This window comes from Caenispirillum bisanense (assembly GCF_039523075.1).
Classification (GTDB): domain Bacteria; phylum Pseudomonadota; class Alphaproteobacteria; order Rhodospirillales; family Rhodospirillaceae; genus Caenispirillum; species Caenispirillum bisanense.
On record NZ_BAAAEP010000004.1, the window covers coordinates 41539 to 97385 of the forward strand.

At 71.3% G+C, this 55847-nt stretch carries 51 protein-coding genes and 1 pseudogene (1 of these 52 running past the window's edge); 22 read left to right on the top strand and 30 right to left on the bottom strand.

Translation table 11 applies throughout. The annotated features are described in order from the left end of the window. A partial coding sequence (ribA, locus tag ABD056_RS03770) for a GTP cyclohydrolase II (protein ID WP_343864548.1) occupies window positions 1-736 on the top strand: 736 nt, incomplete at its 5' end. Between the two features lie 34 nt (window positions 737-770). Here the strand turns inward: ribA and ABD056_RS03775 are convergent. Continuing rightward, window positions 771-1814, bottom strand: coding sequence for a DNA recombination protein RmuC (locus ABD056_RS03775; RefSeq protein ID WP_343864550.1), 1044 nt, complete (start codon window positions 1812-1814; stop codon window positions 771-773). Between the two features lie 92 nt (window positions 1815-1906). On the opposite strand from ABD056_RS03775, the gene ABD056_RS03780 reads away from it, so the two are divergent. From ABD056_RS03780 to nth, 3 genes are all read left to right on the top strand, one after another. After that, window positions 1907-3337 (top strand): DUF4139 domain-containing protein, encoded by a 1431-nt coding sequence (locus ABD056_RS03780; RefSeq protein ID WP_343864552.1) that lies wholly within the window; start codon window positions 1907-1909, stop codon window positions 3335-3337. Between the two features lie 339 nt (window positions 3338-3676). Further along, the gene (gene mgtE / locus ABD056_RS03785; RefSeq protein ID WP_343864554.1) at window positions 3677-5050 is read left to right on the top strand and encodes a magnesium transporter; all 1374 of its coding nucleotides are present in this window, start codon (window positions 3677-3679) and stop codon (window positions 5048-5050) included. 61 nt (window positions 5051-5111) lie between these two features. Next, the gene (gene nth, locus ABD056_RS03790; protein ID WP_343864556.1) at window positions 5112-5756 is read left to right on the top strand and encodes an endonuclease III; all 645 of its coding nucleotides are present in this window, start codon (window positions 5112-5114) and stop codon (window positions 5754-5756) included. 33 nt (window positions 5757-5789) lie between these two features. On the opposite strand, the gene ABD056_RS03795 is transcribed toward nth, so the two are convergent. The 7 genes from ABD056_RS03795 to ABD056_RS03825 all read right to left on the bottom strand — a co-directional run bounded on the left by ABD056_RS03795 (window position 5790) and on the right by ABD056_RS03825 (window position 11954). Then, window positions 5790-6104, bottom strand: coding sequence for an addiction module antidote protein (locus ABD056_RS03795; protein ID WP_343864558.1), 315 nt, complete (start codon window positions 6102-6104; stop codon window positions 5790-5792). A gap of 2 nt (window positions 6105-6106) precedes the next feature. Continuing rightward, window positions 6107-6406: a type II toxin-antitoxin system RelE/ParE family toxin gene (locus ABD056_RS03800; protein WP_343864559.1), complete on the bottom strand. Its 300-nt coding sequence runs from the start codon at window positions 6404-6406 to the stop codon at window positions 6107-6109. A 54-nt stretch (window positions 6407-6460) separates the two neighbouring features. Then, entirely contained in the window at window positions 6461-6676 is a 216-nt protein-coding gene (locus tag ABD056_RS03805) for a hypothetical protein (RefSeq protein WP_343864560.1), read from the bottom strand. A gap of 18 nt (window positions 6677-6694) precedes the next feature. After that, the gene (gene phoU, locus ABD056_RS03810; protein ID WP_343864561.1) at window positions 6695-7426 is read right to left on the bottom strand and encodes a phosphate signaling complex protein PhoU; all 732 of its coding nucleotides are present in this window, start codon (window positions 7424-7426) and stop codon (window positions 6695-6697) included. A 91-nt stretch (window positions 7427-7517) separates the two neighbouring features. Then, complete coding sequence (locus ABD056_RS03815) at window positions 7518-8981, bottom strand: ATP-binding protein (protein ID WP_343864562.1); 1464 nt, start codon at window positions 8979-8981, stop codon at window positions 7518-7520. An 82-nt stretch (window positions 8982-9063) separates the two neighbouring features. Further along, window positions 9064-11343 carry an NADP-dependent malic enzyme gene (locus ABD056_RS03820; RefSeq protein ID WP_343864563.1) on the bottom strand — a complete coding sequence of 760 codons (2280 nt, stop codon included), beginning with the start codon at window positions 11341-11343 and terminating at the stop codon, window positions 9064-9066. Between the two features lie 95 nt (window positions 11344-11438). After that, window positions 11439-11954, bottom strand: coding sequence for a hypothetical protein (locus tag ABD056_RS03825; RefSeq protein ID WP_343864565.1), 516 nt, complete (start codon window positions 11952-11954; stop codon window positions 11439-11441). A gap of 239 nt (window positions 11955-12193) precedes the next feature. On the opposite strand from ABD056_RS03825, the gene mutS reads away from it, so the two are divergent. From mutS to ABD056_RS03840, 3 genes are all read left to right on the top strand, one after another. Continuing rightward, on the top strand, window positions 12194-14851 hold the full coding sequence (mutS, locus tag ABD056_RS03830) for a DNA mismatch repair protein MutS (protein WP_343864676.1): 2658 nt from the start codon (window positions 12194-12196) through the stop codon (window positions 14849-14851). A 135-nt stretch (window positions 14852-14986) separates the two neighbouring features. Next, window positions 14987-16162, top strand: a complete 1176-nt coding sequence (locus ABD056_RS03835) for a hypothetical protein (protein ID WP_343864567.1) — start codon at window positions 14987-14989, stop codon at window positions 16160-16162. Window positions 16163-16197: 35 nt separating this feature from the next. After that, window positions 16198-16701: a L,D-transpeptidase family protein gene (locus tag ABD056_RS03840; protein ID WP_343864568.1), complete on the top strand. Its 504-nt coding sequence runs from the start codon at window positions 16198-16200 to the stop codon at window positions 16699-16701. Here the strand turns inward: ABD056_RS03840 and ABD056_RS03845 are convergent. The 5 genes from ABD056_RS03845 to ABD056_RS03865 form a co-directional block, all read right to left on the bottom strand. Next, a complete protein-coding gene (locus tag ABD056_RS03845; RefSeq protein WP_343864569.1) occupies window positions 16685-17257 on the bottom strand; it encodes an ankyrin repeat domain-containing protein in 573 nt (190 codons plus the stop codon). The genes ABD056_RS03840 and ABD056_RS03845 overlap by 17 nt on opposite strands. Window positions 17258-17279: 22 nt before the next feature. Then, complete coding sequence (locus ABD056_RS03850) at window positions 17280-18077, bottom strand: cobalt-precorrin-6A reductase (protein ID WP_343864570.1); 798 nt, start codon at window positions 18075-18077, stop codon at window positions 17280-17282. Next, complete coding sequence (locus ABD056_RS03855; RefSeq protein ID WP_343864573.1) at window positions 18064-19149, bottom strand: cobalt-precorrin-5B (C(1))-methyltransferase; 1086 nt, start codon at window positions 19147-19149, stop codon at window positions 18064-18066. Before ABD056_RS03855 ends, ABD056_RS03850 begins: the two co-directional genes overlap by 14 nt. Before the next feature lie 34 nt (window positions 19150-19183). Beyond that, a complete protein-coding gene (locus ABD056_RS03860) occupies window positions 19184-20392 on the bottom strand; it encodes a multidrug effflux MFS transporter (protein WP_343864575.1) in 1209 nt (402 codons plus the stop codon). Between the two features lie 94 nt (window positions 20393-20486). Beyond that, on the bottom strand, window positions 20487-21989 hold the full coding sequence (locus ABD056_RS03865) for a carboxypeptidase M32 (RefSeq protein WP_343864577.1): 1503 nt from the start codon (window positions 21987-21989) through the stop codon (window positions 20487-20489). Window positions 21990-22074: 85 nt separating this feature from the next. On the opposite strand from ABD056_RS03865, the gene elbB reads away from it, so the two are divergent. The 4 genes from elbB to ABD056_RS03885 all read left to right on the top strand — a co-directional run bounded on the left by elbB (window position 22075) and on the right by ABD056_RS03885 (window position 25820). Continuing rightward, window positions 22075-22770: an isoprenoid biosynthesis glyoxalase ElbB gene (elbB, locus tag ABD056_RS03870; protein WP_343864580.1), complete on the top strand. Its 696-nt coding sequence runs from the start codon at window positions 22075-22077 to the stop codon at window positions 22768-22770. Between the two features lie 16 nt (window positions 22771-22786). Then, window positions 22787-23227 (top strand): PaaI family thioesterase, encoded by a 441-nt coding sequence (locus ABD056_RS03875; RefSeq protein ID WP_343864582.1) that lies wholly within the window; start codon window positions 22787-22789, stop codon window positions 23225-23227. Window positions 23228-23362: 135 nt separating this feature from the next. After that, entirely contained in the window at window positions 23363-24091 is a 729-nt protein-coding gene (locus tag ABD056_RS03880) for a response regulator transcription factor (RefSeq protein ID WP_343864584.1), read from the top strand. Continuing rightward, window positions 24063-25820 (top strand): stimulus-sensing domain-containing protein, encoded by a 1758-nt coding sequence (locus ABD056_RS03885; RefSeq protein WP_343864586.1) that lies wholly within the window; start codon window positions 24063-24065, stop codon window positions 25818-25820. The genes ABD056_RS03880 and ABD056_RS03885 overlap by 29 nt, the downstream gene beginning before the upstream one ends. On the opposite strand, the gene ABD056_RS03890 is transcribed toward ABD056_RS03885, so the two are convergent. From ABD056_RS03890 to ABD056_RS03905, 4 genes are all read right to left on the bottom strand, one after another. Further along, window positions 25795-26484 carry a peroxiredoxin-like family protein gene (locus ABD056_RS03890; protein WP_343864588.1) on the bottom strand — a complete coding sequence of 230 codons (690 nt, stop codon included), beginning with the start codon at window positions 26482-26484 and terminating at the stop codon, window positions 25795-25797. The two genes, ABD056_RS03885 and ABD056_RS03890, sit on opposite strands and share 26 nt — an antisense overlap. A gap of 128 nt (window positions 26485-26612) precedes the next feature. Further along, window positions 26613-27119 carry a GNAT family N-acetyltransferase gene (locus ABD056_RS03895; protein ID WP_343864590.1) on the bottom strand — a complete coding sequence of 169 codons (507 nt, stop codon included), beginning with the start codon at window positions 27117-27119 and terminating at the stop codon, window positions 26613-26615. Window positions 27120-27129: 10 nt separating this feature from the next. Further along, window positions 27130-29391, bottom strand: a complete 2262-nt coding sequence (locus tag ABD056_RS03900; protein WP_343864591.1) for an MASE3 domain-containing protein — start codon at window positions 29389-29391, stop codon at window positions 27130-27132. A gap of 256 nt (window positions 29392-29647) precedes the next feature. After that, complete coding sequence (locus tag ABD056_RS03905; protein ID WP_343864593.1) at window positions 29648-30442, bottom strand: alpha/beta fold hydrolase; 795 nt, start codon at window positions 30440-30442, stop codon at window positions 29648-29650. Window positions 30443-30708: 266 nt separating this feature from the next. Between ABD056_RS03905 and ABD056_RS03910 the strand changes: the two genes are divergently transcribed. Next, window positions 30709-31407 carry a hypothetical protein gene (locus ABD056_RS03910; RefSeq protein WP_343864595.1) on the top strand — a complete coding sequence of 233 codons (699 nt, stop codon included), beginning with the start codon at window positions 30709-30711 and terminating at the stop codon, window positions 31405-31407. A gap of 102 nt (window positions 31408-31509) precedes the next feature. Then, window positions 31510-32205, top strand: coding sequence for a GNAT family N-acetyltransferase (locus tag ABD056_RS03915; protein ID WP_343864598.1), 696 nt, complete (start codon window positions 31510-31512; stop codon window positions 32203-32205). 55 nt (window positions 32206-32260) lie between these two features. Here ABD056_RS03915 and ABD056_RS03920 read toward each other — a convergent pair whose 3' ends face one another. From ABD056_RS03920 to ABD056_RS03930, 3 genes are all read right to left on the bottom strand, one after another. Then, complete coding sequence (locus ABD056_RS03920; protein ID WP_343864601.1) at window positions 32261-32857, bottom strand: DUF924 family protein; 597 nt, start codon at window positions 32855-32857, stop codon at window positions 32261-32263. 89 nt (window positions 32858-32946) lie between these two features. Next, on the bottom strand, window positions 32947-34131 hold the full coding sequence (locus ABD056_RS03925; protein ID WP_343864603.1) for a GNAT family N-acetyltransferase: 1185 nt from the start codon (window positions 34129-34131) through the stop codon (window positions 32947-32949). 68 nt (window positions 34132-34199) lie between these two features. Further along, window positions 34200-36191: a DUF2207 domain-containing protein gene (locus tag ABD056_RS03930; protein WP_343864605.1), complete on the bottom strand. Its 1992-nt coding sequence runs from the start codon at window positions 36189-36191 to the stop codon at window positions 34200-34202. A 322-nt stretch (window positions 36192-36513) separates the two neighbouring features. Between ABD056_RS03930 and serA the strand changes: the two genes are divergently transcribed. The 3 genes from serA to ABD056_RS03945 all read left to right on the top strand — a co-directional run bounded on the left by serA (window position 36514) and on the right by ABD056_RS03945 (window position 40668). Beyond that, window positions 36514-37761 (top strand): phosphoglycerate dehydrogenase, encoded by a 1248-nt coding sequence (serA, locus tag ABD056_RS03935; RefSeq protein ID WP_343864607.1) that lies wholly within the window; start codon window positions 36514-36516, stop codon window positions 37759-37761. A 74-nt stretch (window positions 37762-37835) separates the two neighbouring features. Then, a complete protein-coding gene (locus tag ABD056_RS03940) occupies window positions 37836-39359 on the top strand; it encodes a phospholipase D-like domain-containing protein (RefSeq protein ID WP_343864609.1) in 1524 nt (507 codons plus the stop codon). Window positions 39360-39432: 73 nt separating this feature from the next. After that, window positions 39433-40668, top strand: coding sequence for a glycosyltransferase (locus ABD056_RS03945; protein ID WP_343864611.1), 1236 nt, complete (start codon window positions 39433-39435; stop codon window positions 40666-40668). A 6-nt stretch (window positions 40669-40674) separates the two neighbouring features. Here the strand turns inward: ABD056_RS03945 and mutT are convergent, their stop codons facing one another. The 4 genes and pseudogenes from mutT to ABD056_RS03960 form a co-directional block, all read right to left on the bottom strand. Next, window positions 40675-41112, bottom strand: a complete 438-nt coding sequence (gene mutT / locus ABD056_RS22885) for an 8-oxo-dGTP diphosphatase MutT (protein WP_425545003.1) — start codon at window positions 41110-41112, stop codon at window positions 40675-40677. A 78-nt stretch (window positions 41113-41190) separates the two neighbouring features. Continuing rightward, window positions 41191-41691 (bottom strand): annotated as a pseudogene (locus ABD056_RS22890) (GNAT family N-acetyltransferase); the annotation flags it as partial. Then, window positions 41672-42925 carry a bifunctional glutamate N-acetyltransferase/amino-acid acetyltransferase ArgJ gene (gene argJ / locus ABD056_RS03955; protein ID WP_343864615.1) on the bottom strand — a complete coding sequence of 418 codons (1254 nt, stop codon included), beginning with the start codon at window positions 42923-42925 and terminating at the stop codon, window positions 41672-41674. The pseudogene ABD056_RS22890 and the gene argJ, both read right to left, overlap by 20 nt. Before the next feature lie 99 nt (window positions 42926-43024). After that, the gene (locus ABD056_RS03960; RefSeq protein WP_343864617.1) at window positions 43025-43924 is read right to left on the bottom strand and encodes a foldase protein PrsA; all 900 of its coding nucleotides are present in this window, start codon (window positions 43922-43924) and stop codon (window positions 43025-43027) included. Between the two features lie 287 nt (window positions 43925-44211). On the opposite strand from ABD056_RS03960, the gene secA reads away from it, so the two are divergent. The 3 genes from secA (at window position 44212) to ABD056_RS03975 (ending at window position 47493) form a co-directional block, all read left to right on the top strand. Next, window positions 44212-46947 (top strand): preprotein translocase subunit SecA, encoded by a 2736-nt coding sequence (secA, locus tag ABD056_RS03965; RefSeq protein ID WP_343864619.1) that lies wholly within the window; start codon window positions 44212-44214, stop codon window positions 46945-46947. 80 nt (window positions 46948-47027) lie between these two features. Next, the gene (locus tag ABD056_RS03970) at window positions 47028-47231 is read left to right on the top strand and encodes a hypothetical protein (protein ID WP_343864621.1); all 204 of its coding nucleotides are present in this window, start codon (window positions 47028-47030) and stop codon (window positions 47229-47231) included. 49 nt (window positions 47232-47280) lie between these two features. Then, window positions 47281-47493 carry a hypothetical protein gene (locus ABD056_RS03975; RefSeq protein WP_343864623.1) on the top strand — a complete coding sequence of 71 codons (213 nt, stop codon included), beginning with the start codon at window positions 47281-47283 and terminating at the stop codon, window positions 47491-47493. A gap of 33 nt (window positions 47494-47526) precedes the next feature. On the opposite strand, the gene ABD056_RS03980 is transcribed toward ABD056_RS03975, so the two are convergent. The 4 genes from ABD056_RS03980 to ABD056_RS03995 all read right to left on the bottom strand — a co-directional run bounded on the left by ABD056_RS03980 (window position 47527) and on the right by ABD056_RS03995 (window position 51371). After that, complete coding sequence (locus tag ABD056_RS03980; protein WP_343864625.1) at window positions 47527-48111, bottom strand: hypothetical protein; 585 nt, start codon at window positions 48109-48111, stop codon at window positions 47527-47529. A gap of 114 nt (window positions 48112-48225) precedes the next feature. Continuing rightward, complete coding sequence (locus ABD056_RS03985) at window positions 48226-48933, bottom strand: proteasome-type protease (protein WP_343864627.1); 708 nt, start codon at window positions 48931-48933, stop codon at window positions 48226-48228. Between the two features lie 84 nt (window positions 48934-49017). Then, entirely contained in the window at window positions 49018-49956 is a 939-nt protein-coding gene (locus ABD056_RS03990; RefSeq protein WP_343864629.1) for an alpha-E domain-containing protein, read from the bottom strand. Window positions 49957-49958: 2 nt separating this feature from the next. After that, window positions 49959-51371: a circularly permuted type 2 ATP-grasp protein gene (locus ABD056_RS03995; protein WP_343864631.1), complete on the bottom strand. Its 1413-nt coding sequence runs from the start codon at window positions 51369-51371 to the stop codon at window positions 49959-49961. A gap of 381 nt (window positions 51372-51752) precedes the next feature. Here ABD056_RS03995 and scpC point away from each other — a divergent pair, with 381 nt between their 5' ends. Beyond that, window positions 51753-53264 carry a succinyl-CoA:acetate CoA-transferase ScpC gene (gene scpC, locus ABD056_RS04000; RefSeq protein ID WP_343864633.1) on the top strand — a complete coding sequence of 504 codons (1512 nt, stop codon included), beginning with the start codon at window positions 51753-51755 and terminating at the stop codon, window positions 53262-53264. Between the two features lie 145 nt (window positions 53265-53409). On the opposite strand, the gene ABD056_RS04005 is transcribed toward scpC, so the two are convergent. Together ABD056_RS04005 and ABD056_RS04010 are read right to left on the bottom strand one after the other, a co-directional pair. Next, window positions 53410-53643, bottom strand: coding sequence for a DUF1150 family protein (locus tag ABD056_RS04005; protein ID WP_343864635.1), 234 nt, complete (start codon window positions 53641-53643; stop codon window positions 53410-53412). Between the two features lie 198 nt (window positions 53644-53841). Continuing rightward, window positions 53842-54321: an Hsp20 family protein gene (locus ABD056_RS04010; protein WP_343864678.1), complete on the bottom strand. Its 480-nt coding sequence runs from the start codon at window positions 54319-54321 to the stop codon at window positions 53842-53844. A gap of 247 nt (window positions 54322-54568) precedes the next feature. On the opposite strand from ABD056_RS04010, the gene ABD056_RS04015 reads away from it, so the two are divergent. Both ABD056_RS04015 and ABD056_RS04020 read left to right on the top strand, forming a co-directional pair. Beyond that, entirely contained in the window at window positions 54569-55771 is a 1203-nt protein-coding gene (locus tag ABD056_RS04015; protein ID WP_343864637.1) for an aminotransferase class I/II-fold pyridoxal phosphate-dependent enzyme, read from the top strand. 47 nt (window positions 55772-55818) lie between these two features. Beyond that, a protein-coding gene (locus tag ABD056_RS04020; RefSeq protein WP_343864638.1) for an FtsK/SpoIIIE family DNA translocase crosses the window boundary here: on the top strand, window positions 55819-55847 show its 5' portion. The gene runs 2416 nt beyond the window's last position; only the first 29 of its 2445 coding nucleotides appear in the window; it begins with the start codon at window positions 55819-55821; its stop codon lies off the right edge, out of view.

Genomic DNA, 55847 nt, shown 5'->3' on the forward strand with positions numbered 1-55847 from the left:
GCTGATGAAGATCGCCCGCCTGATGCCGGCCGCCGTGGTGGCGCCGCTGCCGGCCGCCGCTGCCGCCGACCTCGCCGCCTGGACCGCCGCCCACGACCTGCCGCGGGTGGCGGCGGCCGACATCCTGGGGTACGAGGAAACCGCCGCCCGCACGCTGGCCCTGGTCGGCGATGCCCGGGTGCCGCTGGAGGGGGCGGAGAACGCCCGCATCCTCGCCTTCCGCCCCGCCGACGGCGGCACCGAGCACCTCGCCATCCTCATCGGCGAGCCCGACCCGGCGCAGCCGGTGCTGGCGCGGCTGCATTCGGAATGCTTCACCGGCGACCTGCTCGGCTCGCTGCGCTGCGACTGCGGCGACCAGCTGCGCGGTGCCATCGAGGCGATTTCCGCCGCTGGCGCCGGCGTGCTGCTCTACCTCGCCCAGGAAGGGCGCGGCATCGGTCTCGTCAACAAGCTGCGCGCCTATACCCTGCAGGATCAGGGCTACGACACCGTCGATGCCAACCGCCAGCTGGGCTTCGACGACGACGAGCGCATCTACGCCCCGGCGGCGGAGATGCTGCGCCGGCTCGGCTTCGGCGCCGTGCGGCTGATGACCAACAACCCGCTGAAGGTGGACCAGCTGGCCCGCCACGGCATCACGGTGACCGAGCGGGTGCCGCACGTCTTCCCCTCCAACCCCCACAACCTGCGCTACCTGGAAGCCAAGGCGAAGCGCAGCGGGCATCTGTTCTAGGGGTTCGGGCGGCGCCGTCGTCCGCTCCGCCCTGCTATTCCGCCGCCGCCTCGTCCTCGCCGAACTCCAGCCGCTGGATGCGGTCGCCACGGCGGGTCAGGCGGTCGGTGGAGGTGCGGATCTGGCGCACGTCCTCCACCGCCTGGTCGAAGTGGCGGGCGAGCTTGCCCACCCGGTCGTCCAGCCGCCCCAGATCGTCCATCAGCGCCCGCACCTCGGCCTGGATGAGGGCGGCCTGTTCCTGCATGCGGGCATCCTTCAGCACCGCCCGCACGGTGTTGAGCGTCGCCATCAGCGTGGTCGGCGACACGATCCACACCTTGGCCCGCCAGCTTGCCTCCACCACCTGCGGGAAGCGGGCGTGCAGCTCGGCATAGATCGCCTCCGACGGCAGGAACATGAGCGCGCTGTCGGCGGTCTCGCCCGGCACCAGATAGCGCTCGGCGATGTCCTTCACGTGCTTGCCGACGGCGGCGGCGAAGGCGCGGCCGGCCTGCACCCGCGCCGCCTCGTCCCCGCCGGCGTGGGCGTCGCGCAGGGCGTGCCAGCTTTCCAGCGGGAACTTGGCGTCGATGCAGATGGGCCCCGGCGGCTGCGGCAGGCGGATCAGGCAGTCGGCGCGGCGGCCGTTGCCCAGCGTCACCTGGAAGCCGTAGGCCGAGGGCGGCAGGCAGGCCGTCACCAGATCGTGCAGCTGCACCTCGCCGAAGGCGCCGCGCGCCTGCTTGTTGCCCAGCACCTCCTGCAGCGCCACCACCTGTCCCGACAGTTCGGTGATGGTGGCCTGGGCGCGGTCGATGACCGCCAGCCGCTCGCGCACCTCGGTCAGGGTGGCGGCGGTGCGGTCGCCGGAGCGTTGCAGCACTTCGGCCAGCGCCCGTTCCTGCGCCTGCAGCCGCGCCGCCACCTGATCGGCCATGCGCGCCTGGGCGTCGGCCAGCTGCGCCACCCGCCCCGCCACGTCGGACCCGACTCCGTCGTTGCCGACGCCGCCACCCCGGCGCAGCAGCAGCAGCGCCACCGCCAGCGCCCCGATCACCGCCAGCAGAACGAGCACGATCCAGCCGGATGCGTCCATGGGTTCATCGCCCTCTTGTCGCCATCGTTTCCTGATGGTCTACAGAAACGGCGCACCCGCCGCAATGAAATTGGATCAAAAGGAGAACGCGCATGTCCGCTGCCCGTCCTTTCGCCGCGGCCTTTCTTGTCGCACTGGCGGCTACGTCCGCCGCCCGGGCCGAGGCGCCCGTGGTGACGGCCGCCGAGGGCGACCGGCAGGGCCTCGCGCTGACGATCTACAACCAGGGTTCGGCGCTGGTCAGCGACCGCCGTGCCGTCTCCCTGCCCGCCGGCGAGGCGCGGCTGGAGTTCCCCGGCCTGCCGCGCGAGGTGCAGGATACCGGCGCCGTGCTGCGCGCCGACGGCGTCGCGGTGCTGCGTCAGTCGGTCGATACCGCCCTGCCCACCGACGACACCCTGCTGACCGCCCTGGTCGGCCAGGAAATCGGGTTCGAGCGCGTCAATCCCGCCACCGGCGCGGTGGAGGTGGTGCGCGGTCGCCTGCTGTCGGCGCCGCCGGCGCTGCTGGTGGAGGTGGACGGCCGCATCCGCACCACCCTGCCGGGCGACCCGGTCTACGACAGCCTGCCCGGCTCGGTCCGCCTGCAACCGGCGTGGAGCGGGCTGGTGAAGGCCGACAAGGCGGTGCAGCAGGCGACCCTGTCCTACCTCACCGGCGGCCTCGGCTGGCGGGCGGAGTACATGATCACCCTGGCCCGCGACGGCAGGACGCTGGACATCGACGCGCTGGCCAGCCTGCACAACGGCACCGCCACCAGCTATCCGGCGGCGGCGGTGAAGCTGGTGGCCGGCGACATCGCGCGGCCGCCGGAAGACCAGATGATGATGGCCAAGGCCGGCCGTGGCGGCATGGAAATGGCGGCCATGCCGGCGGCGGCGCCCCAGATGGCCGATGCGGCGCGCGAGCAGATCGGCGCCTTCCACCTCTACACCCTCGACGGCGCCGTCGACATTCCCGCCGGCCGCACCGTGCAGCACGCCCTGCTGGCCGCCCGCGGCGTGCCGGTGACGACGGAGTACTACCTCGATGGTCCGCCGCACGTCATCTACAACCAGATCCCCGAGGAACAGCCGGCCCACGTGGAAACCCGCCTGACCTTCCGCAACAGCACCGAGTCGAAGCTCGGCAAGCCGCTGCCGGCCGGCACCGCGCGGGTCTTCGCCCCCGATGCCTCCGGCGCGCTGCAGCTGGTGGGGGCGGCGCGGCTCGACCACATCGGCGAGGGCCGCACCGCCTACGTCAGCCTCGGCCGCGCCTTCGACGTGACGGCGACGCGGGTGCAGACCGACTTCAAGCGCCTGTCCGACCGCATGACCGAAAGCGCCCACCGCATCACCCTCGCCAACGGCAGCGACAAGCCGGTGACCGTGCTGGTGCGCGAGACCATCGGCGGCCAGTGGGAGATGCTGGAGGCCTCCGCCCCCCACGACAAGACCCGCTCCGACCAGGCCTCCTGGACGGTCGAGGTTCCCGCCAAGGGCGAGGCGCAGGTGACTTACCGGGTGCGGGCGCAGTTCTGACGCCGCCGACGCCGCACGGCCGCCCTCCGGCAGGGTGGCCGTGTCCGTCATCGGGCGAGGATGGCGTGGCTTACACGGAAAGTTTAACTTTACTTGCCCCTCAGAGGCGCCTATCTGGGCCGCTGTTGCTGCCGCATCGGGCAGCCTTTCACCCACAGGAAGACCGATGGACGACCCGTCTAGTAGATCCGCCTGGATTTCCACTCGACAGAAGGCACCCCGCCGGGGCTGCCGGGCTGTGCTGCCGTTGCGTGCGGTGACCGCCGGGTCCGTCTGACCTGCCGGCACGCCTCCGCCGGTTGCGCCGCCCAGCGGCGCGACGGGGCAGGAGACCGTGCCATGACCGAAACCACCACCAACACCACCCTCATCCTGGCCAAGGCCATCCAGGAGTTCCTGCGCGCCGGCAATGCCGAGTCCGTGCGCGTGGTCCTGCGCGACCAGCACCCGGCCGATATCGCCAACATCCTCGCCGGGCTGGACACCGGGCCGACCCTCACCGTGCTGCGCATGCTGTCGCCGGTGGACCAGGCCTGCACCTTCGGCTACCTGCCGCTGGAGCAGCAGGTCGCCATCGCCCGCGCCCTCGGCCGCCGCGATCTGGTCGACCTCATCCGCAACATGGAATCCGACGAACGCGCCGACCTCTACAACCGCCTGTCGGAGGAGGAGCAGGAGGCCCTGCTGCCCGGCCTCGCCCAGGCGGAGCGCGACGACATCCGCAAGCTGGCCGCCTACCGCGAGGGGACCGCCGGGGCCATCATGACCTCGGACTACGCCACCCTCACCGCCGGCCTCACCGCCGCCCAGGCCATCGCCAAGCTGCGGCGCGAGGCGCCGGACAAGGAAACCATCTACGAGGCCTATGTGGTCGACGACGACCGCCGGCTGGTGGGGGCGGTGTCGCTGCAGGATCTCATCCTGGCCGATCCGGCGGCGACCATCGGCGCCATCATGCGGCACGACGTGCCGTTCGCGCGGGTGGAGGACGACCAGGCCGAGGTGGCGCGCCTCATCGCCCGCTACGACGCCATCGCCCTGCCGGTCATCAACGGCGGCGACAAGCTGGTCGGCATCGTCACCTATGACGACGCCATGGACGTGGCCGAGCAGGAAGCGACGGAAGACTTCCACCGCCACGGCTCCATGGCCGCCATGGCGGTCAGCATGAAGGACGCCACCATCGCCACGCTGTACCGCAAGCGGGTGTTCTGGCTGGTGGTGCTGGTGTTCGGCAACATCTTCTCCGGCGCCGGCATCGCCTATTTCGAAGACACCATCGCCGCCTATGTGGCGCTGGTGTTCTTCCTGCCGCTGCTGATCGACAGCGGCGGCAACGCCGGCTCGCAGGCGGCGACGCTGATGGTGCGCGCCCTCGCCACCGGCGAGGTGGTCATGCGCGACTGGACCCGCATGCTGGGGCGGGAAGTGCTGGTGGCCGCCGGCCTGGGCGTGACAATGGCGGTGGCGGTGTCGCTGCTCGGCCTCTACCGCGGCGGGGCGGAGATTGCCGTGGTGGTGGCTTTGACCATGGTGCTGGTGGTGGTGGTCGGCAGCGTCATCGGCATGAGCCTGCCGTTCCTGCTCAGCCGCTTCCGCTTCGATCCGGCCACGGCCAGCGGGCCGCTCATCACTTCCATCGCCGATGCGGCGGGCGTGATCATCTACTTCACCATCGCGACGGCCATCCTGCTGCCGGACGTGGCGGGGTGAGGCCGGGTCGGGGCCGATTGCCGGGGCTTGCGCCGGCGGCGTGGGCGGCTACTCTGGCGGCATGACCCGCAAGAAGATCGCCGACCTCTACGCCCGCCTGCGCAGCCTCGACCCCGAACCGAAGGGCGAGCTGAACTACGTCAACCCCTTCACCCTGCTGGTGGCCGTGGTGCTGTCGGCCCAGGCCACCGACAAGGGCGTCAACAAGGCCACCGGACCGCTGTTCCAGGTGGCCGACACGCCGGAGAAGATGCTGGCGCTGGGGGAGGACGGGGTCACCGACTACATCAAGACCATCGGCCTGTTCCGCTCCAAGGCCAAGGCGGTCATCGGCCTGTCGCGGCGGCTGATCGACGAGAAGGGCGGCGAAGTGCCGGCCGACCGCGATTACCTGGAGACCCTGCCGGGGGTCGGCCGCAAGACCGCCAACGTGGTCATGAACATAGCCTTCGGCCACCCCTGCATCGCCGTCGACACCCACATCTTCCGCGTCGCCAACCGCACCGGCATGGCGCCGGGCAAGACCCCGGCGCAGGTGGAAACGGCGCTGGAGAAAGTGACGCCCGACGAATTCCGCCTGCACGCCCACCACTGGCTGATCCTGCACGGCCGCTACATCTGCAAGGCCCGCAAGCCGGAATGCTGGCGCTGCCCGATCACCGACCTCTGCGCCTACAAACCGAAGACCCCGGCGCCGGCGGGCTGATCCGGCCGGCCGTGAGCGCCGCCAGGCAGGCGATCAGGACGCGCCGTCGGTACGCCCGCTGTCCGGTGCCGGTACCGCCTGAAGGGTGACTCCCAGGGCATGCATGACCCTGACGATGGTGTCGTAGCGGGGCTTCGCGCCCGGAGACAGGGCCTTGTACAGGCTTTCGCGCCCGAGGCCGGCATCGCGCGCCAGTTGGGCCATGCCTCGCGCCCGTGCCACATCCTTGATGGCCGCGAGAAGCACCGCAGGATCGGGGTCTTCCATCGCCGCGGTCAGATATTCCGCCACTGTTTCTTCGTCGGTCAGGTAATCGGCCGCGTCGAAGGGTGCAACGGTGATGGACATGATTACCTCTTCGCCAGTTCGCGAGCCATCGCCTGGGCTTCCGCAATATCCTTGCCTTGGGAGGACTTGTCGCCGCCGCATAGCAGCAGATAAACCACCTCGCCCGTCCGCATGTAATAGAGGCGATATCCCGGCCCCGCATGTACGCGCATTTCGAAGACGCCCTCTCCCACCGCCTTGCAGTCGCCGAAGCGGCCGAGTTCGGCCGCTCTGAGACGCTTAAGAATGCGCGCCTTAGCCTGTCTGTCCCGAAGGCGCGACAGCCAGCGATCGAAGGCGTCCGTGCGGTAAAAAGTGATCATCGCCGGGTAAGCGTATCCATTCAGATACGCCTGGGCAACCCGTTGTGCAAGAGGCTAGGGCGTGCGGGCGCTACGACGGGCCGCGCCGCCGGCGTCCCCCCGATCAGCGGCGAGTGACGCCCCCTCGCCCTCCCCCGCCGCCGCCAGGGGCGGCGGGGAGTGGAAGGTGGTGAGGCGGCCGGCGGGCGGGCGTTGGCCGAGGGCGTTCATGCGCGCCAGCAGGGTGGCGGCCAGCTGATCGTGGCGCGGGGGGTCGTCGCTGGTGGTCATCCGGCGGCCCTGATGGCGTCAGCCGTCGAAGTGCTTGGGTTCGACGATGGTGAAGCTGGAGGTGTCGTTCTTCGGCCGCTCGCTCTTCAGCGTCTTGCCGGTGACCAGGTAGTGGGTCATCTCGGCCAGGTTGGTGGCCTGGTCGCCGATGCGCTCCAGGTTCTTGGCCACGAACAGCAGATGGGTGCACGGCGTGATGTTGCGCGTGTCTTCCATCATGTAGGTCAGCAGTTCGCGGAACAGGCTGGAATAGAAGTCGTCGACCTCGCTGTCGCGGTTGCGCACGGTGATGGCGCGGTCGAGGTCGCGGCGCAGGTAGGCATCCACCGACTGCTTCAGCATGTCGAGCACCAGCCAGCCCATGCGCACCGCCGACTTCAGCGGCGGCACCGCCGGGCTTTCGTGCAGCACATGCACCCGCTTGGCGCAGGAGGCGGCGTGATCGCCCACCCGCTCCAGGGTCGCCGCCGCCTTCAGCGACTGGATGATGGCGCGCAGGTCGTCGGCCACCGGCTGGCGCAGGGCCAGCATGCGGATGGCGAATTCCTCCACCTGGGTGTGGACGGCGTCGATCTGGTGGTCGTCTTCCACCACCTGCTTGGCCTTGGCCTCGTCGCCGTCGAGGACGGCCTGCAGGGCGTTGGCCATCTGGGTTTCGGCCAGGCCGCCCATGCGGGCGATCATCTCGTTGAGGTGGGCCAGTTCCTCGTCAAAGGAACGGACGGTATGGGGATCGCCGAAGCCGACCATGGCGCGAGGCCTCCTGCACAAGGGAACAGGCGCACCATATGCGCCCTTTGCCGCAACATTTACAGCAACGTCCTTGTCATGAAAGTTAAATTTACGAGGCAATGGTGCCGGTTGCGGGCGGCGTCAGCGGCAGGTGGACGGTGAACACCGAGCCCTCGCCCACCGCCGAGTCGATGGTCAGGGCGCCGCGGTGGCGGGCGACGATGTGCTTGACGATGGCGAGCCCGAGACCGGTGCCGCCGAGCTTGCGCGACCGCGCCGTATCCACCCGGTAGAACCGTTCCGTCAGGCGCGGCAGATGCTCCTTGGCGATGCCCTCGCCGCGGTCGCGCACCGACACCCGCAGGCACGGCCCGCGGCTGGTGGCCGGCATGTTGGCGGGGCCGCGCGGCACCACCACCAGGGTGACGTCCACCGTCGTCTCCTCGCGCCCGTACTTGAGGGCGTTGGCGAGCAGGTTCTGGAACACCTGCGCCAGTTCGTCGCGCTCCCCCGGCACGGTGGGGATGGGCGCCGGCACGTGCACCTGCACCGCCATGCCCTTCTTGCGCGCCTGCGGCTCCAGCCCTTCCACTGTGCGGTCGATGATCTCGCGCAGGTCGGCGGTGCCGGTGGGCGGCGTGTGTTCGTGCAGTTCGATGCGCGACAGGCTGAGCAGATCCTCGATCAGCCGCCGCATGCGCTCCGCCTGGTCCTGCATGATGGCGAGGAAGCGCTCGCGCGCCTCGGCATCGTCGCGGGCGGGGCCGCGCAGCGTCTCGATGAAGCCGAGCAGGCTGGCGAGCGGCGTGCGCAGTTCGTGGCTGGCATTGGCGACGAAGTCGGCGCGCATCTCCTCCATGCGGATCAGGGTGGTGATGTCGTGCAGCACCATCAGCACCTGGGCGCCGTCCAGGGCCGGCATGGCCAGCGGCTCCACCACCAGGGTGAAGGTGCGGCCGGAGGGGGCGGACTGGGTGAACTGCAACTGCCGGCCGGTGCCGCCGGCCATCACCTCGGCCACCGCCTCCAGCACGTCGGGGGCGCGCAGGATGGTGGCGAGGTTCATGTCCTTCAGGTCGCGGCCGGCGAAGCGGCAGGCGGCACGGTTGGCCCAGGTGATGCGGCGGTCGGCGCCGATCATGATGAGCGGCTGCGGCAGGCTGTCGAGCACCGCTTCGGTGGAGCGCCCGGCGGCCTCCGCCTTCTGCCACCGCAGGCCCCAGTGGCGGGCCAGCTGGGCAGCGGCGGCGGTGACGTCGCGGGCGGCCTCCGACCACATCAGGTCGGGGGTGGAGGGCGGCACCGGCGTTGCCTCCGCCACCAGCCGGCGGATGTAGGAGACGGCGGTGTGGAAGTCGGTGGCGAACAGCCGCACCAGGGCGGCGGTGCCGAAGAACACCGCCAGGCCCCAGCCGATGGCCGGCACCACCTTCAACTGACCGGCCAGCACCATGGCGATGAAGGCGACGGCCGTCGGCACGCAGACCAGCGCCGTCAGCCCCATCACCCGGGCGAACGGCGCCGGTGCCCGGCGGGCGGGCGGCAGCGGCGGTGCGTCGAAGCTGTCGGGCATGGGCTCCTCCGCCGGTTCCGCTGCCGCTGCCGATGACGATGCCAATGCCGGGCCGACCGCCGCCGCCGCTGCCTGGGTCACCTCAGCGCTTCACGGCGTCGTGGGCCGCCAGCACCGCCATGTGAACCATGTCGGAAACGGTGGCATCCATGTTGACGATCTGCGCCGGCTGCGACAGGCCCATGAGGATCGGCCCGATCACCGTGCCGCCGCCCAGCTTCTGCAACAGCTTGTAGCTGATGTTGGCGGAGTGCAGGCCGGGCATGATGAGCACGTTGGCCGGCCCCGACAGGCGGGTGAAGGGGTACTTTTCCTGCAGTTCGGGGTCGAGGGCGGTATCGGCGCCCATCTCGCCGTCGTACTCGAAGTCGACGCCGCGCTTTTCCAGCTCGGCGACGGCCAGGCGCACATGGCCCGGGACCTCGCCCTCGGGGTTGCCGAAGTTGGAGTAGGACAGCAGCGCCACGCGCGGCTCGTGCCCCATCTGGCGGGCCTTTTCCGCCGTCTGAACGGCGATGTCGGCCAGCTGCTGGGCGGTCGGCGTCTCGTGCACGGTGGTGTCGGCGATGAACACCGTGCGGCCGCGGATGACCATGACCGTCAGGCCGAACACCAGCTTGCCCGGCTCCGGGTCGATGACGCGGCGGATTTCGGTGAAGGCCTGGTAGTAGCTGCGGGTCAGGCCGGTGACCATGGCATCGGCATCGCCCGCCGCCACCATGGCGGCGGCGAAGATGTTGCGGTCCTGGTTCACCAGGCGCTGGGCGTCGCGGTAGAGGGCGCCCTTGCGCTGCAGCCGCTTGTAGAGGAAATCGGTGTAGCGGGCGTTGTGCTGCGACAGCTTGGCGTTGACGATCTCCAGCCCTTGCGCGGCGCCGGACAGGCCGAGCTGCTTCAGGGTCTCGGCGATGCGTTCCTCGCGCCCGACCAGGATGGCCTGGCCATAGCCGGCGTTGCGGTAGGCGAGCGCGGCGCGGATGGACTTTTCTTCCTCGCCCTCGGCGAAGACCACGCGCTGCGGGTGGCTGCTGACCTGATCGGCAATGGCCTGCAGGCTGGCCGCCGTCGGGTCCAGGCGGGCCGACAGTTCGTGGCGGTAGCCGTCCAGGTCGATGATCGGCCGGCGGGCGACGCCGGTATCCATGGCCGCCTGGGCGACGGCCGGCGGGATGGTGTAGATCAGCCGCGGGTCGAAGGGCACCGGGATGATGTATTCCGGCCCGAACCGCAGCTTGCGGCCGGAATAGGCGGCGGCCACCTCGTCGGGCACGTCCTCGCGCGCCAGGCTGGCGATGGCGCGGGCGGCGGCGATCTTCATGGCGTCGTTGATGGTCGTCGCCCGCACGTCCAGCGCCCCGCGGAAGATGTAGGGGAAGCCGAGCACGTTGTTGATCTGGTTGGCGTAGTCGGAGCGGCCGGTGGCGATGATGGCGTCGCCGCGCACCGACTGCACTTCCTCCGGGGTGATTTCCGGGTCGGGGTTGGCCATGGCGAAGATGATCGGGCGGTCGGCCATGCCTTCCACCATCTCGGGCGTCACGGCGCCCTTGACCGACAGGCCGAAGAACACGTCGGCGCCCTTCATGGCCTCTTCCAGCGTGCGCACGTCGGTGTCGATGGCGTGGGCGCTCTTCCACTGGTTGAGGTCGGTGCGGCCCTTGTGGATGACGCCCTTGGTGTCGCACAGGGTGACGTTGTCGTGGCGCACGCCCATGGCCTTGACCAGCTCGACGCAGGCGATGGCGGCGGCGCCGGCGCCGTTGACCACGATCTTCACCGTGTCGATGCTGCGGTTGGTCATCTCCAGGGCGTTCAGCAGGCCGGCGGCGGCGATGATGGCGGTGCCGTGCTGGTCGTCGTGGAAGACGGGAATGTCCATCATCTCGCGCAGCTGCTGCTCGATGATGAAGCACTCGGGCGCCTTGATGTCCTCCAGGTTGATGCCGCCGAAGGACGGGCCGAGGAAGCGCACGCAGTTGATGAATTCATCGACGTCGCGGGTATCGACTTCCAGGTCGATGGCGTCGACGTCGGCGAACTTCTTGAACAGGACCGCCTTGCCTTCCATCACCGGCTTGCCGGCCAGCGCGCCCAGGTCGCCCAGGCCCAGCACGGCGGTGCCGTTGGAGATGACGGCCACCAGGTTGCCCTTGGCGGTGTAGTCGTAGGCCAGCGACGGGTCGCGGGCGATTTCCATGCACGGCGCGGCGACGCCGGGGGAATAGGCCAGCGACAGGTCGCGCTGGGTGGTCAGCGGCTTGGTGGGCGTGATCTCGATCTTGCCCGGCCGCCCCGAGGCATGCATGAGCAGGCTTTCGTGCTCAAGATTGCGGCGGCTCTGCTTGCTGGTATCGTCTTCCATGATGCTGACCGTGTCCCCCGGGGATGCCAGCGGCGCCCCGGACGGTCGGTGGCGCCGCACGATGTGTTGAACTGTCTGAAAGGCAGGCGGCGCGCTTACGGTTCGGTGCGCGCCGGTCCGACGTGAAGATGGACGCTGCCGGCGCCGTGGCGGGTGAGGATGTCGCGCGCCGTCTGCTCCAGGCCCTCGGCGGCGCTGACGTCCACCCACAGGGCGACGGCGCCGGCCGCCAGTTCGCGGGCGAATTCGTCGGTGTCCGGCAGCGAGGTCACTTCCTCCACCAGATCGCGCACGGCGGCGATGCCGACGCCGGCGCCCACCAGGGCGGCGATGGCGGCGCCGGTCGGGCCGGAGGCGAGCGCGATCAGGCCGGCGCCCACCAGCGGCACCTCATAGCGCCACTCGGTCAGCACCAGCACCAGGCGCTCGCGGAACGACTGGCCGGAGGGGTCGCGCACGTCGATGGACTCGTGGCTGGTCAGCAGCGACAGGTCGGTGCGGTCGAACCCGGCCGCGCGCAGCTCCCGGATGGTCTTTTCCAGGCTGTCGCGGTCGGCGAACAGGCCGACCACTTCACGGTGTTCGGACGCGGTGGGCGTGGTGTCGGACAAGGAGATCGTTTCCCGTAGGCTTGGGGTTTCGAAACAAAACTGCGGGCGCGTATTCTGCCCCACAGGGCCCTTCATGCCTAGCCCCGCGTGAGGGTATAACGGCCCGGTCACGTCTTTCGCCCCACCGTATCCCAGCCGAAGCCGGAGCCCCCGTGTCCCTGACCGCAGGCAGCCCGACCCCCGCCCCCGACACCGCCGCCGACGACCTGGGTGATGCCGCCCTCGACGGCGCCACGCCGATGATGGCGCAGTACCTGGCGATCAAGCGCGAGCATGCCGACTGCGTGCTGTTCTACCGCATGGGCGATTTCTACGAGCTGTTCTTCGACGATGCCGTCAAGGCCGCCGAGGCCCTGGACATCGCGCTGACCAAGCGCGGCAAGCACCTGGGCGAGGACATTCCCATGTGCGGCGTGCCGGTGCATTCGCACGAGGCGTACCTGTCCAAGCTCATCCGCAAGGGCTTCAAGGTCGCCGTGTGCGAGCAGATGGAAGACCCGGCGGAGGCCCGCAAGCGCGGCGGCAAGGCGCTGGTGCGGCGGGAGGCGGTGCGCATCGTCACCCCCGGCACCCTGACCGAGGACAGCCTGCTCGATGCCCGTCGCCACAATTATCTGGCGGCGGTGGCCGATGCCGGCGGCGCGCTCGGGCTTGCGTGGCTGGATGTCTCCACCGGCGCCTTCACCTGCCAGCCGGTGGCGGAGGCGACGGTCGCCGCCGCCCTCGCCCGCCTCGCCCCGGGCGAGCTGCTGGCACCCGACCGCCTGTTGCAGCGCGAGGGCCTGTTCGAGGTCTTCGCCGAGTACAAGGACCGCCTCTCCCCCCTGCCGTCCGCCCGCTTCGACAGCACCAATGCCGCGCGGCGGCTGGAGGCGCTCTATGGCGTCAAGGCGCTGGATGCCTTCGGCGGCTTCTCGCGGGCCGAGATCGCGGCGGCCGGCACCCTGGTCGACTATGTGGAGCTGACCCAGAAGGGCAAGCTGCCGCGCATCGGCGCCCTGCGCCAGCTGGCGGCCGGCGCGGTGATGGAGATCGACGCCGCCACCCGCCGCAACCTGGAACTGGCCGAGACCCTGACCGGCGAGCGCAAGGGCTCGCTGCTGGCGGTCATCGACCGCACCGTCACCGGCGCCGGCGCCCGCCTGCTGGCCGCCCATCTGGCGGCGCCGCTGACCGATCCGGCGGCGGTGGCGGCGCTGCTGCCGGTGCTGCTGCGCTTCGTCGAGGCCGGCCGGGTGCGCGACGACGTGCGCGAGCGCCTGCGCCGCTGCCCCGACGTGGAGCGGGCGCTGACCCGCCTGTCGCTTGGCCGCGGCGGCCCCCGCGACCTCGCCAACGTGCGCGATGCCCTGGATCAGGTGCCGGGCCTGCGAGTGGCCATCACCGAAAGCGGCTTCGCCAGCGTACCCAAGGGGCTGGCGGAAACCTGCCGCCGCCTCGGCCGTCACGATGTGGTGGTGGAGCGGCTGACGCGGGCGCTGGCGCCCGACCTGCCGCTGCTCGCCCGCGACGGCGGCTTCATCGCCGCCGGCTATCATCCGCAGCTGGACGAGCTGCGGTCCCTGCGCGACGAAAGCCGCCGCCTCATCGCCGGGCTGCAGCAGACGTATATAGAGGCGACCGGCATCGCCTCGCTGAAGGTGAAGCACAACAACGTGCTCGGCTATTTCCTGGAGATGCCGGCCAAGCAGGGCGAGAAGCTGCTGGCCGACAAGGACGGCCCCTTCATCCACCGCCAGACCATGGCCAACGCGGTGCGCTTCACCACCGTCGACCTGTCGGAGCTGGAGGACAGGATCCGCGGCGCCGCCGACAAGGCGCTGGCCCTGGAACTGGAGCTGTTCGCCGATTTGGTGCGCGAGGTGCTGGACCGCGCCGCCGACATCGCCGCCGCCGCCGAGGCGCTGGCCGAACTGGACGTCCACGCCGGGCTGGCCGAACTGGCGGCGGATCAGCGCTACACCCGGCCGGAGGTGGAGGACGGCACCGCCTTCCTCATCCGTGGCGGCCGCCATCCGGTGGTGGAGGCGGCGCTTGCCCGCGCCAGCGAAGGCCCCTTCGTCGCCAACGACTGCGACCTCTCGGCCGAGCAGCGGCTGTGGCTCATCACCGGCCCCAACATGGCCGGTAAGTCCACCTTCCTGCGGCAGAACGCGCTGATTGCCATCCTCGCCCAGATGGGCAGCTTCGTGCCGGCCGACAGCGCCCGCATCGGCGTGGTCGACCGCCTGTTCTCCCGCGTCGGCGCCGCCGACGACCTGGCGCGCGGCCGCTCCACCTTCATGGTGGAGATGGTGGAGACCGCCGCCATCCTGAACCAGGCGACCGAGCGCAGCCTCGTGATCCTGGACGAGATCGGCCGCGGCACCGCCACCTTCGACGGCCTTTCCATCGCCTGGGCGACGGTGGAGAACCTGCACGAGGTCAACCGCTGCCGCGCCCTGTTCGCCACCCACTACCACGAGCTGACGGCCCTGACCGCCCGGCTGGCCCGCCTGTCGTGCCATTCCATGCGCATCAAGGAATGGCAGGGCGAGGTGGTGTTCCTGCACGAGGTGGCGCCGGGGGCCGCCGACCGGTCCTACGGCATCCACGTCGCCAAGCTGGCCGGGCTGCCGCCGGCGGTGATCGCGCGGGCGGAAGAGGTGCTGGCGACCCTGGAGTCGGGCGAGCAGTCCTCGGCCATCACCCGCCTCGCCGACGACCTGCCGCTGTTCGCCGCCGCCGCCCGCAAAAGCGACCCGGCCCCGCCCGCCGGCGCCTCCACCGCTGCCGCCGCCGCCGCCGCGTCCGCCGGTCCGTCGCCGGTGGAGGCGGAACTGGCCGCCATCAACCCCGACGACCTGACCCCTCGGGCGGCGCTGGAGGCGCTGTACCGGCTGAAGGGGCTGCTGTAGCGGCGGCTTTTGCCCGGCAGGATTTGCCGGGGCGGCGGCGGGCGGCAGCCTGCGGCGGGGAAAGCGGCGGAAACCGGCGGGCGGCGAGTTGGACTCGCGTTTGCATAGGCCAGGGCGCAGCAGAGGGATACGCCCATGACCACCGTCGCCAACGCTCCGCTCGTCATCGACAACATCCGCCCCGGCGGTGCCGGTACGGGCGCGCCTGCCAACCAGGCGGCGAAGGGCGATGACGAGGTCTCGTTCTGGGACTTCGTGGACATCATCAACCCGCTGCAGCACCTGCCCATCATCTCCACCATCTACCGCGAGATCACCGGCGACACCATCAAGCCGCTGGCGCGCGTTGCCGGCGGGGCGCTGTTCGGCGGTGCCATCGGCGCCGCCGTGGCGGTGGTGACCGAAGTGGTGGAGGAAGCCGCCGGCCTCAACAACGGCGAGACGCTGCTGTCGCTGTTCAAGGGCGACGACGCCGCGCCGGCCGAGGGCGAGACCCAGCTTGCCGCCGCCGAGGCGGGCAAGGCCGGCGAAGGGGCCGGCAGCGCCGCCCTGCCGGCGTCCGCCGCCGCCCTGGCCTCGGCCATAGCGGCCGCGCCGGCGCAGCAGGCTCCGGCCGCCGCCGCCGCTGCCACTGCTGCCCCCGCCGCCGCCACCACCACCGTGGCCGGCGATGACGCCCGCTTCTTCCCCATGGCGCAGACCGCCGGCGTGGGGGCGAGCGCCGCCAACGCCAACTTCATGCCCATCCGCGGCAGCGACTTCCGCAATTCCGACGGCCTCGCCCGCATGCCGGCGCCGGAGAAGCGCCCCGCCGGTCTGGCCCCGCGCGCCCATGACCATGCCATGGTCGGCATGGCGCCGGCGCCGCGCCCGGCCTCCGCCGCCCTGGTGGCCCAGCAGGCCGACGATGGCGCCCAGTACCTGACGGTGCCGACCAAGGCCCAGATGGCCGCCGCCGAAACCGGCGCCGCCGTTTCCCAGGCCACCGCCGACGATGCCGTGCTGCGCTCGCTGCAGGCCCAGGGTCTGCAGGCCGAAGCCGCCAAGCATCCCATGCTGCAGGCCGCCCTGCGGCCGACCGCCGCCGCTGCCGCCGCCGCCGCCTCCCCGGCGGTGCCGGCCGCTGCCGCCGTCACTGGCGTGCGCGGCTTCTCCACCGCCGCCGACTCCCTGGCGGCTGCCGAGGCGGCGGGGGGTGCCGAGGGTGGCGTTCAGGAGGTGCCGGGCTGGTTCGACGGCGCTATGATGAAGGCGCTGGACCGCTATCAGCAGACCGGCCGCCTGACCACCGGTGCCGCCGCCGGCGCCTGAGCCGCCGCCCGCCGCACCACCGCCCCTGAGGGACCGTGGACCTGATCGTCGACCCTGCCGCCGGCGAGCTGATCGCCGGCCCCCGCCGCTATCGCTGCGCCCTCGGCAAGGGCGGCATCGTCGCTGACAAGCGGGAGGGGGACGGCGGCACGCCGGTCGGCCGTTTCCCGCTGCGGCAGGTGTTCTACCGCCCCGACCGCCTGCCGGCGCCGCCGGCCACCGCCCTGCCGGTGCAGGCCATCGCGCCCGCCGACGGCTGGTGCGACGCGCCGGACGATCCCGCCTACAACCGCCCCGTCACCCTGCCCTACCCCGCCAGCGCCGAAGCGATGTGGCGGGAGGATGCGGTCTACGACGTGGTGGTGGTGCTCGGCCACAACGACGATCCGCCGGTGCCGGGGCTCGGCAGCTGCATCTTCCTGCATGTGGCGCGGCCGGGCTACGCCCCCACCGAGGGCTGCGTCGCCCTCGCCCTGCCCGACCTGCTGGCGGTGCTGGCGGAGTGCCGGCCGGGCGACTGCCTCAGCGTGCCTTGTTGAGTTCCGCCGTCACCTGAGACGCCCGCGCCCCGCCGGCCCAGCCGAAGGCGTCGCGGCCGGTGTAGTCGGACAGGCGCGGGTCGCCGCCGGCCTGGACCAGCAGCCGCACCACGTTGACATGGCCGTTGCGGGCCGCCGCCATCAGCGGCGTGACGCCCTGGCGGTTCTGGGTGTTGGGCTTGGCGCCGCCGGCCAGCAGGCGTTCGACGACGGCACCATGGCCGATCTCCGCCGCCCAATAGAGGGCGGTGTTGCCGAGGCGGTCCGGCGCCTCGACGCGGGCGCCGTGCTGCAGCAGCTGGCCGATCATCTCCGGCCGGTTGGTGCGGGCCGCTACCACCAGCAGCGGCTGGCCCTCGTTGTCGGTGGCGCCGGGATTGCCGCCGCCGAGCAGGTAGGAGGTCAGCCCCTGGGCGTTGCCGTCGCGGATGTTCTCCACCACCTCCTTCTCGAAGCGGATGGTCATGTTGGCGGCGGCCGGCAGCGGCGCCAGCAGGAACACGGCGGCCAGCACGGCGGCGATGGCGGCGGTGACGGTGGGCAGCGGACGCGGCATGGCTCTCGTTTCCCCTGTGGCCTTACGACTCTTGTGCCGGCGGATTGTCCGACCGCGCCCCGATGCGGTCAAGCCACTCCAGCACCGCACCGACGTCCTCCACCGCCGGACCCGGCTCCGGCGGCGGCCGGCGGATCATCACCACCGGCAGGCCGAGGGCGCGGGCGGCGACGAGCTTGGCGTCGGTGGCGCCGCCGCCGCTCGCCTTGGTGACCACGGCGTCGATGCGGTGGCGGCGCAGCAGATCGGTTTCCGCTTCGGCGTCGAAGGGGCCGCGGCCGGTGACGACGGTGCAGCCGGGCAGCGGCGGCTGCGGCGGGGCGGCGATCATCCGCACCACGAAGGCGATGCCCGGCAGCGCCGCGAAGGGGGCGAGGTCGGCGGTGCCGAGGGTCAGCAGCACCCGCGTCGCCAGCCCCGGCAGGGCGGCGGCGGCCTCGGCGGCGGTATCCGCCATCAGCCAGCGGTCGCCCGGCTGCGGTTGCCACTCCGGCCGCCGCAGGCAGAGGCGCGGCACCCCGGCGGCGTCGCAGGCGAGGCGGGCATTCCGGCTGATGGCGGCGGCGAAGGGGTGGGTGGCGACGATCACCGCCGTCACCGCCTCCGCCCGCAGGAAGGCCGCTAGCCCCTCCGCCCCGCCGCAGCCGCCGCTGCGCACCCGGCCGGGCGGCAGGCGGGCCGGAGTGGTGCGGCCGGCGAGGGAATAGGTGACGGCAAGACGGTCGCCGAAGCGTTCCGCCACCGCCGCCGCCAGGGCCGCCGCCACATCCTCGCCGCCGAGGATCAGCAGGTGGGGCGCGGGCCGCTCAGGGTCCGGCACGGCCGACCTCCCGCCCCTGGCGGTCGAAGGCGATCACCTCCACCGCCACATGGCCGGCGACCACCGCCAGCGCCACTTCGCGGGCGCGGCGGCACAGCAGGTCGGCGAAGGGCCGCTCCAGCCCGGCGTCGCGGGCGATGTCCAGCACCGCCAGGGCGGTCACCGCCTGCCCGGCCGCCGCCACCGCCGCCGGCGGTGCCCCCAGGTCGGCCAGCACCGCCGCCAGCGCCGTCTGGTTCACCCGGCTGCGGCTGGAGTGCAGGTCCATGTTGCCGTCGGCCAGCTTGCTGATCTTGGCGAGGCCGCCGGCCAGGGTCAGGCGCTCCACCGGGTGGCGGCGCAGGTATTTCAGCACCGCGCCGGCGAAGTCGCCCATGTCGATCAGCGCCTCCTCCGGCACCGGATAGAGGCGGCGGGCGGCGGTTTCCGAGGTATTGCCGGTGGCCGCCAGCAGGTGGGCGCAGCCGGCGGCGCGGGCGACGTCGATGCCGCGGTGGATGCTGTGGATCCAGGCGGCGCAGGAATAGGGCACCACCACCCCGGTCGTCCCCAGCACCGACAGGCCGCCGACGATGCCGAGGCGGGGGTTCATGGTCTTCTGCGCCAAGGCCTCGCCGCCGGGAATGCTGACGGTCACCTCGGCATCCACCGGCCCGCCGGCGGCGGCCAGGGCCAGGTTGTCGGCGATCATGGCGCGCGGGCCGGGATTGATGGCGGGTTCCCCCGGCGGCAGCGGCAGCCCCGGCTTGGTGACGGTGCCGACGCCGTCCCCGGCGCGGAAGCGCAGGCCGCTGCCCGGCGGCAGCGGGCGCAGGGTGACGACGATCTCGGCGCCGTGGGTGACGTCGGGGTCGTCGCCGGCATCCTTGATGACCGAGGCGGTGGCGCTGCCGCCGTCGTCGGCAAGGACATGGCGGTTGAGGGCGAAGGCCGGCGTCAGGCCGCGCGGCAGCACGATCTCCACCGGGTCCGGGAAGGCGCCGGTGCGCAGGGCGGTCAGGCAGGCGCGCGCCGCCGCGGTGGCGCAGGCGCCCGTCGTCCAGCCTTTGCGGAGGGGGCGGGTGTCGGTCATGGGGCGATCCTACACCGCCGCCCCGGCCGCCGCATCAGTGCCGCGCGTCGCCGCGCCCGCGCACCGCCAGCAGGAAGACCGCCAGCGTTCCGACGGCCATGACGCCGATGGCGGTGGTCATGACGCGGGTGGTGCCGTCGTGCAGCAGCCCGACCAGCCAGCCGGTCAGCGCCCCCGCCCCCATCTGCAGGAAGCCAAGCAGCGAGGAGGCGGTGCCGGCCATGCGCGGGAACGGCGAGATGGCACCGGCGGTGGCATTGGGCAGCACCAGGGCGGCGCCGAGGAAATAGACCGCGATGGGCGCCACCACGGCGACGATGGTTTCCACCCCGCTCCACGCCAGCACCAGCGCCGTCACCCCGCCGAGGGCGCAGATCACCGAGCCCATGGCGATCATGCGCTCGATCCCCAGGCGGCCGGTGAAGCGGCCGCCGCCGAAGGCGCCGGCGATGTAGCCGGCCACCACCGCCATGAAGGCGAAGCCGAAGTGCTGCGGCTGCAGCCCCAGCACGTCGATGATGACGAAGGACGAGCCGGAGATGAAGCTGAACAGCCCGGCGAAGGACAGCGCCACGCACAGGGCATGGCCCATGAACAGGCGGCTGCGCAGCAGCGCCGCGAAGTTGCCGGCCAGCCGCGCCGGGCGCAGGGCCAGCGGGTCGCGGTGGGCATTGGTCTCGCGCAGCAGCAGCCAGGTGGCGACGGTCAGCAGGATGCCGAACACGGTCAGGGCGACGAAGTTCGACCGCCAGCCGAAGGCCGCATGCAGCGCCCCGCCCAGCAGCGGCGCCACCGCCGGCGCCAGCGCCATGGCCGAGGCCATGTAGGACAGCATGCGCGCCGCCTCCTGCCGCTCGTAGACGTCGCGCACCACGGCGCGGCCGATCACCGGCCCGGCGCAGGCCCCCACCGCCTGCAGGAAGCGGCCGACCAGCAGCGCCTCGATGCTGTCGGCGGCGACGCACAGCAGGCTCGCCAGCACATAGAGGCCGGCGCCGGTTATCAGCACCGGGCGGCGGCCGAAGCGGTCGGACAGCGGCCCGTAGACCAGCATGGCGACGGCAAAGCCGGCGGTGAACACCGACAGCGTCAGCTGCACCATGGAAACCGTGGTGCCGAAGGCGCGCGTCATGTCCGGCAGCGACGGCAGGTAGAGGTCGGTCGACACCGGCCCGAAGGCGACAAGCCCGGTCAGCAGGATGGCGACGGGCAGGGACCGGGGATCGGGCTTGCTGGCGGACATGCGGCGGGGTGTTTCACGTGAAAAGCGGCGGGGCGGGCAGAGTGACCCCTGCCCGCCCCGCCGGTCAAGCGCCGCTGGCCCCGCCCGGCCGGGGTCAATCCTCCAGGTAACGGCCGCGCAGGTGGTCGATGAAGGCCTTGGTGCCGAGCGGTTCGCCGGTCGCCTCGACGATCATCTCGTGGGTGGACAGGCGCGAGCCGTGGCGGTGGACGTTCTGCCGCAGCCAGCCGAGCAGCGGCCGGAAGTCGCCGCCGGCGATGCCGGGCATCAGGTCCGGCAGCTGGTCGCAGGCGGCGCGGAACAGCTGCGCCGCCGTCAGGGCGCCCAGGGTGTAGGTGGGGAAATAGCCGAAGGCGCCGTCGTACCAGTGGATGTCCTGCAGCACGCCGCGGGCATGGTCGGGCGGCGTGATGCCGAGCAGCCGCTGCATGCCCTCGCCCCAGGCGCCGGGCAGGTCGTCCACCTGCAGCTGGCCGTCGATCAGCGCCCGTTCCAGGTGGTAGCGCAGGATGACGTGGGCCGGGTACGTCACCTCGTCGGCATCGACGCGGATGAAGCCGGGCTCGACGCGGGTATAGAGGCGATAGAGCGACTCCGCCTCCCAGTCCTGGCCGCCGCCGCCGAAGATCACCCGCAGGTGCGGCGCCGCGAAGGTGAGGAAGGCGCGCGAGCGGCAGGCCAGCATCTCCATCAGCAGCGACTGGCTTTCGTGCATGCTCATGCCGCGCGCCTGCCCCACCGGCTGACGCCGCCACTCCGCCGGCAGGCCGAGTTCATAGAGGGCGTGGCCGGTCTCGTGCAGCACGCCCATGAGGGCGCGGCTGAAATCCTCCTCCTCGTAGCGGGTGGTCAGGCGCACATCGTCGGTGGCGCCGCCGCAGAACGGGTGGGCGGAGACGTCGAGCCGGCCGCGGTTGAAGTCGAAGCCGAGGGTCTGCATGAACAGCATCCCCGCCTCGCGCTGTTTGTCCACCGGGAAGGGGCCCTGCGGCAGGCGCGGCGCCGGGCGGCGGCGCTGCATCTCCAGCACCTCGCCCAGCAGGTTGGGCAGCACCGATTCGAGGTCGCCGAACAGCAGGTCGATGTCTTCCGCCCGCCCGTCCGGCTCGTACTGGTCGAGCAGGGCGTCGTAGGGGTCGGTGCCGAGCGCCTCGGCCTTGGCCTGCGCCGTCTCGCGGGTGAGGTCGAGCACCAGCTTCAGCTTGGGTGCCACCGCCGCGAAGTCGGACGCCTTGCGGGCCTTGCGCCAGGTCATCTCGCACGACGACGAGGCGCGCGACAGCGCCTCCACCAGGTGGCCGGGCACGGCGGCGGCGTGGACGTAGGCGCGGCGCATCTCGCGCAGGTTGGCGCGCTGCCACTCGCTCAGCCGGCCGGCCTCGGCGTCGGCCTCGGCCAGCCAGTCGGCGACGCGCGGGTCGGTGGTGAGGTCATGGGCGAGCGCGGCCAGGGTTGCCAGCTGCTCGGCACGGGCCTCGGCGCCGCCCTCCGGCATCATGGTCGCCGCATCCCAGTGCAGGATGCCGGCGGCGCCGTTGATGTCGGCGATGCGGGCGAAGTGTTTCTCCAGGTTGGCGCAGGCGGTGACTTCGGCCATGATTTCCTCGAACCGGGGGCGTCCGCGCACTGTAAGCACCGGAGCGCCCCGCAAACAACCACATGCAGGAGGAGGACAGCAGGTCATGGCCGACAAGCCGAAGGTTGCCGTGGTGCTCTCGGGATGCGGGGTCTACGACGGGGCGGAGATCCACGAGGCGGTGCTGACCCTGCTGGCGCTGGATCGTCAGGGGGCGGAGGTTGCCTGTTTTGCCCCCAATGTCCCACAGGCCCACGTCATCAACCACCTGACCGGCCAGCCGGCCGAGGGCGAGAGCCGCAACGTGCTGGTGGAGTCGGCGCGCATCGCCCGCGGCGCCATCCGCGACCTGGCCGAGTACCGCGCCGCCGACTTCGATGCCCTGGTCTTCCCCGGCGGCTTCGGCGCCGCCAAGAACCTGTCCACCTTCGCCTTCGCCGGTGCCGACATGGAAGTGGAGGCCGAGGTGGAACGGGCGGTGCGCGACACCTGCGCCGCCGGCAAGCCCATCGGCGCCCTGTGCATCGCGCCGACCATCCTCGCCCGCCTGCTGGCGCCGGTGCAGGTGACCATCGGCGCCGACGCCGGCGTCGCCGCCGCCATCGAGGCCATGGGCAGCCACCATGTGACCACCGGCCACGGCGGCGTGGTGGTGGATGCCGCCACGCGGGTGGCGACCACCCCCTGCTACATGCTCGACGCCACCATCTCGCAGATCGAGGCCGGGGCTTCGGCGGTGGTGGCGGCGGTGCTCGCCATGGTGCGCGGCGAGACGCCGGCCGGCACCGCGACGGCGGCCTGAGGAGAGCGCTTCGCCCATGTCCGCCATCACCCTCGCCGAGTTCAACCGCATCATCGCCGCCGACGCCCCTTTCGTGCCGGTGTTCGGCATCCAGACGGTGGCCATCGGCGAGGGCACGGCGACCCTGCGGGTGGCGCAGCGGCCCGACCTGCTGCGCGGCCCGCGGCGCGACCGCATGGCCGAGCCGGTGCTGATGGCGCTGGCCGACCTGACCCTCTACGCCGTGGTGCTGAGCCACGTCGGGCCGGTGGCGCTGGCGGTGACCACCAGCATGGCGGTGGACATCCTGGAGCCGCCGGGGGCGGCCAGCGTCGTCGCCCACGGCCGCACCCTGAAGGCCGGGGCGCGGCTGGTGGTGGCGGCGGTCAGCATCGTCGCCGAGGACGACGGCCGCCCCATCGCCCACTGCACCGGCACCTATTCCCTGCCGCCGCCGCGCCCCGCCCCGCCGGCGTGACGGCGGAACGGGGTGCGACGGCGGCATTTCCGGGATGCTCTAATTTCGCCATAATGCGCCTCCACTGTCCCCGTCGGGCGCGGCCCCACGGCGGGCCGGACGACGACTGACGACCAAAGCGCGGGAGAACGGCGCGTGAGCAAGACCATCGCCCTGGTGGACGACGATCGCAACATCCTGACCTCGGTCTCGATCCTGCTCGAGTCCGAAGGCTTCACGGTGACCACCTACACCGACGGCGCCGAGGCGCTGGAGGGCCTGTCTGCCAAGCCCGCCGACCTGGCCGTGCTCGACATCAAGATGCCGCGCATGGACGGCATGGAGCTGCTGCAGCGGCTGCGCAAGCAGTCGGACATGCCGATCATCTTCCTCACCTCCAAGGACGACGAGGTGGACGAGCTGCTCGGCCTGCGCATGGGCGCCGACGACTACATCAAGAAGCCGTTCAGCCAGCGCCTGCTGATCGAGCGCATCCGCTCCATCCTGCGCCGCGCCGAGGCCCGTGCCGGTGCCGCCGCCGCGGCCGCCGCCGCCAATGCCAGCGAGCCGGAAATGTCGCCCGATGCCCTGCGCCGCGGCGACATGGTCATCGACCCCGGCCGCCACATGGTGACCTGGAAGGGCGAGGCGGTGGACCTGACGGTGACGGAATTCCTCATCCTGCAGGCGCTCGCCCAGCGGCCCGGCCATGTGAAGAGCCGCGACCAGCTCATCGACATCGCCTACGGCGAAAGCATCTACGTCGATGACCGCACCATCGACAGCCACATCAAGCGGCTGCGCAAGAAGTTCCGCGCCGTCGATCCCGAATTCGCACAGATCGAGACCCTCTACGGTGTCGGATATCGCTATAAGGACGCCTGACAGCGAGGCTGAAGGCCGCCGCGCCCGCGCCGAACGCCGCATGCGGCGCCGCCGCCGCCAGTGGATGAGCCCGCTGACCCGCCGCATCCTGGCGGTCAACCTGGTGGCGCCGGCGCTGCTGGCGGTGGGCATGCTCTACCTCGACCAGTATGAGGAAGCGCTGGTCGCCGGCGAGCTGCAGGCCCTGCGCACCCAGGCCGAACTGATCGCCGCGGCGGTCGGCGAAGGCGCCGTGGAAGCGCAGATCTACGGCACCGGCACGCTGCCGCTGGTGCCCATGGCCACCCATTCCATCCGCCCCGACACCGCCCGCCAGATGGTGCGGCGGCTGGCCGACCTGGGCGGCATCCGGGTGCGGCTGTTCGACCACAACGGCCTGATGGTGGCCGACAGCCGCCTGCTGGTCGGCCAGGGCGGCCAGGTGCAGGTCTCCGACCTGCCGCCGGTGGAGGACACCAGCCTGATGGGCCAGCTGCGCAGCGCCTATGACTGGCTGCGCGGCTCCATCGCCTTCCGCCGCGACGTGCAGCCCTACATCGAGCGCCCGGAACAGACCGCCGCTGATTACGACGAGGTGGTGGGCGCCCTGGAAGTGGGCGATGCCGGCTCCAGCGTCCGCCGCCGCCGCGACGGCAGCATGCTGCTGTCGGCCGCCGTGCCGGTGCAGCACTACCGGCAGGTGGTGGGCGCGGTGATGGTGTCGAAAAGCGCCGACGACGTCGACCGCAGCGTCTTCGAGGTGCGGCTGGCGGTCCTCAAGCTGTCGGCGGTCACCCTCGGCGCCACCGTGCTGCTGTCGCTCTATCTGGCGGCGGCCATCGCCCGGCCGCTGACCCGGCTGGCCCTGGCGGCGGAGCGGGTGCGCACCGGCCACGGCCGCGCCCAGGCCATCCCGGACCTGTCTTCCCGCCGCGACGAGATCGGCGACCTCTCCGCCTCCCTGCGCGAGATGACGGAAACCCTGTGGCACCGCATGGACGCCATCGAGGCCTTCGCCGCCGACGTGGCGCACGAAATCAAGAACCCGCTGACCTCCCTGCGCAGCGCCGTCGAAACCACTACCCGCATCAAGGACCCGGAGCAGCAGCGCCGCCTGATGGCGGTCATCCTGGACGACGTGCAGCGCATGAACCGCCTGATCTCCGACATCTCCGACGCCTCGCGCCTGGATGCCGAACTGTCGCGCGCCGAGGCCGAGCCGGTGGCCCTGGGCGTGCTGCTGGAGACCCTGGTGACCATCCACAACGCCAGCGATGCCGACGGCGCGCCGCGCTTCGTGCTCAGCCTGCCGGACGGCGACGACCTGGTGGTGCCGGGGCTGGAAGGGCGCCTCGCCCAGGTGTTCCGCAACCTGATGGGCAACGCCGCCAGCTTCAGCCCGCCCGGCGGCACCGTCACCGTGTCGGCGGTGCGCGACGATACGGTGGTGCGGGTGACGGTGGAGGACCAGGGGCCGGGCATTCCCTCGGGCAAGGAGCGCGACATCTTCAACCGCTTCTACACCCAGCGCCCGGCGGGGGAGAAGTTCGGCACCCATTCCGGCCTCGGCCTGTCCATTTCAAAGCAGATCGTCGAGGCGCACCGCGGCGCCATCCGGGCGGAGAACCGCAAGGCCGACGACGGCAGCGTCGCCGGCGCCCGCTTCGTCGTCACCCTGCCGGCCGACCCCGCCGACGACAGCCGGCGGTCCTCGCGCGGCAGCCTCAGCCGGGCGGCGGCAGGCGCCTGAGGGCGGCCAGGATGTCCGCCGGCTCAGCCCGGCGGCTGTAGTCGCCGTGGACGAAGCGCCACGCCACCCGCCCGTCGCGGCCGATGATGAAGGTGGCGGGCAGCGGCAGCAGCCAGCGGGTGTCGCCGTTCCACTGCGCCAGATCGCGGCCCAGCTCGACGAACAGCCGGCGCATGGTCTCGTCCAGGCCGTGGGCGATGCCCCAGGCGTCCGCCGTGCCGCAGCCGGGATCGTGCAGCAGCGGGAACGGCAGCGCCAGCCGCTCGGCCTGGGCGGCGCTGATCTCCGGCCGCTGCGGCGACACCGCCACCACCCGCCCGCCGGCGGCGCGCAGGCTGTCGTGGGCCGCCGCCAGGGCGGCCAGGGCCTCGCCGCAGTAGAGGCACCAGTCGCCGCGGAAGAAGCTCACCACTACCCCCGTCACCCCCGGCTCGGCCCGCAGCGCCGCCAGCGACAGCGGCCGCCCGGCGGCATCGGTCAGGGCGAGATCGGGCGCCGGCTGCCCCGGCTGCGGCGCGCCGGCGCCGAGGCCGCTGCGCAGCGCCTGCTGGATGGTGTGTTCGAAGATGGCCAGCACCTCGGGGCCGAGCCGCGTCGGCGCCATGCGGCGCAGCGCCGCGAGGCGGGGCTCCAGCGGGTCGAGGGTGGGGGCCTGGGTGGACATGATCGGCTTGGTTTCCTGGCGACAGACGCCGGTCGGCGGCGCCTCGCCCTGAGTATGAGGGCCGACCCGGCCGGTGCAAGTGTGCAGTGGTACAGGGGTGGCGGCGGCGACGGGAGAACCCCCGGCCCCTATCCCGGAAGGCGGTCCCAGGTGTAGCGCACCGCCGGCACCCGCACGCCGCCGATCAGGTCGTCCTCCCGCCGGTCGGCGCGGCCGCCCAGGCGGCGGTAGAAACCGCGGGTCGGGTTGCCGGCCAGCACCCACAGCCGCAGGGAGCGGAAACCGTCGGCGGCCAACCGTCGACAGGCGGCGGCAAACAGGTGGCGGCCGATGCCGCGGCGGTGGTACTCCGGCAGCAGGTAGAGGGCCAGGATCTCGCCGTCGCGGGCCTCGTCGTCGCCGTCGCGGGCGTCGAGGCCGCTGACGAAGCCCACCACCCGGTCGCCGTCGCGGGCGACGATCACCCAGCCGCTGCCGGGGGCCAGCACCCGCTGCCACAGGGCGGTGCGCTCGGCCACCGTCAGGCTGTCGAGCACCCGGTCGGGGATGAGGCCGGCATAGGTCGCCCGCCACGACGCCACATGCACCTCGGCAATGGCGCGGGCATCTTCCGCTCGGGCCGCGACGATCCGCACCGCCGCCGCCTCAGGCCGTCGCGCTGCCGGCCGCCGGAGCCATCGGCAGTAGCGGCGGCTCGGCCGGGGCGGGGATGGCGGGCGCGGCCGGCAGGGTGTCGGCGGCGGCGACGGGCTCGGCCAGCGGCAGGGTGAAGACGAAGGTGGCACCGCTGCCCTCGGCCGACCGCACGGCGATGGTGCCGCCGTGGCGGTCGACGATGCGCTTGCAGACGGCGAGGCCGATGCCGGTGCCCTCGTACTCGGCGCGGCCATGCAGGCGGGTGAAGATCTGGAAGATGCGGTCGTGATCGGCCGGCGCGATGCCGATGCCGTTGTCGCTGACGGCAAAGGCGGCGAAGCCGGGCGGGGCATCCGGCTCCTCGCTCACCTGGATGACCGGGTGGCGGTCGGCGGCGCGATACTTCACCGCATTGCCGATCAGGTTCTGGAACAGGCGTTCAAGCTGGGCCGGATCGGCCTGCACCACCGGCAGGCGCTCGGCGATGACCACCTCCGCCGCCGCTTCGGCGATGGCGGCGCCCAGGCTGTCCACCGCCCGCGCCACCGCCGCCGCGGCCGGCACCGCCCGCATCTCCTGCGCCCGGGTGCTGACGCGGGAGTATTCCAGCAGGTCGGAGATCAGGCGCGACATGCGGGCGGCGCCGTCCACCGCCAGCGAGATGAACTCCTGGCCGTCGCCGTCCAGGCGGTCGGCGTAGCGGCGGCGCACCAGCGACAGGTAGCCGGCGACCATGCGTAGCGGCTCCTGCAGGTCGTGGCTGGCGACGTAGGCGAACTGCTCCAGGTCGCGGTTGCTTTCCTCCAGCCGGCGGGATTTGTCGCGCAGGTCTTCCTGCTGGCGCTTGAGGATGCTGATGTCGGTGTGGGTGCCGACGGCGCGCACCGGCTGGCCGGCGTCGTCGCGCTCCACCACCTTGCCCTTGTCGAGAATCCACGCCCAGCTGCCGTCGGCGCGGCGGAGGCGGTGCTCGCATTCGTAGATCGGCGTCAGCCCTTCCAGGTGGGCGGTCAGGGTGGTCATCACCCGCTGGCGGTCGTCGGGGTGGACCAGGGTTTCCCACGCCGAGACGTTGCGCTCCCACGAGCCGGCGGGATAGCCGAGCATCAGCTCCATGTTGGGGCTGAAGTAGACGGTGCCGGTCTGCACGTTCCAGTCCCACAGGCCCAGCTCGCCGTTGTCCAGCGCCATGGCCAGCCGTTCGGCGTGGGTGCGCACCCAGTCCTCGGCGCGGCGGCGGGCGGTGATGTCGCGCATCACCACGATGGTGCCGGCCGGGTCGCCGCTGCCGGCGCCGACGGTCATGGGGGTGAAGGTGACCAGATAGGTGTGGCCGGTGAGCGGGTTGAACACCTCCCGCTGCGGCAGCGGCGTGCCGGCGGCCAGGGCGACGCAGTCGGGGCAGCTGGCGGCATCGGGACCCCAGGGGTGCAGCAACTCGTGCACCGGCATGCCGATCAGCTGCGACGCCGGCTTGCGGAATTCCTCGATGGTGGCGCGGTTGGCCTGCACGATGCGGGCGTCGGGGCCGACCAGCACGGTGGCGTCGGGCACCGCGTCATAGGTCGACGCGGCACGCGCCAGCACCCGGAACGGCTCCGTCAGGGTGGTGCGGATGATGGCGAGGTAGATCAGCCAGAAGGCGACGAACTTGAGGATATGGCCGAAGGCGTTGGACACCCCGTAGACGTCGACGTAAAGGGTGAACGACAGTTCCGAGGCCGCCGTCACGACGATGGAGGCGGTGACCAGCCGGCGCACGGCGTCGTCCAGCAGGCTGCGGCGCTGGTGCAGCAGCAGGGCCGCCACCGCCAGCAGCACCACCATCACGTATTCCGCCCCCACCTTGAAGGCGGTCAGGCCCATGCCCTCGATGAAGGCGTCGGGGTAGAGGCCGGCGACGATCAGCAGCCCCTGCCCCACCGCCAGCGCGCCCAGGGCGCCGAAGGCGGTCGGCGCCGACAGCGGCCGCGACAGGAACAGCGGCGCCAGCAGCAGGGTGACGGTCTGCACCGCCCGCCCGGCGATCCACAGCTGGGTCGGCAGGTTGGCCTCGTCGCCGGGGAAGACGTGCATGCCCTTGTAGGCGAGCGTGTGGATCAGATCCACCATCGCCGCCCAGAAATAGCCGCAGCCTATCCACAGCAGGAAGGCGTTGCGCGTCAGCCGCCGGGTGCTGACCACCACCACGAACAGCACGATGCCCACCACGCAGGCGAACAGCTCCGCCAGCACGTGGAAGACCAGGAAATTGTGGAAGGCGGCGATCACCAGCAGGGCCCCGAGGGCGGCCGGAATCCCTAGGGCGTGCCACGGCTCGCCGCGCAACGCACCGCCCGCCGGCACTTGGCCGGGCGGAGCCTGTGGCCTTTCGGGAGAGCGGGGAGACATCGCGCGCCTGCGTTATCGAACGGTTTACACCCAGAAGACCCCGCTCCCGAATGGAAAGCAATAGGAATCGTGGGGCGGGAGCCAGGCGGGTGTATCCCTTCGGCACCATCGTCCAGGGTGCCGGGCGACGGGGCGGTCAGGCCGGCGGCAGTACCTCGCGGATGAAGCCGGCGATGGCGGCCAGCACCACCTCCTTCTGCTCGAAGTGCGGCACGTGGCCGCAGTCGGGCACCATCAGCTTGCGCACCGGGCCGCCGACCTGGGAGACGATGGCATCCACCTGCGCCTCGCTGCCGTACTGGTCGCCCTCGCCCTGGATGACCAGCGCCGGCACCCGCACGCCGGGCAGCATGTGCTCGATGTTCCAGGTGCGGTAGGCCTCGGTCTGCCAGGTGTCGTTCCAGCCGAAGAAGGCGGCGTCGGTGTTGTCGTGGTGATGGCGGGCGAGGCGGTCGCGCAGCGGCGTCGTCTCCCACGCCACCCGCGCCTCGCGGATGCCGGCCAGGGTGATCTCCTCCACGAACACATGCGCCGCCTCGGTGACGATGGCGGCGATGCGCGGGTCGTCGGCGCCGCCGGCCGCCATGAGGGCGATGGAGCCGCCGTCGGAATGGCCGATCAGCACCGCCTGCCGCACGCCGGTGGCATCCAGCACCCGCGGCAGCACGTCCAGCGCCTCCGGCATCAGGTAGTCCGGCCCGCGCGGCAGGGTGATGGGGCTGGAGCGGCCATAGCCGGCGCGGCTGTAGACCAGGGCGCCGAGGCCGAGGTCGGCCGCCAGGCGGGCCGGCACGTCCTTCCACAGGCCGACGCAGCCCAGCCCCTCGTGCAGGAACACCAGGGTCGGTGCCTGCTGCGGTGCCGGTCCGTGCCAGACATACTCCAGACGTTGATCGCCGAGATCCAGGAAACGGGCGTCGTCGGACGTCACCGGCAGCCTCCCACCCTATTGATTTTGCTTGTCCTCCTGTTTGCCTCAGCGCCGCCGCGCAGGCAAGCACCCAGCCGGCGGAGGGGGAAACTTTCGGCTGGTCATATTCAAAAGTGGCAGGCGTCGATTCCGCCGGAACCGAATCCTGCGCCGGACGGTTGTAGCTGCTGCCGGATGCGACGGTTCGAGAAGAAAAGGACAAATGCCCGCGGGCCGCCGGCACAGAGGATCAATAAGACAAACCAAGAATCGGCGGGAGTCAGAAGATGCATCGGGATCAGACACTTGCGGCTCGCGCCGTGGCGCGGGAAACCGCCGCCTGCGAACATCGCGGCCAGGACTTCGGGTGCCCGGTGGAGGCGCGGGTGGATGGCCGCCTGCCGGAAGTTCTCGCCCGCGGCATGCAGGACGAGGCGGTGGAGATGGCCCTGGATGCCGCCCACATCGGCGTGTTCTGCGCCCGCAGCTGCCCGGCGGTCGATCCGCTGATCGGCATCGTCAACCGCGCCGCCGCGGAAGAGGCCGCCGATGCTGACGGCCTGCTCCGTGACGGCGACAGCGACGGCGCCGCCTCCCCCACCGTGCGCCGCCTCAACCGCCTGCCGGCCGATGCGTCGGAGCCGGCCCGCCATGCCTTCCTGCTGGTGCGCGCCGCCTATCGCCTGCGCCAGGCCCGCACCGCCGATGCCCTGTGGCAGGCGGTGGACGCCAACCTGGGCTGCTGGATCGCCCTGCGCGCCGCCATCGCCGACGGCCGCATCCGCCTGTCGTCGCTGCGCCGCCGGCAGCTGCTGCAGTACGCCGACTATGTCGAGCACATGACCGCCGCCACCCGCCCCATGGCGGACTCGCTGGTCGAAGCCTTCATCCGCCTCGACCGCACGGTGGCCGCGTGGCTGACCGAGGACGCCACCGACCGCGTCGTCGGCGCCGGCGACGGCCGCCAGCTGGCGGCGGCGGAGTAGGAACAGCCTCCGGCGGCGTCCGTTTCGCCGCCGCCAATGGCCCTGTCGCATGGGGCCGGGTCTGGTAGCGTGGCGGTCCATTCCTGCAGGGAGGACCGCCTGATGCCCCTCAACACCCTGGGCCAGCCCGTCGGGGCCGAGGTCGCCGACTGGACGCCGCGCCCGACACCGCCGCGCACCGCCCTTGCCGGCCGCCGCTGCCGGCTGGAACCCCTCGATCCCGCCCGCCATGCCGAAGACCTGTGGCAGGCCGCCTGCGCCGATGCCGACGGCCGCACCTGGACCTACATGTCCTACGGCCCGTTCGCCGACGCGGCGGCCATGCGGGCCTTCCTGACCACCTTCGCCGCCACGGAAGACCCCCAGGCCTTCGCCATCATCGACACCGCCAGCGGCCGCGCCGTCGGCTGGGCGACCTACCTGCGCATCGACCCGGCCAACGGGGTGATCGAGGTCGGGCACATCTGGTATTCCCCCCTGCTCGCCCGCACCGCCGCCGCCACCGAGGCCATGTACCTGATGATGCGGCGGGTGTTCGACGAGCTGGGCTATCGCCGCTACGAGTGGAAGTGCAACGACCTCAACGCCCCCTCCCGCCGGGCGGCGGAGCGGCTGGGCTTCACCTATGAAGGCACCTTCCGGCAGGCCATGGTCACCCGCGGCCGCAACCGCGACACCGCCTGGTATGCGCTGATCGACAGCGACTGGCCGGCGGTGCGGGCGGCCTTCGAAGCCTGGCTGGCGGACGACAACTTCGACGCCGACGGCCGCCAGAAGACGCCGCTGCGCACCCCTTGAGGCAAGGACGCCGGGCCGGCGGGGGGGGGCCGGGCGCCGCCGCCCCGGCGCGCCGTCAGAAGCCGCGCCCGTGCTGGCGCAGGAAGTCCTCTTCCTCCGCCGTGCTGGCGCGGCCGAGCAGGGCGTTGCGGTGGGGGAAACGGTCGAACCGTTCGATGATTGCGTGGTGGCGGCGGGCGTAGTCCAGCCACTGCGGGTCGCCCACCGCCTCGAACAGGGCGACGCTCAGGTCCTGGTCGGCCAGGCACTCCGAATGCTCGAAGGGCAGGTAGAGGAACAGCCGGTGGACCGGCTTCAGGTGCTCGTCAAAGCCGCGGTCGAGGGCGTGGCGGGCCACCGTGCGCGCCTTCTGGTCGCAGGCGAAGGCGCGCGGGCTGTCGCGCCAGACGTTGCGCGGGAACTGGTCGAGCAGGATGCACAGGGCGACGCAGCCGAGCGGCGTGTCCATCAGGCTGTCGAGACGGCCGTCGGCGGCGGCCTCCATCTCCTCGGTGAAGCGCTCGCGGATGGCATCGTCGAAGGCGGCATCGCTGCGGAACCACTCCGGGCGCGGCTGGCCCTCCTGCTCCGAGCCGGGGGCGCCGAACCAGAAGGCCAGCACCCGCGCCAGGGTCTCCGAGGGCGGCAGGGCGGTCGAGGTGAAGGGAACCATGGCGCGCAACCCTCCGGCAGACTTCGAAAGAACGCATGGCTGTCATGCGTCGGCATCATGCGCAAATATCGGCCTCGCCGGCCCGCCGTTCAAGTGTTGTCGTCGGCCCCGTCGCCCCGGCGGTAGGGGGCGAGGTCGCAGAGGTCGGCCATCTCCTCCTGCATCATCGCCGTTTCCTGCCGCAGGAAGCGGGCGACGGCGCCGCGCAGGGCGGGATCGGCGATCCAGTGGGCCGACCAGGTGGCCTGCGGCAGGTAGCCGCGCTTGATCTTGTGCTCGCCCTGGGCGCCGGCCTCGACGCGGGCCAGCCGGTGTTCGATGGCGTAGTCGATGGCGCGGTAGTAGCAGGCTTCGAAGTGCAGGTAGCGGTATTCCCCCAGGCTGCCCCAGTTGCGGCCGTACAGGCAGTCGCCGCCGCGCAGGTTGAGGGCGCCGCACACCGGCCGGCCGTCGTCCTCCCCCATCACCAGCACCACCCGGTCGCCCAGGCGCTCGCCCAGCAGGTCGAAGAAGGCGCGGGTGAGGTAGGGCGTGCCCCACTTGCGGTCGCTGGTGGAGCGGTAGAAGCGGAAGAAGGCGTCCCAATGGGCGGCGGTGATCTCCGCCCCCGTCAGGGTGCGCAGGCGGACGCCGGTGGCCTGGGCCTTTTCGCGCTCCTTGCGGATGTCCTTGCGCTTGCGGCTGGCGAGACCGGCGAGGAAGTCGTCGAAGCTGGCGTAGCCGCGGTTCTCCCAGTGGTACTGGGTGCCGAGCCGGGTGAGCAGCCCCATGCCGCCCAGGGCCTGCGCCTCCGTCTCGGTCGGGAAGGTGATGTGGACGGAGGAACAGCCGGCCCGCTCCGCCAGCTCGATCATGCCGCCGGCCAGGGCCTGCCGCAGCGCCGCCGGGTCGGGCGCGTCCGGGCGCACCAGCAGGCGCGGGCCGGTGACCGGGGTGAAGGGCACGGCGCACTGCAGCTTGGGGTAATAGCGGCCGCCGGCCTGGGCATAGGCATTGGCCCACGCCCAGTCGAACACGTACTCGCCGTAGGAATGGCTTTTGACGTAGAGCGGCGCCGCCGCCAGCAGGGTGCCGGCGGCATCGCGCAGCAGCAGGTGGCGCGGCAGCCATCCCGCCTCGCCGCCCACCGAGCCCGACTCCTCCAGCGCCGCCAGGAAGGCGTGGCTGACGAAGGGGTTGTCGGGGCCGGCGCAGGCATCCCAGGCGGCGGCATCGACGGCGGCGATGCGGCCGGTGGTTTCAAGCGTCAGGCGGTCCTCGGCGGTGTCGGGCATGGGGCCTCGCGGAAGGGGACGGCGCCGCCCGATGTGGGGCCGCCGGCCGCCGGCGGCAAGGCCGCGCCTCAGAACCCGCCGCCGCCACCGCCGCCGAAGCCGCCGCCGACGCTGATGCCGGAGGACGAGGACGACGAGCCGCTGCCGTCGCCGCTGCCGTCCGGGGCGGTGGTGACGCTGTCGATGCCGGCGGTGAGGCCGTGGCCGAGGTCGTCGCTCAGGCGGAGCGGATCGCCGCCGCCGCCGCCGTACCACGCCCAGGTATGGGGCGTGGCCACCACGTCGCCGATGCCGGCCGAGGCGACGGCGGCGGAAGCCGCCAGCGCCGCCCCGAAGCCGAGCGCCCACGACTGTTCCAGATCAAGCGCCAGGGCATAGGGCAGGTAGCGGTCGGGCGGCAGGGCGGCGTCGGCCATGGCGGCGGCGGCACCGGCCGCGCCGCCCGACTGGGTGATGAAGGCGGCCATGCCCTCGATCTCGTCCTGGACGCGGCGGCCGTCGTGGGTGGGCGCCTTCAGGGCCCAGGCGAAGAACACCGCGATGCCGGTCAGCGCCAGCAGGCCGGCCAGCACGGCGACGCTCACCACCGCCAGCATGCCGACCATGATCACCAGGCCGATGAGCAGCGCCGGCACCACGGTGAAGGCAAGGAACCACAGCGCCCGCCCGATGCCGCGGCCGCGTGCCACCTGCCGCGCATGGCGCACCACGTGGCGGCCGAGGAACCAGGCGATGCCCGCCACCGCCGCCAGGATGAGGCCGAGGATCACCGCCGAGCCGATGTCGGCGATGGCCGCCAGCATGGCGATGCCGGCCACCACCGACAGGGCGACGCCGATGCCGAGGAACAGGCGGTTGGTGACGAACAGGCGGTCGTTGTTGCCGGCCTCCAGCGCTTCCTTCAGGGCGTCGTTTGCCTGCCGCAGCCAGCGGCCGTCGGCGTCGTCGAGGCCGCGTTCGAAGGCCATGGCGAAGAACAGCTTGTTGGCGACGGCGCGTTCCTCGGGGAACAGGGCGGTATCGGGGGCGCCGGTGCGATGCAGCTGCCAGCCGCCGTCGGCGCGGCGGTCGATGGTCAGGAAGCCGTTGACGGCCATGTTGACCAGCGCCGCCGCCAGGCAGCGGGTGTCGTAGCCCATCTGGCGGACGAAGCGCACCGCCGCCGGGCTCATGTTGGCGGGCGGCATGGGGCGCGGGATGATCTGGCCGGCGGCCGGATCACGGCCGAGCCACCACCACACGGCGCCGAAATAGATCAGCACCACGCCGACGGCGCCCAGCACCATGGGCAGGCCGGCCATGGGGGCGATCGGCTCCAGGTCGAGGTCGGCGTCGGCCGCCTGCGGCTCGTCGCCGGTGATGGCGCCGGCGGTTTCGGCAAGGCCGCGCGGGATGTCCACCGCCACCGTCAGGCCGTGGCCGGGCGGCAGCGCAAGGCGCGAGCGCACCGACAGGGCGCCGTCGCTGCCGATGCCGCCGTCGACGTTGCTTTCGCCGCTGCCGGCGGCGCCGGTGACCGCCTTCCAGCCGGCCGGCGGCGTGGCGCCGGGCAGGGTGACGCGGGCGGCGGCCTCGGCGATGGGGAACTCCCAGCCGGTGCCGGTGACCTCCCACCGCAGCAGGTCGTGCGCCTCGCCGGCGGTCAGGGTGCCGGAGGCGCGGTAGGTGAGGGTGAAGACATGGTTGCCGCGCGGCAGGTCCTGCGCCGGGTCGCCCAGGCGGACGCGCACGCCGGCGTCGTTCCAGGTGACTTCCGTCGGCACCGGATGGCCGTCGCGGTCGGCGCTGACCAGCGAGAAGCCCAGCCGCCGCCCCTCCGGCCCGGTGAGCGGGATGTCGCGGTAGATGCCGCGGCGGATGCGGTCGCCGGCGGCCCGCACGGCGATGGTTTCCGTCACCATCAGGTCGCCGGACGGCTGCACCGCGATGTCGGCGGCGAACCGGGTGATCTGCTCGGACGCCGCGGCGCTGCCCCCACCGCCCGTGACCGGCGGCAGGACGACAAGGCACAGGATGACGGCGACGCGGACGCAAAGCGCCCGGATCATGGAACGGGTCATGGTGCTCCGACCTTCTCCCCCCGAAGGATGCCGCAGGACGCGGCGGCGGGACTATAGCACGGGCGGCGGCCGCCGGGGTGACGGCGATCACGTCGCCGGCCGTGACTTCGGTGCAACGGCCGCCGAAGGCGGCGCAGCGACGGCCGGCGAAGGCGGTGCAGTGACGGCCGCACCGGCCCGACCGGCATAATTGGTTCTCCCGCCCCGGTTTCCAATGTGCTAACCATGCGGCACCGCGCAAGGCGCCGTCGCGGGCCGGTCCCGACCCATGGCGCGCGGTCCTTGCTCCGTCGTTCACCGCCGCTATGGGAAGGCCCCGCCCGTGAGCAAGCTGTCGCTGCCGAAGGACAAGATCAAGATCGTCCTGCTGGAGAACGTCCACGACAACGCCGTGGCGTATCTGCGCTCGCACGGTTACGAAAACATCGAGATGCACAAGGGCGCCCTCGACGCCGACGACCTCAAGGCGGCCATCGCCGATGCCCACATGGTCGGCATCCGCTCCCGCACCAAGCTGTCGAAGGACGTGCTGGCCAGCGCCGAGAAGCTGATGGTGATCGGCGCCTTCTGCATCGGCACCAACCAGATCGACCTGCACGACGCCCAGTGCCGCGGCATTCCGGTGTTCAACGCCCCCTACTCCAACACCCGGTCGGTGGCGGAACTGGTGCTGGGCGAGATCATCATGCTGGCGCGCGGCATTCCCCGCCGCAACTGGATCTGCCATGAAGGCGGCTGGGACAAGTCGGCCGCCGGCTCGACCGAAGTGCGCGGCAAGACCCTCGGCATCGTCGGCTACGGCCACATCGGCACCCAGCTGTCGATCATCGCCGAGGCGCTGGGCATGAAGGTGCGGTACTTCGACATCGCCGACAAGCTGGCGCTGGGCAACGCCCAGTCGTGCCTCAGCCTGAAGGAGCTGATGGAGGTGTCGGACTTCGTGTCGCTGCACGTGCCGGACACCCACCAGACCCGCAACATGATCACCGCCACGGAAATCGGCTGGATGAAGCCCGGCAGCTTCCTGGTCAATGCCGCCCGCGGCAAGATCGTCGACATCGACGCCCTGGCCGAAGCCCTGCGCACCGGGCACCTGGCCGGCGCAGCGCTGGACGTCTTCCCGGTCGAGCCGGCGACGGTGGAAGACATCTTCGAAAGCCCGCTGCGCGGCATGAAGAACGTCATCCTCACCCCCCACATCGGCGGCTCCACTCAGGAGGCGCAGGCCAACATCGGCACCGAAGTGGCGGAAAAGCTGGTGAAGTATTCCGACAACGGCTCCACCGTCGGCGCCGTCAACTTCCCGGAAGTGATGCTGCCGGTCCACCAGGGCGGCCTGCGCTTCATGCACATCCACCGCAACGTGCCGGGCGTGATCTCCAAGATCAACGACGTGTTCGGCCGCCGCGGCCTCAACATCGTCGGCCAGTACCTGCGCACCGACGAGAGCGTCGGCTACGTGGTGGTGGACGTGGACGGCATCATCGAGCCGGGCATGGGCGTGCGGCGGGAGCTGGAGGAGATCGACGGCACCATCCGCACCCGCTTCCTCCAGTGCCAGGAACCGTAAGGGGCGCCCTCGCCTCTTCCTTTGCGTCGCCGGGCCCGCCCCAACGTCGGGGCGGGCCCGCGCGTTAGGGGCGCATGACGCCCCGGTCCCTGCACGCGCCCGCCGCGCCCCACCCCGACCCCGATCCGCCGCCGCCCCTGCTGGCGCCGGAGGAGACCTGCTGGCGGGTGGCGCAGGCGGACCGCTTCGGCATGATCGTCGACTGCGAGGACTATTTCGCCGCCTTCCGCGAGGCCTGCCTGGCGGCGCGGCGGCGCATCTTCCTGGTCGGCTGGGACTTCGACACCCGCGTCCGCCTGCTCACCCGCAACCCGCGCGACGGCTGGTCGGTGAAGGTGGGGCGGTTCCTGACCGAACTGGTGGACCGCCGCCCCGACCTGCATCTCTACATCCTCAAGTGGGACGTGGCGTTCTTCACCTTCTTCCGCCAGAACCCGTGGCCGATCCGCGCCATCCAGTGGAAGCTGGCCAAGCGCGTCCATTTCAAGCTGGATGGGGAACACCCGTTCGGCTCCTGCCATCACCAGAAGGTGGTCTGCATCGACGACCGCTTCGCCATGGTGGGGGCCATCGACATCACCCGCGGCCGCTGGGACACCCGCGCCCACCGCGACAACGACCGCCGCCGCATCACCCCCGGCGGCAGCCGCTACAACCCCCATCACGATGTCTCGTCGGCGGTGGACGGCGAGGCGGCGCAGGCCCTCGGCGAACTCTGCCGCGACCGCTGGCGGCGGGCGACCGGCGAGGTGCTGGAGCCGGTGCCGCAGGACGAGACGCCGGCCGATGTCTTCCCCTGGCCGCAGGCGGCGCCGGTGCACGCCCGCACCCTGCCGGTGGCCATCGCCCGCACCCTGCCGCCGTGGCAGGACCAGGCCGGCATCTTCGAGATCGAGGCCATGACCCTGCGCGCCATCGCCCGCGCCCGCCGGCTGATCTACCTGGAGAACCAGTATTTCGCCAGCCGGGTGGTGGTGGAGGCCCTGGCCGAGCGGCTGCGCGAGGCCGACCCGCCGGAGGTGGTGGTGATCAACCCGCTCAATGCCTCCGGCTGGCTGGAACAGACCACCATGGACACCGCCCGCGTGCTGGCGGTCACCGCCTGCCGCGCCGCCGACCATGCCGGGCGCTTCCGCATCTACTGCCCGGTGACGCAGAAGGGGCGGCCGATCTACGTCCACTCCAAGGTGACCATCATCGACGAGGATCTGCTGCGGGTCGGCTCCGCCAACGTCAACAACCGGTCCATGGGGTTCGACAGCGAATGCGACCTGGCGGTGGCGCCGGGGGCGGAGGAGCACGAGTCCCGCGCCATGATCCGTGGCCGCCTGCTCGACCTGCTGGCCGAGCACCTGGACGTCGGCGAGGACGACCTGACTGCCGCCTGGCAGCGCTGCGGCCGGCTGATCCCCGCCATCGAGGCCCTGCGCCGCGACCAGGGGCGCACCCTGCGGCCGCTGGAGGTGGCGGCGCCGGAGGAGCTGGACGGCATCGACTCCTTCGTCATCCACACCCAGATCGCCGACCCGGAGCGGCCGGAAAAGCCCTGGCGCTACCTGAAAAGCCGGGCCCGCGGGCTGTTCACCCTGCGCTGGTAGGGCGGCGGGGCCTTTCCTGTCTGAGACGGTGTAGTCTCTGCGACGCCCTATGGCCGCCGCCGGAGACCCAACCATGACCGACCCCGCCGCCCCCGCTCCTGCCGCCCCGCCCGAGGTGCCGGGCCGCGACCGCCCGGTGCTGCTGGCGTGGGAGATGGGCGAGGGCCTGGCCCACGCCAGCCGCCTGCTGATGATCGCCACCCGCCTGCGCGCCGCCGGCTGGCGGCCGGTGGTGGCGGCGCGCAATCCCGCCGCCCTGGCCGAGCGCTATGCCGCCGCCGGGGTGCCGGTGGTGGCCGCACCCGTGCACCAGAGCTGCTACGACGGCCCCGGCCCCTTCCGCGCCGCCACCTTCGCCGATGTCATGGGGGTGTGCGGCTATGCCGACCGCGACCGGCTGGCGGCCATGGTGGCGGCGTGGGATGCGGTGCTGGACGCCCACCGGCCGGCGGTGGTGATCGCCGACTACTCGCCGCTGCTGTCGCTGGCCTGCTGCGGCCGGGTGCCGCTGATCCCGGTGGGGGACGGCTTCGTGGTGCCGCCGGGGCTGCCCGACGGCCGCTTCCCGCCGCTCGGCGACGAACAGCCGCCGGTGTGGCCGCCGGACCGGCTGCTCGACCATGCGCGGGCGGTGCAGGCGGCGCGCGGGCTGGCGCGGCCCGAGTCGCTGCCGCAGATCATGCTCGGCATCGGCCCGGTGATGGCGGTGCCGCCGGAGCTGGAGATCTACGCCGACCACCGCCCGCCGGAGGACGCCGCCGCCGGCCCGTGGGACCGGCCGCCGCCGCCGCTGCCGCCGCCCCCGGCCGCGTCACCGCCGCGGGTGTTCGCCTACCTGCGGCTGAACCACGGGCCGGCGCGGGTGATGCTGCAGGCGCTGCTCAACGCCCGCATCGGCGGCGAGGCCTTCCTGCACGGCGCCACGCCGCAGCAGGTGGCGGCGCTGGGGCGCGGCGGGATCCGCGTCCATGCGGTGGCGCCGCCGCTGCGCGAGGCGCTGGCGCCGGCCAGCCTGCTCATCCACCACGGCGGCATCGGCTCCACCGAGGACGCCGCCCTGGCTGGCCGGCCGCAACTGCTGCTGCCGCGCCACCTGGAGCAGAAGCTCAACACCCGGCGCGCCCTGGCGGCACTGCCGGGGGTGTTCAGCGCCCCTGCCGCCATTGCCCTGGAAGCCCTGACGCAGCAGCTGCCGCCGCTGCTCGCCAATGCCCGCGCCCAGGCCGCCGCCCGGGCCGCCGCCGGTCAGCTGACGGCCCGCACCGGCACCGCCTGGCAGGCGCTGCAGCGGCGGCTGGCGATGGTGTGACGGCGGCTAAAGCCAGGTCTGCAGGATGGGGATGAGCGGGATGTCGGCCGGCGGCATGGGATAGTCGCGCAGCCGGTTGGGGGCGACCCAGGCCAGGTCCTGCCCTTCCCGCGGCGTCGGCGTGCCATGCCACTGGCGGCAGACGTAGAGGGGCATCAGCAGGTGGAAGTCGGCATAGCCGTGGCTGGCGAAGGCCAGCGGCGCGAGGCAGCTGCCGCCGACGTCGATGCCCAGTTCCTCCTCCAGCTCGCGGATGAGGGCACGTTCCGGCGTCTCGCCGGGATCGACCTTGCCGCCGGGGAACTCCCACAGGCCGGCCATGCTCTTGCCCTCCGGCCGGCGGGCCAGCAGCACGCGGTTGTCGGCGTCGATGAGCGCCACCGCCGCCACCAGCACGGTCTTCAGCCGGCCGCTGCGCCAGGCGTGGAAGGCATCGCGGTCCAGGTCGGCCAGGCGCACCGCCAGACGGGCGCTGCGCGGCACCGAGACGCGCATCTCCTGGCCGCCGAGGGTGAAGCCCGCCTTCTCCATCACCCGCAGGCTGGCGGCATTGTCGGCCAGCGCGTGGGCCGACAGGCGGGCCAGCTTCAGGTCGTCGAAGGCGAAGGCGGTGATGGCGCCGAGCGCCTCGCTGGCGTAGCCCTGCCCCCAGTGGTCGCGGGCGATCCAGTAGCCGGCCTCGGCACTGTCGGCGGTGATGTTGATGAGCCCGCAGGCACCGATGAAGGCGCCGTCGTCGGCCCGCTCGACGGCGCAGACCACCGCCTTGCCGGCGGCCATGTCGGCGGCGATGTCGGCGATGAAGGCAGCCTCCGCCCCCGCCGGCAGCGGGTGGGGGATGTCGAGCGTGCGGGTGGCCACCGCCGCCTCGCCGACGCAGGCGCGCACGCTCGGCGCATCTTCGGCGGTCAGCGGGCGCAGGCGCAGGCGCGGGGTGCGCAGCGGGAAGACGGCGGTGCAGCCCGCCTCGGCATCCAGCAGGGCGCGCGCCCGCGCCTGCCCGTCAGGTGCGGTAGGAGCCATTGATGTCGATGTAGCCGTGGGTCAGGTCGCAGGTCCACACCGTCGCCTTGCCCTTGCCGAGGCCGATGTCGACCTCGATGACGATTTCCTTGCCCTTCATGTGGGCGACCACCGGGGTCTCGTCATAGCCTTCGACGGCGCGGCCGTGGGCCGCCACCTCGACGCCGCCGATGCGGATGGACAGGCGGTCGCGGTCGGCCTTCTCGCCGGCCTTGCCGACGGCCATGACGATGCGGCCCCAGTTGGCGTCCTCGCCGGCGATGGCGGTCTTCACCAGCGGGCTGTCGGCGATGGCCTTGGCGATGCGCTTGGCGGCGCGGCCGCTGTCGGCGCCGGTGACCCGCACCTCGATGAACTTGGAGGCGCCCTCGCCGTCGCGCGCCACCTGCTGGGCGAGGTCGAGCAGCACGTCGGTCAGCTTGGCCTTGAAGTCCTTCAGGCGCTTGTCGGCGACGTCCTTCACCGGCTTGTTGCCGGCGGTGCCGGTGGCGAACAGCAGCAGGGTGTCGGAGGTGGAGGTGTCGCTGTCCACCGTCATGCAGTTGAAGGTCTTGTCGACGCCCTTCGCCAGCATGGACTGCAGCACCTCCGCCGGCAGGGCCGCATCGGTGACCACATAGGACAGCATGGTCGCCATGTCCGGGGCGATCATGCCCGATCCCTTGGCGATGCCGTTGATGGTCACCGTCACCCCGTCGATGACGGCGGTGCGGCTGCTGCCCTTGGGGAAGGTGTCCGTCGTCATGATGGCGGCGGCGGCCTTCTGCCAGTCGCCGGCGTCGCCGCCGTCGGCCATGGCCTTGGCGAACACGGCGTCAAGCTGGGAGGTGATGCGCTCGTCCGGCAGCTGCTCGCCGATGGTGCCGGTGGAGGACACGAAGACGTGCTCCGGCTGGCAACCGATGACCTCCGCCGCCTTGGCGACGGTGCGCTGCACGGCGGCGGCGCCGGCGGCGCCGGTGAAGGCATTGGCGTTGCCGGCGTTGACCAGCACCGCCCGCGCCCGGCCCTTGCCCTTGCGCAGCGCCTCGCGGCACCAGTCCACCGGCGCCGACGGGCACTTGGAACGGGTGAACACCCCGGCCACGGTGGTGTTGGCCGGCAGCACCATCAGCAGCAGGTCGTCGCGGTCCTTGTAGCGGATGCCGCACGGATGGGCGGCGAAGGTGACGCCGGTCAGCGCCGGCATCTTCGGGAAGCCGGCGGGGGCAAGCGGAGAGACGGACAGCTTCATGGCGGGACGATCACGGCTCGCAAGGGACAGGGAAGACGCGACCGCCCGCCGGCGCCCGAAGGCACCGGCGGGGATCGCAGGTCGGCGGGCAGTATGGCCTTACTGGGCGGGCTTGTCGCCCGTATTCTCGGCCGGCAGATCCTTGCCGTCGAGGCCGAACAGCTTGACGTCGGCCTTGGTGCGCAGCTCGGTCATCTTCTGCTCGATGACCTGGCCGGCGACCTGCTGGTGCAGCTGGTCGCGCACTTCCTCCAGGGCCGGCGGCTGGCTCTGGCGGCGGTCCTCGACCTTGATGACGTGCCAGCCGAACTGGGTCTGCACCGGCGACTCGCTGATGTCGCCCGGCTTCATGGCGAAGGCGGCGGCGGCGAATTCCGGCACCATGTCGCCCTGGGTGAAGTAGCCGAGGTCACCGCCCTTGGAGCCCGACGGACCATCGGACTTCTCGGTCGCCAGTTCGGCGAAGTCCTTGCCCTTCTTCAGCTGGGCGATGACGTCCTTGGCCTCTTCCTCGCTCTTCACCAGGATGTGGCGGGCGTGGACTTCCGGCTCCGGCGGGTTGTCCTTCAGGAAGGCGTCGTAGGCGGCCTTGACCTGGGCGTCGGTGACCTGGGTCTCCACCAGCTGCTCCAGGTAGACCTGCTGCATGATGCGCTCTTCCGCTTCCTTCAGGCGCTGCTTCACCTCGTCGGACTTGGCGAGGCCCTGGTCGGCGGCGGCGCGGGCCAGCAGCTTGGAATCGACGGCGCGCTCCAGCAGCGGGCGGTAGACGGCTTCCAGCGGCAGCATGGCCAGCTGGGGCATCTGCTGGGCCATGGCTTCCTTCATGGCGATCAGGTCGGAGCGGCGGATTTCGTCCTTGCCGACCTTGGCGACCACGGGGTTTTCCGCCGCCTTGTCCTGCGCCAGAACGGGCGCGGCGACGAGGGTCGGGACGGCGAGCGCGGCGGTCGCGAGGACGGAAGCGGACAGCGCAGCGCGCAGGAACTTGACGGCCATGACGGGCTCCTTCGGGGCCTTGAAGTATCGTACAAACGGGTTCGGTCGGCGGCACCGCCGCCACGCGGTGCCGGCTGCCGCAGGGTGGGGCAGCTTTCCGGCGAAAGGAAGGCGGTCACAACATCACATCGCGGGCGGCTCGGCAAGCGGTGCCGCAAGGGGGTTGACCCGCACCCGCCGGCGGGTCGCTTCGTTGACATGCTGGCCGGCCCGCTCTATGTGTGTGACCGTCCGGAAAAGGCTTGGCAGCCTCGTCCCTCCGCTCCACGTCCGAGGTAGAACTCTCCATGATCGGCGCACTCGCCCGGCGGATTTTCGGCTCCGCGAACGACCGTATCGTCAAGTCCCTGCGCAAGTCCGTGGAGCAGGTGAACGCCCTCGAACCCACCATCGAGAAACTCAGCGACGACGAGCTGCGCGGCAAGACCGTGGAGTTCCGCCAGCGCCTCGCCGACGGCGCCGAGCTGAACGACCTGCTGCCCGAAGCCTTCGCCGTGGTGCGCGAGGCCGGCCGCCGCGTGTTCGGCATGCGCCACTTCGACACCCAGCTGATCGGCGGCATGGTGCTGCACCAGGGCAAGATCGCCGAGATGAAGACCGGCGAAGGCAAGACCCTGGTGGCCACCCTGCCGGTCTACCTCAACGCCCTCACCGGCGAGGGCGTGCATGTGGTGACGGTGAACGACTACCTCGCCCGCCGCGATGCCAACTGGATGGGCCAGCTCTACCGTTTCCTCGGCCTGTCGGTCGGCGTCATCCTGCATGAACTGAACGACGACCAGCGCCGCGCCGCCTATGCCTGCGACGTCACCTACGGCACCAACAACGAGTTCGGCTTCGACTACCTGCGCGACAACATGAAGTTCCGCCTGGACGACATGGTCCAGCGGCCCTTCCATTACGCCATCGTCGACGAGGTGGACTCGATCCTGGTGGACGAGGCGCGCACGCCGCTCATCATCTCCGGCCCGGCCGAGGACGGTTCCGCCCTCTACACCGCCGTCAACGCCCTGATCCCCAGCCTGACCGAAGTCGACTTCGAGAAGGACGAGAAAGCCCGCGCGGTCACCTTCACCGACGAAGGCACCGAGCACATGGAGGAATTGCTGCGTCAGGCCGGGCTGCTGCAGGAAGGCGGGCTGTTCGACATCGGCAACGTCACCCTGCTGCACCATTCCAACCAGGCCCTGCGCGCCCACAAGCTGTTCACCCGCGACGTCGATTACGTGGTGAAGGACGGCAAGGTCGTCATCATCGACGAATTCACCGGCCGCATGATGGAAGGCCGCCGCTACTCCGAGGGCCTGCACCAGGCGCTGGAGGCCAAGGAAGGCGTGCAGATCCAGGCCGAGAACCAGACGCTCGCCTCCATCACCTTCCAGAACTACTTCCGCCTTTACCCGAAGCTGGCCGGCATGACCGGTACCGCCATGACGGAAGCCGGCGAATTCGCCGAGATCTACAAGCTGGAAGTGGTCGAGATCCCGACCAACCGCCCCTTCGTGCGCGACGACCAGGACGACGAGGTCTACCGCTCCGCCCGCGAGAAGTACGACGCCATCGTCGAACTGATCGAGGAAGCCCACAAGAAGGGCCAGCCGGTGCTGGTCGGCACCACGTCCATCGAGAAGTCGGAATACCTGGCCGACCTGCTGCGCAAGAAGAAGAAGATCCAGCCGTCGGTGCTGAACGCCCGCTACCACGAGCAGGAAGCCTGGATCGTCGCCCAGGCCGGCCTGCCCGGCGCGGTGACCATCGCCACCAACATGGCCGGCCGCGGCACCGACATCCAGCTCGGCGGCAACCTGGAAATGCGGGTGTGGCGCGAGTGCGAGGGCCTGGAGCCGCACACGCCGGAGTACGACGCCAAGGTCGCCGCCATCAAGGCCGACATCGAGGCCAAGAAGCAGCAGGCGCTGGCCGCCGGCGGCCTGTTCGTCATCGGCACCGAACGCCATGAAAGCCGCCGCATCGACAACCAGCTGCGCGGCCGTTCCGGCCGTCAGGGCGACCCCGGCGCCTCGCGCTTCTTCCTGTCGCTGGAAGACGACCTGATGCGCATCTTCGGGTCGGAGCGCATGGAGGGCATGCTCCAGAAGCTCGGCCTGAAGGAAGGCGAGGCCATCGTCCATCCGTGGATCAACAAGGCCCTGGAAAAGGCCCAGAGCAAGGTCGAGGCACGCAACTTCGAGGTCCGCAAGAACCTGCTGAAGTTCGACGACGTCATGAACGACCAGCGCAAGGTGATCTACGAACAGCGGCGCGAGCTGATGAACGCCGCCGACGTGTCGCAGGACGTCACCGAAATGCGCCACGACACCATCGCCGAGATCGTCCACAAGGCGATCCCGCCCAAGGCCATGCCGGAGCAGTGGAACGCCAAGCTGCTGCACGAGGAAGCCGTGCGCGTGCTGGCCCTCGACCTGCCGGTGGCCGAGTGGTTCAAGGAAGAGGGCATCGCCGAGGACGAGATCGTCGAGCGCCTGATCCAGGCGTCGGACGAGAAGATGGCCGCCAAGGCCGCCAGCTACGGCCCCGAGCTGTGGCACATGGTGGAAAAGAGCCTGCTGCTGCAGATCCTCGACGGCGTGTGGAAGGAACACCTGCTGCAGCTGGACCACCTGCGCCAGGGCATTTCCCTGCGTGCCTACGCCCAGCGCGACCCGCTGAACGAATACAAGTCGGAAGCCTTCGAGATGTTCCAGCAGATGCTGGCCCATCTGCGCGAGCGCGTCACCGGCACCCTCAGCCATGTGGAATTGCAGACCCAGCGCACCCCCGAGGACCTGCAGCCGCAGAGCCGCTCCGTCCCCATGCGGGAGGAACACCCGACGCCGGCCCCGGCGGTGGGCGGCGGCGGCGTGCCGGGCGTCGCCCCGGCGCCGGCCGGCAGCGGCGGCGGCGTGGCGCTGGCCGAGCGCGATCCGGCCGACCCCGCCACCTGGGGCCGCGTCGGCCGCAACGAGCCCTGCCCCTGCGGCTCCGGCAAGAAGTTCAAGCACTGCCACGGCGCCCTGGCCTGAGGCCGGGGTCGCCCGTCCTCCGCGGTTGCGCCCGTCCCGGCGGCGGGTGTAGCGTGGAGGATCGGCCTGAGGAGACTGCCATGGATGCCATCGTCAACACCGCCGCGGCGCTCGGCCGCATGCAGGCGGGCACCGTGCAGCAGCAGCTCGGCACGCTGATGGTGAAGGCGGCCATGGACTCGGCTGCGGCGCAGGTGGAAGCGGTGGCCCAGGCGGTCGCCGACAGCCGCGCCATGATGGATGCCATGCAGGGCCGCGGCACCCAGCTCAACCTGACGGCCTGAACCACCGCGACCGCCGTGGCGGCCGCCGGATGCAACCCGGGAGGGGAAGATGGAGACCGGCAGAGTCGGATCCCGCGGATCTTCCGCTTCGGTGGGCGGCGCCCGCGACCGCAAGCGGTCGGCCGGCGCCGTCGTCGGCTTCGATGACGACGACCGCGGCCGCGGCGACGGCGAACGGCGCCACCGCGACCTCATCCGCATCGACGGCGTGGTGTTCGACCGCAACGCCCCGCGCGGCACCTACCTCAACATCGTGATCTGATCCGTTCGGCGGCCGGCGCCGCCGTCGCCCGCCTCACTGCGTGCAGGGGTGGCGGGCATCGCCCGGCTGGCAGACCGTCAGCGCCCGCAGGATGGCGATGGCCTCCTGCTTCTCGGCGTCGGAGACGGCCGGGGCGCTGCTGTCGAAGGGCGGCGTGTTCCACACCCGCTGCACCAGATACAGGTTGTCGTTGCCCTGCAGGGAGCGGAAATAGGCGATCTCGCCCTGCCCGCTCTGGCTGTTGCGGGTGCAGGCGGTGATCCAGAAGGCGGACGGGTAGTTGTTCGACAGCCCGGTCTGCAGCGCCCCGGCGGAGGCCTCGTCGCAGGCGGCGCGCAGGGCGCTGACGGTGCGTTCGCGCAAGGATTCGGCCGGCAGCGCTGTCATCTCGCGGTAGACCTGCAGGATGATCATGTCCTTCCAGCCCTGCAGCGACTGGCCCTGCGGTACGAAGGTGATCATGTCGACATTCTGCTGGCGGCTGCGGTCCACCTCTTCCCAGCGCTGCGGCACGGCGAAGCCGTAGACCTCCGGCTGGCGGGTCGCCTCCTGGGCCGCCGCCGCGGTTGCCGTCGCCAGGGTCAGCACCGCGGCCGCCGCCGCCATCCACCGTCGCATGTCGTCTCACTCCTCCGTCAGGTGCGCCACTGTCGACGGAAACGCCCGCCGCCGCAAGGGGGCAGCGGGCGGGCGCCGGGGCCGGACGGGACCGCGCGGGGACAGGGCGGCAGCCTAGTCTTCCAGCTTGGGGTCGATCAGCTGGCCGAACAGCCGGCGCACGCCGTCGCCCCACTGCTTGCGCAGGCCGAGCAGGTAGGGGTCGTCTTCCTCCAGCGTGCGGCGGTGGAAGGTGCGGTACTGGTCGGTCTTGGCCACCAGCACGTCGATGGGCAGGCCGACCGACAGGTTGGAGCGCATGGTGCTGTCCATGGACACCAGAGCGCATTTCACCGCTTCCGGCAGCGGCGTCTCGGGCCCGATGACGCGGTCGAGGATCGGCTTGCCGTACTTCGTCTCGCCGATCTGGAAGAACGGCGTCAGCGGCCCGGCCTCGATGAAGTTGCCGGCGGCGTAGATCATGAACAGCCGCATGGGGCCGCCCTTGATCTGGCCGCCCAGGATGAAGCTGGCGATGAAGTCGGCGCCGTGCTGCTGCAGCGATCCGGCATCGTCCTGATACACCCGCCGCACCGCCTGCCCCACCAGCTTGGCGGCGGCGTTCATGCCCGGCACGGTGAGCATGGTGGAGCCCTTCTTGCGCTTTTCGCCGCCGGGCAGGCGCACCTTGTCCTCCAGCTGGCTGGCGACCGCCTGGGTGATGGCCAGGTTGCCGGCCGACAGCAGCACCAGGATGCGCTCGCCGGGCTTTTCCCAGACGCGCATCTTGGAGAAGGCGGAGATGTGGTCGACGCCGGCGTTGGTGCGGCTGTCGGAAACCATAACCAGGCCATCGTTCAACAGAAGGCCGAGACAATAGGTCATGATGGTCGCTTCTTGTCGGATGCGGGCAGGGCGGACGCGGCCTCAGGCCACCAGCAGGAAGTCGCGGGCGATCTGGGCGCTCAGCGCCGAGTTGCGGTTGATGAAATCGGTGAGGAAGCGGTGCAGGCCGCGGCGGGTGATGTCCTGCGTGCGGGTGTAGTGCAGGCGGGCGTGCATCTCCCCGGCCATGCGGCAGCATTCCAGACGCGGGCCGAGCATGTCCAGCTGCTGGTGCACCACGTCGTAGCAGGCGTGCAGCGAGCGCGGGAACTCGTCCCGCAGGATCAGCAGTTCCGCCACGTTGCGCGGCTTGATGGTGTCACGGTAGATGAGGCGGTAGGCCTTGAAGGCCGACAGCGACCGCAGCAGGGCGCCCCACTGGTAATAGTCCACCGCCTCGTCGATGCGTTCCTCGTCCGGGGCCAGCACGTGGTACTTCACGTCCAGCAGGCGGGCGGTGTTGTCGGCGCGCTCCACGAAGGTGCCGAGGCGGGTGAAGTAGAACCCCTCGTTCTGCAGCATGGTGCCGACGGTGGTGCCGCGGAACAGGGCGGAACGGTCCTTCACCCAGTCGAAGAAGTCGCGGAAGCCGGTGTCGAGGAGGTGCGAATACTGCATCTCCTTGATCTCCAGCCAGGCGGCGTTGAGGCACTCGAACATCTCCGAAGGGATGGCGTTGCGCTCGGCGCGGGCGTTCTCGCGCGCCTGCCGCAGGGAACTGTAGATCGACGACGGGTTGTCGGGGTCGAGCGCCATGAAGGCGATGACGGCGCCGGCGGTGATGGATTGCTGGCGCGCCTCGTACAGCGGCCGCTGGCCGGCGATGATGAGGGCGGGCAGCCACTGCGACGACGAATCCTCGCCGTCGGCGGCCGGCAGCTGGCTCATGCGGTGGCTGACGTCGAGGATGCGGGCCATGTTCTCGGCCCGCTCCACATAGCGCGCCATCCAGTACAGGTTGTCGGCGGTACGGCTCAGCATGCTCAGCGCTCCAGAACCCAGGTGTCCTTGGTGCCGCCGCCCTGCGACGAGTTCACCACCAGCGAGCCTTCGCGCATGGCGACGCGGGTCAGCCCGCCGGGCACCACGGTGATGTCCTCGCCATAGAGCACGAACGGCCGCAGGTCGACGTGACGCGGGGCGATGCCCTGCTCCACGAAGGTCGGGCAGGTGGACAGCGCCAGCGTCGGCTGGGCGATGAACATGCCGGGGTCCTTCAGGATGCGCTGGCGATAGGCGCTGATTTCCTCCCGCGTCGCCTTGGGGCCGACCAGCATGCCGTAGCCGCCGGAGCCGTGGACCTCCTTCACCACCAGCTCCTCCAGGTGGTCGAGCACGTACTTGCGGTCGTCCTCGCGGTTGAGGTGGTAGGTCGGCACGTTGGCGAGGATCGGCTCCTCCCCCAGGTAGAAGCGGATCATCTCCGGCACGTAGTCATAGATCGCCTTGTCGTCGGCGATGCCGGTGCCGACGGCGTTGGCCAGCGTCACCCGGCCCTTGCGGTAGGCCTGGAACAGCCCCGGCACGCCGAGCAGGCTGTCCTTGCGGAACACGCGCGGATCAAGGAAATCGTCGTCGATGCGGCGGTAGATGACGTCGACGCGCTTCGGCCCTTCGACGGTGCGCATGTAGACGGTGTCTTCCTCCACGAACAGGTCGTGGCCCTGCACCAGATCGACGCCCATTTCGTCGGCCAGGAAGGCGTGCTCGAAATAGGCGCTGTTGTACTGGCCCGGCGTCAGCACCACCACGGTGGGGTTTTCCACATGCGCCGGCGCCGCGAAGCGCAGGTTCTGCACCAGCTGGTTGGGGTAGTGGTTGACCGGCGCCACCGCGTGCAGGTCGAACAGGTCGGGGAACAGGCGCATCATGATCTCGCGGTTCTCCAGCATGTAGGAGACCCCGGAGGGCGTGCGCAGGTTGTCTTCCAGCACCGAGAAGCTGTTCTCGCCGGTGCGCACGATGTCGACGCCGGCGATGTGGACATAGATGCCCTTGGGCGGCGTGAAGCCCTTCATCTCCTGGCGGAACTGCTCGTTCTGCATCACCAGCCGTTCCGGCACCTTGCCGGCGCGGATGATCTCCTGCCCGTGGTAGACGTCGGCGATGAAGGCGTTCAGCGCCTTCACCCGCTGGCAGACGCCGTTGGAGACGGTCCTCCATTCGTCCTTGGACAGGATGCGCGGGATGATGTCGAAGGGGATCAGGCGTTCCTTGCCGGAGGTATCGCCGTAGACCGCAAAGGTGATGCCGATGCGGCGGAACAGCATGTCCGCCTGCCGGTGACGATGGCCGAGAATGTCGGCCGGCTGCCGTTGCAGCCACGTGTCATAGGTCTGATAGGGTTCCCGGATGTGGCCGTTCGGGCACATCTCGTCGAAGGCCGTGGTTGCCATGCTCCCCCTTTCCGCTAGCACCGCTCCGCATCGAATTTGGAGCCATTTCACGGCCCTTGTCACGTACCGGATGCACAGCCCCTGCACAAATGCTGCGGATGCTCACGGCGCAGGCAGTATGCCTATGCCGGTGCCGAGAAAGCGGGCGCAGCGGCGCCGGCACCCCCCGCCGCAGCCCCCGCGACGCCGGTGCGACTCGGCGCGACTCGGCAGCCGACGGCGCGCATGGGCCCATGCGGCCAGCGCAGACCTTCTTGTCTCGCTTTTTCTCATGTACGGGTGCTACCCCTGGCCGGTCCTGTGGATAACCGACCCCGCCGCCGGGATTCCCGGCCCGCCGGCGGGGACGGACGGACCCCAACCGGAGGGATGCCAACCCCCATGTACCAAGACCGTATCAAGCCCCAGTCCCTGTGGAGCAAGGTGGTGACGCCGGAAGAGGCGGCGCTGCACATCCACGACGGCATGACCGTCGGCATGTCCGGCTTCACCCGTGCCGGCGAGGCCAAGGCGGTGCCGCTGGCCCTGGCCGAGCGCGGCCGGCGCGAGGACATCAAGATCACCCTGATGACCGGTGCCAGCCTCGGCAACGACCTCGACAAGACGCTGTCGGAGGCGCACGTCATCGCCCGCCGCCTGCCGTTCCAGTCCGATCCGGCGCTGCGCAAGCGCATCAATGCCGGCGAGGTCCTGTTCATCGACCAGCACCTGTCGGAAACGGTGGAGATGCTGCGCTCCCGCCAGCTTGGCCCGGTGGATGTGGCCATCGTCGAGGCGGTGATGATCAAGGAGGACGGCTCCATCGTCCCCACCACCTCGGTCGGCAACTCCGCCACCTTCGCCATGCTGGCGGAGAAGGTGATCGTCGAGATCAACCTGACCCTGTCGCCGGTGATGGAGGGGCTGCACGACATCTACATCCCGACCCGGCGGCCGTTCCGCGGCCCCATCCCCATCACCGCCCCGCAGGACCGGGTGGGACTGCCGTCGATCCCGGTGGACCCGTCGCGCATCGCCGCCATCGTCATCTCGGCCAAGCAAGACAGCTGCGCCAGCATCCAGCCGCCCGACGCCGAGACGCGGCAGATCGCCGGCCACCTGACCGAGTTCCTGGAGAACGAGGTGGCGCGCGGCCGGCTCGGCCTGTCGCTGGCGCCGTTGCAGGCCGGCATCGGCTCCATCGCCAACGCGGTGCTGCACGGCTTCATCGACACCGGCTTCCACGACCTGACCATGTATTCCGAGGTGCTGCAGGACAGCACCTTCGACCTGTTCGACGCCGGCAAGCTGGTGTTCGCCTCCGGCAGTTCCATCACCCTGTCGCCGGACCGTCACGCCGCCGTGCTGGGCGACCTTGGCCGTTACAAGACCCGGCTGGTGCTGCGGCCGCAGGAAATATCCAACCACCCGGAGGTCATCCGCCGCCTCGGCCTCATCGCCATCAACACGGCGCTGGAGGCCGACATCTACGGCAACGTCAACTCGACGCACGTGCTGGGGTCGCAGATGATGAACGGCATCGGCGGCTCGGGCGATTTCGCCCGCAATGCCTATCTGTCGGTCTTCGTCACCAAGTCGACGGCCAAGGGCGGCGCCATATCGTCAATCGTGCCCTTCGTCAGCCACGTCGACCACAGCGAGCATGACGTCGACCTGATCGTCACCGAACAGGGCCTGGCCGACCTGCGCGGCCTGGCGCCGCGCGAGCGGGCGCGGGTGGTGATCGAGACCTGCGTCCATCCGCAGTACCGCGATTACCTGCGCGACTATGTGCGGGGGGCGGAGCGGGCCGTCGGCGGCCAGACGCCGCATCTGCTCGACCACGCCTTCGACCTGCACCGGGCCTTCCGCGACCATGGCGACATGCGCAAGGCGGGGAAGCCGGCCGGCTGACCGGAGACGGGGAGCGACAGCGACAGCAACAACAGCAGGGGCGGTGGACGGCGCCGGGCGTCGCCACCGCCGGCCCCCTCCACCCCGCCGCAGTGGCGGGGCGGAAGCGGGCGGCAGGAGCGGGTGAGGTCAGGTCAGCGAAAGCTCAGTGGACGCTGACCGGCTCCAGGTCGTTCTGGCGGATGGCCGCCCAGGCGAGGTCGCGGCTCTGGGCGACGCCCAGCTGGGTGCCGTCGCCGGCGTGGATGGACCAGAACACCTGCCCGTCGACATCCATCGACTTGGTGTAGGCGAGGTCCTCGGCCCCCAGCGCGGCCAGTTCGGCCGGGCTGATGGTGGGGTGGGCGGTGGTGTCCAGGCTCTGAATCTTGTCGGTCATGGTGTCCCTCGCTCCGCGTTCTCGCCGACCCGCCCTTTCGCGGCATCGGAACGACGCGGTCATTGTGCTCTTATGATGTGAACGAAAGGTTTCTGCAGCCCGTTCGCGATCTGCGCCGATGGCATTGCTGCATGGCGCCAGCCCCACGGCAGGCACGGCCGGCGGCGGACCGCGCGAAACGGCTGCCTCGCCGCCCGTTCACTCCCGGTAGTCGGGCTTCATCTCGATGGTGCGGGTGGTCTTGCGCTCGCCGGCGGGACCGGCCTTGGTCTCGATCTTGATCTGGCAGACCTTGGGTTCCGGCATCGGCCGTTCGAGGTCGATGTTGAGCAGGCCGTTGTCGAGCCACGCCCCCTTCACCACGATGCCCTCGGCCAGCACGAAGCTGCGCTGCCACTGGCGGGTGGCGATGCCACGGTGGAGGAACACGCGGTCGGCGTCGTCGCGGGTCTGGCGGCCGCGGATGACCAGCTGGTTGTCCTCGGTGGTGACGCTGAGGTCGTCGTCGGAGAAACCGGCCACCGCCAGGGTGATGCGCAGGCCGTTGTCGCCGATCTGCTCGATGTTGTAGGGCGGATAGCCCTCGGCCGAGCTTTTCGCCACGCGGTCGAGCACGCGCTCGAACTGGTCGAAGCCCAGCAGCAGGGGGCTGTTGAACACGGACAGACGGGTCACGATCGCGTTCTCCTCATTCGCCTGAGCGAGTCCGGCGCGGGGCCCGAATGGCACCCCGGACAGGTCGTGCAGTCGACGGTCCGCAATGGCACCGCCGGCCTGCTCATATTTCGGGACATCCGGCCCGATCGTCAAGACCGCCGGCGCGGCCCCCGCCCCGCCGGTGCGGCGCTTGTCACCGCCGCGTCGCTTGCTCCCGAGTCGCGGCGGCGGTATCGTCGTTTCCGCTTTGTCCTCAGGCTCATATCCGATGACCTTCAATCCGCGCCTCGACCAGCTCAGCGATTACCCGTTCCAGCGCCTCGCCGCCCTGCTGGACGACCTGCCGACGCCGCCCGGCGGCGGCCTCGTCATGTCCATCGGCGAGCCGCAGCACGCCGCCCCGGCGCTGATCGGCGACACCATCGCCGCCACCGGTGGCTGGAACCGCTATCCGCCCATCGCCGGCACGCCGGACTACCGGGCGGCGGTGGCCGGCTGGGCGAGCCGCCGCTACGGCCTGCCCGACGGCATGGTCGACCCCGCCCGCCACGTCCTGCCGGCCGCCGGCACGCGGGAGGCGCTGTACATGATCGGCCAGGTGGCGGTGGCCGCCGACCCGGCGGCGCGGGCGCCGCTGGCGATCATGCCCAACCCCTTCTACCAGGTCTATCTGGGCGCCGCGGTCATGAACGGCGCCGAGCCGCTGATGCTGCCCGCCGGCCCCGACACCGGCTTCCTGCCCGACGTGGCGGCGCTGCCGCGCGAGGTGCTGGACCGCGCCGCCATGGTGTTCTTCTGCTCGCCGGCCAACCCGCAAGGGGCGGTGGCGCCGCTGGAAACCTGGATCGAGCTGGTGCGGCTGGCCCGCGCCCACGGCTTCCTGCTCATCGCCGACGAGTGCTATTCGGAGATCTGGCGTAGCGCGCCGCCGCCGGGGGCGCTGGACGCCTGCCGCGAGCTGGGCGGCAGCCTCGACAACGTGCTGGTGTTCAACTCCCTCTCCAAGCGGTCGAGCGCCGCCGGCCTGCGCTCCGGCGTGGTGATCGGCGATGCCGCCGTCATCGCCCGCTTCTCCCGCCTGCGCAGCTACGCCGCCGCCGGCACGCCGCTGCCGCTGCTGGCCGCCGCCGCCGCCCTGTGGGCCGACGAGGCGCATGTGGACGACAACCGCGCCCGCTACCAGGCCAAGATGGACGCCGCCGACCGCATCCTCGGGCCGGTGCTGGGGCGCGAGCGGGTGGCGCCGGAGGGCGGCTTCTTCCTGTGGCTGGACGTCGGCGACGGCGAGGCCATGACCCGCCGCCTGTGGGCGGAAGCCGGCATCAAGGTGCTGCCCGGCCGCTACCTCACCCGCGACGAGGCCGACGGCAGCAATGCCGGTGCCCGCTACATCCGCATCGCCCTGGTCCACGACCAGCCGGTGGTGGAAGACGCCCTCACCCGCATCGCCGCCCTGCTCGCCGCCGGCTGACCCCGCCGCCGCCGCTCCGCCACCGTTACAGGACAGACACCGCGCCCATGGCCCGCACCCCGCGTCCCCAGAGCCG

What these genes read in the sequence shown, in the direction of transcription:
- phoU (WP_343864561.1), bottom strand. Translation starts at nt 7,426, where the DNA reads ATGGTCGGCTTCGGCGATCCCCATACCGTCCGTTCCTTTGACGAGGAA.
- scpC (WP_343864633.1), top strand. Translation starts at nt 51,753, where the DNA reads ATGTACCAAGACCGTATCAAGCCCCAGTCCCTGTGGAGCAAGGTGGTG.
- ABD056_RS03780 (WP_343864552.1), top strand. Translation starts at nt 1,907, where the DNA reads ATGTCCGCTGCCCGTCCTTTCGCCGCGGCCTTTCTTGTCGCACTGGCG.
- ABD056_RS03930 (WP_343864605.1), bottom strand. Translation starts at nt 36,191, where the DNA reads ATGACCCGTTCCATGATCCGGGCGCTTTGCGTCCGCGTCGCCGTCATC.
- argJ (WP_343864615.1), bottom strand. Translation starts at nt 42,925, where the DNA reads ATGAAGCTGTCCGTCTCTCCGCTTGCCCCCGCCGGCTTCCCGAAGATG.
- ABD056_RS03920 (WP_343864601.1), bottom strand. Translation starts at nt 32,857, where the DNA reads ATGGTTCCCTTCACCTCGACCGCCCTGCCGCCCTCGGAGACCCTGGCG.
- ABD056_RS03985 (WP_343864627.1), bottom strand. Translation starts at nt 48,933, where the DNA reads ATGGTTTCCGACAGCCGCACCAACGCCGGCGTCGACCACATCTCCGCC.
- ABD056_RS03975 (WP_343864623.1), top strand. Translation starts at nt 47,281, where the DNA reads ATGGAGACCGGCAGAGTCGGATCCCGCGGATCTTCCGCTTCGGTGGGC.
- ABD056_RS03910 (WP_343864595.1), top strand. Translation starts at nt 30,709, where the DNA reads ATGCATCGGGATCAGACACTTGCGGCTCGCGCCGTGGCGCGGGAAACC.
- ABD056_RS03820 (WP_343864563.1), bottom strand. Translation starts at nt 11,343, where the DNA reads ATGGAAGACGATACCAGCAAGCAGAGCCGCCGCAATCTTGAGCACGAA.
- ABD056_RS03845 (WP_343864569.1), bottom strand. Translation starts at nt 17,257, where the DNA reads ATGCCGCGTCCGCTGCCCACCGTCACCGCCGCCATCGCCGCCGTGCTG.
- ABD056_RS03890 (WP_343864588.1), bottom strand. Translation starts at nt 26,484, where the DNA reads ATGTCCACCCAGGCCCCCACCCTCGACCCGCTGGAGCCCCGCCTCGCG.
- ABD056_RS04015 (WP_343864637.1), top strand. Translation starts at nt 54,569, where the DNA reads ATGACCTTCAATCCGCGCCTCGACCAGCTCAGCGATTACCCGTTCCAG.
- nth (WP_343864556.1), top strand. Translation starts at nt 5,112, where the DNA reads ATGACCCGCAAGAAGATCGCCGACCTCTACGCCCGCCTGCGCAGCCTC.
- ABD056_RS03925 (WP_343864603.1), bottom strand. Translation starts at nt 34,131, where the DNA reads ATGCCCGACACCGCCGAGGACCGCCTGACGCTTGAAACCACCGGCCGC.
- ABD056_RS03775 (WP_343864550.1), bottom strand. Translation starts at nt 1,814, where the DNA reads ATGGACGCATCCGGCTGGATCGTGCTCGTTCTGCTGGCGGTGATCGGG.
- ABD056_RS03960 (WP_343864617.1), bottom strand. Translation starts at nt 43,924, where the DNA reads ATGGCCGTCAAGTTCCTGCGCGCTGCGCTGTCCGCTTCCGTCCTCGCG.
- ABD056_RS03915 (WP_343864598.1), top strand. Translation starts at nt 31,510, where the DNA reads ATGCCCCTCAACACCCTGGGCCAGCCCGTCGGGGCCGAGGTCGCCGAC.
- ABD056_RS03815 (WP_343864562.1), bottom strand. Translation starts at nt 8,981, where the DNA reads ATGCCCGACAGCTTCGACGCACCGCCGCTGCCGCCCGCCCGCCGGGCA.
- elbB (WP_343864580.1), top strand. Translation starts at nt 22,075, where the DNA reads ATGGCCGACAAGCCGAAGGTTGCCGTGGTGCTCTCGGGATGCGGGGTC.
- ABD056_RS03835 (WP_343864567.1), top strand. Translation starts at nt 14,987, where the DNA reads ATGACCACCGTCGCCAACGCTCCGCTCGTCATCGACAACATCCGCCCC.
- ABD056_RS03980 (WP_343864625.1), bottom strand. Translation starts at nt 48,111, where the DNA reads ATGCGACGGTGGATGGCGGCGGCGGCCGCGGTGCTGACCCTGGCGACG.
- ABD056_RS03970 (WP_343864621.1), top strand. Translation starts at nt 47,028, where the DNA reads ATGGATGCCATCGTCAACACCGCCGCGGCGCTCGGCCGCATGCAGGCG.
- secA (WP_343864619.1), top strand. Translation starts at nt 44,212, where the DNA reads ATGATCGGCGCACTCGCCCGGCGGATTTTCGGCTCCGCGAACGACCGT.
- ABD056_RS04005 (WP_343864635.1), bottom strand. Translation starts at nt 53,643, where the DNA reads ATGACCGACAAGATTCAGAGCCTGGACACCACCGCCCACCCCACCATC.
- mutS (WP_343864676.1), top strand. Translation starts at nt 12,194, where the DNA reads ATGATGGCGCAGTACCTGGCGATCAAGCGCGAGCATGCCGACTGCGTG.
- ABD056_RS03995 (WP_343864631.1), bottom strand. Translation starts at nt 51,371, where the DNA reads ATGGCAACCACGGCCTTCGACGAGATGTGCCCGAACGGCCACATCCGG.
- ABD056_RS03875 (WP_343864582.1), top strand. Translation starts at nt 22,787, where the DNA reads ATGTCCGCCATCACCCTCGCCGAGTTCAACCGCATCATCGCCGCCGAC.
- ABD056_RS03855 (WP_343864573.1), bottom strand. Translation starts at nt 19,149, where the DNA reads ATGACCGACACCCGCCCCCTCCGCAAAGGCTGGACGACGGGCGCCTGC.
- ABD056_RS03990 (WP_343864629.1), bottom strand. Translation starts at nt 49,956, where the DNA reads ATGCTGAGCCGTACCGCCGACAACCTGTACTGGATGGCGCGCTATGTG.
- ABD056_RS03860 (WP_343864575.1), bottom strand. Translation starts at nt 20,392, where the DNA reads ATGTCCGCCAGCAAGCCCGATCCCCGGTCCCTGCCCGTCGCCATCCTG.
- ABD056_RS03945 (WP_343864611.1), top strand. Translation starts at nt 39,433, where the DNA reads ATGACCGACCCCGCCGCCCCCGCTCCTGCCGCCCCGCCCGAGGTGCCG.
- mgtE (WP_343864554.1), top strand. Translation starts at nt 3,677, where the DNA reads ATGACCGAAACCACCACCAACACCACCCTCATCCTGGCCAAGGCCATC.
- ABD056_RS03800 (WP_343864559.1), bottom strand. Translation starts at nt 6,406, where the DNA reads ATGATCACTTTTTACCGCACGGACGCCTTCGATCGCTGGCTGTCGCGC.
- ABD056_RS03940 (WP_343864609.1), top strand. Translation starts at nt 37,836, where the DNA reads ATGACGCCCCGGTCCCTGCACGCGCCCGCCGCGCCCCACCCCGACCCC.
- ABD056_RS03795 (WP_343864558.1), bottom strand. Translation starts at nt 6,104, where the DNA reads ATGTCCATCACCGTTGCACCCTTCGACGCGGCCGATTACCTGACCGAC.
- ABD056_RS03805 (WP_343864560.1), bottom strand. Translation starts at nt 6,676, where the DNA reads ATGACCACCAGCGACGACCCCCCGCGCCACGATCAGCTGGCCGCCACC.
- ABD056_RS03865 (WP_343864577.1), bottom strand. Translation starts at nt 21,989, where the DNA reads ATGGCCGAAGTCACCGCCTGCGCCAACCTGGAGAAACACTTCGCCCGC.